The organism is Candidatus Methylomirabilota bacterium (assembly GCA_028870115.1).
Classification (GTDB): domain Bacteria; phylum Methylomirabilota; class Methylomirabilia; order Methylomirabilales; family Methylomirabilaceae; genus Methylomirabilis.
This window is the reverse complement of sequence record JAGWQH010000103.1, coordinates 57,672-98,556: the sequence shown is the minus strand read 5'-3', so window position 1 is coordinate 98,556 and position 40,885 is coordinate 57,672. Positions and strand designations below refer to the sequence as shown.

The 40,885-nt window shown below is 58.9% G+C and carries 45 protein-coding genes, 1 tRNA gene and 3 pseudogenes (1 of these 49 running past the window's edge); 33 read left to right on the top strand and 16 right to left on the bottom strand.

The genetic code is table 11. From position 1 onward, the window contains the following. From glyA to KGL31_12605, 23 genes and pseudogenes are all read left to right on the top strand, one after another. On the top strand, positions 1-614 hold a 614-nt coding region (gene glyA, locus KGL31_12715; protein MDE2322751.1), incomplete at its 5' end, for a serine hydroxymethyltransferase. A 21-nt stretch (positions 615-635) separates the two neighbouring features. Further along, positions 636-1,109 carry a transcriptional regulator NrdR gene (gene nrdR, locus KGL31_12710; GenBank protein ID MDE2322750.1) on the top strand — a complete coding sequence of 158 codons (474 nt, stop codon included), beginning with the start codon at positions 636-638 and terminating at the stop codon, positions 1,107-1,109. A gap of 43 nt (positions 1,110-1,152) precedes the next feature. Then, complete coding sequence (ccsA, locus tag KGL31_12705; protein MDE2322749.1) at positions 1,153-1,962, top strand: cytochrome c biogenesis protein CcsA; 810 nt, start codon at positions 1,153-1,155, stop codon at positions 1,960-1,962. Position 1,963: 1 nt separating this feature from the next. Continuing rightward, positions 1,964-3,232 (top strand): glutamyl-tRNA reductase, encoded by a 1,269-nt coding sequence (locus KGL31_12700; GenBank protein MDE2322748.1) that lies wholly within the window; start codon positions 1,964-1,966, stop codon positions 3,230-3,232. A 10-nt stretch (positions 3,233-3,242) separates the two neighbouring features. Then, positions 3,243-4,190 carry a hydroxymethylbilane synthase gene (gene hemC, locus KGL31_12695; GenBank protein ID MDE2322747.1) on the top strand — a complete coding sequence of 316 codons (948 nt, stop codon included), beginning with the start codon at positions 3,243-3,245 and terminating at the stop codon, positions 4,188-4,190. Next, positions 4,190-5,707 (top strand): uroporphyrinogen-III C-methyltransferase, encoded by a 1,518-nt coding sequence (gene cobA, locus KGL31_12690; protein MDE2322746.1) that lies wholly within the window; start codon positions 4,190-4,192, stop codon positions 5,705-5,707. Before hemC ends, cobA begins: the two co-directional genes overlap by 1 nt. A gap of 76 nt (positions 5,708-5,783) precedes the next feature. Then, the gene (locus KGL31_12685; protein MDE2322745.1) at positions 5,784-6,053 is read left to right on the top strand and encodes a DUF4321 domain-containing protein; all 270 of its coding nucleotides are present in this window, start codon (positions 5,784-5,786) and stop codon (positions 6,051-6,053) included. After that, a complete protein-coding gene (maf, locus tag KGL31_12680; protein MDE2322744.1) occupies positions 6,050-6,634 on the top strand; it encodes a septum formation protein Maf in 585 nt (194 codons plus the stop codon). Before KGL31_12685 ends, maf begins: the two co-directional genes overlap by 4 nt. Before the next feature lie 322 nt (positions 6,635-6,956). Beyond that, the gene (locus KGL31_12675) at positions 6,957-7,913 is read left to right on the top strand and encodes a hypothetical protein (GenBank protein MDE2322743.1); all 957 of its coding nucleotides are present in this window, start codon (positions 6,957-6,959) and stop codon (positions 7,911-7,913) included. Positions 7,914-7,994: 81 nt separating this feature from the next. Then, the gene (locus KGL31_12670; protein MDE2322742.1) at positions 7,995-9,029 is read left to right on the top strand and encodes a hypothetical protein; all 1,035 of its coding nucleotides are present in this window, start codon (positions 7,995-7,997) and stop codon (positions 9,027-9,029) included. 138 nt (positions 9,030-9,167) lie between these two features. Then, positions 9,168-9,460: pseudogene (locus tag KGL31_12665) on the top strand (type II toxin-antitoxin system RelE/ParE family toxin). A 9-nt stretch (positions 9,461-9,469) separates the two neighbouring features. Continuing rightward, positions 9,470-9,781 carry a putative addiction module antidote protein gene (locus tag KGL31_12660; protein MDE2322741.1) on the top strand — a complete coding sequence of 104 codons (312 nt, stop codon included), beginning with the start codon at positions 9,470-9,472 and terminating at the stop codon, positions 9,779-9,781. A 146-nt stretch (positions 9,782-9,927) separates the two neighbouring features. Further along, complete coding sequence (locus tag KGL31_12655) at positions 9,928-10,125, top strand: hypothetical protein (protein MDE2322740.1); 198 nt, start codon at positions 9,928-9,930, stop codon at positions 10,123-10,125. Then, complete coding sequence (locus KGL31_12650) at positions 10,101-10,415, top strand: type II toxin-antitoxin system RelE/ParE family toxin (protein ID MDE2322739.1); 315 nt, start codon at positions 10,101-10,103, stop codon at positions 10,413-10,415. Before KGL31_12655 ends, KGL31_12650 begins: the two co-directional genes overlap by 25 nt. Positions 10,416-10,469: 54 nt before the next feature. Next, positions 10,470-11,063 carry a UbiX family flavin prenyltransferase gene (locus KGL31_12645; GenBank protein MDE2322738.1) on the top strand — a complete coding sequence of 198 codons (594 nt, stop codon included), beginning with the start codon at positions 10,470-10,472 and terminating at the stop codon, positions 11,061-11,063. Between the two features lie 203 nt (positions 11,064-11,266). Beyond that, entirely contained in the window at positions 11,267-11,944 is a 678-nt protein-coding gene (locus tag KGL31_12640) for a MotA/TolQ/ExbB proton channel family protein (GenBank protein MDE2322737.1), read from the top strand. 41 nt (positions 11,945-11,985) lie between these two features. Then, the gene (locus tag KGL31_12635; GenBank protein MDE2322736.1) at positions 11,986-12,366 is read left to right on the top strand and encodes a biopolymer transporter ExbD; all 381 of its coding nucleotides are present in this window, start codon (positions 11,986-11,988) and stop codon (positions 12,364-12,366) included. A 31-nt stretch (positions 12,367-12,397) separates the two neighbouring features. Then, complete coding sequence (locus tag KGL31_12630) at positions 12,398-13,015, top strand: DUF47 domain-containing protein (GenBank protein ID MDE2322735.1); 618 nt, start codon at positions 12,398-12,400, stop codon at positions 13,013-13,015. 60 nt (positions 13,016-13,075) lie between these two features. After that, positions 13,076-14,071 (top strand): inorganic phosphate transporter, encoded by a 996-nt coding sequence (locus KGL31_12625; protein MDE2322734.1) that lies wholly within the window; start codon positions 13,076-13,078, stop codon positions 14,069-14,071. A gap of 39 nt (positions 14,072-14,110) precedes the next feature. Beyond that, positions 14,111-14,743 (top strand): DedA family protein, encoded by a 633-nt coding sequence (locus KGL31_12620; protein ID MDE2322733.1) that lies wholly within the window; start codon positions 14,111-14,113, stop codon positions 14,741-14,743. Positions 14,744-15,577: 834 nt separating this feature from the next. Beyond that, positions 15,578-16,906: an Nramp family divalent metal transporter gene (locus KGL31_12615; protein MDE2322732.1), complete on the top strand. Its 1,329-nt coding sequence runs from the start codon at positions 15,578-15,580 to the stop codon at positions 16,904-16,906. Between the two features lie 34 nt (positions 16,907-16,940). Further along, positions 16,941-17,183: a hypothetical protein gene (locus KGL31_12610; protein ID MDE2322731.1), complete on the top strand. Its 243-nt coding sequence runs from the start codon at positions 16,941-16,943 to the stop codon at positions 17,181-17,183. Positions 17,184-17,233: 50 nt separating this feature from the next. Next, positions 17,234-18,547, top strand: a complete 1,314-nt coding sequence (locus tag KGL31_12605; GenBank protein ID MDE2322730.1) for a carbohydrate porin — start codon at positions 17,234-17,236, stop codon at positions 18,545-18,547. 15 nt (positions 18,548-18,562) lie between these two features. Here the strand turns inward: KGL31_12605 and KGL31_12600 are convergent, their stop codons facing one another. From KGL31_12600 to KGL31_12590, 3 genes are read right to left on the bottom strand one after another with little or no spacing between them, the layout of a single operon-like run. Continuing rightward, the gene (locus KGL31_12600) at positions 18,563-21,637 is read right to left on the bottom strand and encodes an efflux RND transporter permease subunit (protein MDE2322729.1); all 3,075 of its coding nucleotides are present in this window, start codon (positions 21,635-21,637) and stop codon (positions 18,563-18,565) included. Further along, positions 21,634-22,770 (bottom strand): efflux RND transporter periplasmic adaptor subunit, encoded by a 1,137-nt coding sequence (locus KGL31_12595; GenBank protein MDE2322728.1) that lies wholly within the window; start codon positions 22,768-22,770, stop codon positions 21,634-21,636. The genes KGL31_12600 and KGL31_12595 overlap by 4 nt, the downstream gene beginning before the upstream one ends. A gap of 53 nt (positions 22,771-22,823) precedes the next feature. Then, the gene (locus KGL31_12590) at positions 22,824-24,080 is read right to left on the bottom strand and encodes a TolC family protein (protein MDE2322727.1); all 1,257 of its coding nucleotides are present in this window, start codon (positions 24,078-24,080) and stop codon (positions 22,824-22,826) included. A 600-nt stretch (positions 24,081-24,680) separates the two neighbouring features. Here KGL31_12590 and tatA point away from each other — a divergent pair. Together tatA and tatC are read left to right on the top strand one after the other, a co-directional pair. Beyond that, a complete protein-coding gene (gene tatA / locus KGL31_12585; GenBank protein MDE2322726.1) occupies positions 24,681-24,968 on the top strand; it encodes a twin-arginine translocase TatA/TatE family subunit in 288 nt (95 codons plus the stop codon). Continuing rightward, positions 24,961-25,761, top strand: coding sequence for a twin-arginine translocase subunit TatC (gene tatC / locus KGL31_12580; protein ID MDE2322725.1), 801 nt, complete (start codon positions 24,961-24,963; stop codon positions 25,759-25,761). Before tatA ends, tatC begins: the two co-directional genes overlap by 8 nt. Before the next feature lie 37 nt (positions 25,762-25,798). Here the strand turns inward: tatC and KGL31_12575 are convergent, their stop codons facing one another. The 8 genes and pseudogenes from KGL31_12575 to KGL31_12540 all read right to left on the bottom strand — a co-directional run bounded on the left by KGL31_12575 (position 25,799) and on the right by KGL31_12540 (position 34,942). After that, positions 25,799-26,401: a DUF47 domain-containing protein gene (locus tag KGL31_12575; GenBank protein MDE2322724.1), complete on the bottom strand. Its 603-nt coding sequence runs from the start codon at positions 26,399-26,401 to the stop codon at positions 25,799-25,801. A gap of 105 nt (positions 26,402-26,506) precedes the next feature. Continuing rightward, positions 26,507-27,157, bottom strand: a pseudogene (phoU, locus tag KGL31_12570) (phosphate signaling complex protein PhoU). A gap of 8 nt (positions 27,158-27,165) precedes the next feature. Beyond that, entirely contained in the window at positions 27,166-27,912 is a 747-nt protein-coding gene (locus tag KGL31_12565) for a phosphate ABC transporter ATP-binding protein (GenBank protein MDE2322723.1), read from the bottom strand. Positions 27,913-28,154: 242 nt separating this feature from the next. Then, positions 28,155-29,774 (bottom strand): phosphate ABC transporter permease PstA, encoded by a 1,620-nt coding sequence (gene pstA / locus KGL31_12560; protein MDE2322722.1) that lies wholly within the window; start codon positions 29,772-29,774, stop codon positions 28,155-28,157. Then, positions 29,771-31,966 (bottom strand): ABC transporter permease subunit, encoded by a 2,196-nt coding sequence (locus KGL31_12555; protein ID MDE2322721.1) that lies wholly within the window; start codon positions 31,964-31,966, stop codon positions 29,771-29,773. Before KGL31_12555 ends, pstA begins: the two co-directional genes overlap by 4 nt. Continuing rightward, complete coding sequence (locus tag KGL31_12550) at positions 31,966-32,949, bottom strand: phosphate ABC transporter substrate-binding protein PstS family protein (GenBank protein MDE2322720.1); 984 nt, start codon at positions 32,947-32,949, stop codon at positions 31,966-31,968. The genes KGL31_12555 and KGL31_12550 overlap by 1 nt, the downstream gene beginning before the upstream one ends. 175 nt (positions 32,950-33,124) lie before the next feature. After that, on the bottom strand, positions 33,125-34,705 hold the full coding sequence (locus KGL31_12545) for a hypothetical protein (protein ID MDE2322719.1): 1,581 nt from the start codon (positions 34,703-34,705) through the stop codon (positions 33,125-33,127). Positions 34,706-34,723: 18 nt separating this feature from the next. Continuing rightward, positions 34,724-34,942 carry a hypothetical protein gene (locus KGL31_12540; protein ID MDE2322718.1) on the bottom strand — a complete coding sequence of 73 codons (219 nt, stop codon included), beginning with the start codon at positions 34,940-34,942 and terminating at the stop codon, positions 34,724-34,726. A 259-nt stretch (positions 34,943-35,201) separates the two neighbouring features. On the opposite strand from KGL31_12540, the gene KGL31_12535 reads away from it, so the two are divergent. From KGL31_12535 to KGL31_12505, 7 genes and pseudogenes are all read left to right on the top strand, one after another. Continuing rightward, positions 35,202-35,405: an AbrB/MazE/SpoVT family DNA-binding domain-containing protein gene (locus tag KGL31_12535; protein MDE2322717.1), complete on the top strand. Its 204-nt coding sequence runs from the start codon at positions 35,202-35,204 to the stop codon at positions 35,403-35,405. After that, entirely contained in the window at positions 35,359-35,682 is a 324-nt protein-coding gene (locus KGL31_12530) for a hypothetical protein (GenBank protein MDE2322716.1), read from the top strand. Before KGL31_12535 ends, KGL31_12530 begins: the two co-directional genes overlap by 47 nt. A 107-nt stretch (positions 35,683-35,789) precedes the next feature. Then, positions 35,790-35,972, top strand: a complete 183-nt coding sequence (locus KGL31_12525) for a hypothetical protein (GenBank protein MDE2322715.1) — start codon at positions 35,790-35,792, stop codon at positions 35,970-35,972. A gap of 81 nt (positions 35,973-36,053) precedes the next feature. Further along, positions 36,054-36,449, top strand: coding sequence for a hypothetical protein (locus KGL31_12520; protein ID MDE2322714.1), 396 nt, complete (start codon positions 36,054-36,056; stop codon positions 36,447-36,449). A 439-nt stretch (positions 36,450-36,888) separates the two neighbouring features. Continuing rightward, positions 36,889-37,179 (top strand): DUF1330 domain-containing protein, encoded by a 291-nt coding sequence (locus tag KGL31_12515; GenBank protein ID MDE2322713.1) that lies wholly within the window; start codon positions 36,889-36,891, stop codon positions 37,177-37,179. Positions 37,180-37,461: 282 nt separating this feature from the next. Continuing rightward, positions 37,462-37,643, top strand: a pseudogene (locus tag KGL31_12510) (transposase). Between the two features lie 170 nt (positions 37,644-37,813). Continuing rightward, a complete protein-coding gene (locus KGL31_12505) occupies positions 37,814-38,050 on the top strand; it encodes a hypothetical protein (protein MDE2322712.1) in 237 nt (78 codons plus the stop codon). Between the two features lie 195 nt (positions 38,051-38,245). Here KGL31_12505 and KGL31_12500 read toward each other — a convergent pair whose 3' ends face one another. Continuing rightward, positions 38,246-38,731: a YXWGXW repeat-containing protein gene (locus KGL31_12500; protein MDE2322711.1), complete on the bottom strand. Its 486-nt coding sequence runs from the start codon at positions 38,729-38,731 to the stop codon at positions 38,246-38,248. Positions 38,732-39,180: 449 nt separating this feature from the next. Between KGL31_12500 and KGL31_12495 the strand changes: the two genes are divergently transcribed. Then, positions 39,181-39,357, top strand: a complete 177-nt coding sequence (locus KGL31_12495) for a hypothetical protein (GenBank protein MDE2322710.1) — start codon at positions 39,181-39,183, stop codon at positions 39,355-39,357. 26 nt (positions 39,358-39,383) lie between these two features. Here the strand turns inward: KGL31_12495 and KGL31_12490 are convergent. The 4 genes from KGL31_12490 to KGL31_12475 form a co-directional block, all read right to left on the bottom strand. Continuing rightward, positions 39,384-39,459, bottom strand: a tRNA-Ala gene (locus tag KGL31_12490). Positions 39,460-39,627: 168 nt separating this feature from the next. Beyond that, the gene (gene pyrE / locus KGL31_12485) at positions 39,628-40,254 is read right to left on the bottom strand and encodes an orotate phosphoribosyltransferase (protein ID MDE2322709.1); all 627 of its coding nucleotides are present in this window, start codon (positions 40,252-40,254) and stop codon (positions 39,628-39,630) included. A gap of 39 nt (positions 40,255-40,293) precedes the next feature. Then, positions 40,294-40,746 (bottom strand): peptide-methionine (S)-S-oxide reductase MsrA, encoded by a 453-nt coding sequence (gene msrA / locus KGL31_12480; GenBank protein MDE2322708.1) that lies wholly within the window; start codon positions 40,744-40,746, stop codon positions 40,294-40,296. A gap of 112 nt (positions 40,747-40,858) precedes the next feature. After that, a protein-coding gene (locus tag KGL31_12475) for a DUF427 domain-containing protein (GenBank protein MDE2322707.1) crosses the window boundary here: on the bottom strand, positions 40,859-40,885 show its 3' end. Its footprint extends 255 nt past the window's final position; the window shows 27 of its 282 coding nt (coding positions 256-282); the start codon falls outside the window, past its right edge; its stop codon occupies positions 40,859-40,861.

The following is a 40,885-nucleotide window of genomic DNA, read 5'->3' as shown; positions in this document are numbered from 1 at the left end:
TCGTCACCACCACCACCCACAAGACGCTTCGTGGTCCGCGAGGCGGGATGATCATGTGTAAAGCGGCGTATGCCCCGGTCTTGAACAAGCAGGTCTTTCCCGGGATGCAGGGCGGTCCGCTGATGCACATTATCGCGGCCAAGGCGGTGGCATTTGCCGAGGCGCTCTCGCCGGAGTTTACCTCCTATCAGCGTCAGATCGTCGCGAATGCGAAGGCGTTGGGAGAGGCGCTGCAAGGTCACGGCTTCCGTCTGGTCTCCGGCGGAACCGATACCCATCTTCTCCTGATCGATCTGCGAGGGAAAGATCTGACCGGAAAGGCGGCTGAAATCGCGCTGGATCAGGCTGGTATCACGGTCAACAAGAACGCCATCCCATTTGACGGGGCAAAGCCGACCGTTACTTCGGGCATTCGGATCGGGACACCAGCCGTAACCACCCGGGGGATGCGGGAAGGCGAGATGAGAGAGATCGCGAACCTCATTGCCGACGTCCTGAAAGACGTGTCGAACACTGCGGCCCTGGTTGGGGTCGCGGCTCGAGTGAAAGAGCTTTGTGACGCCTTCCCGTTATACCGAGAACAGCTTGCCCTCTCCTCTCCCCACCTTACGTAGGATCCTCCGAGGGACCCGCGTGTGAAGTGTCCCTACTGTGGCAGTCTCGAAGAAAAGGTCGTCGATTCCCGTGAGGGTAAGGATGGCGCAGTCGTCCGTCGTCGTCGCCAATGCCAGCAGTGTCTCAAGCGTTTCACCACCTATGAACGGATCGAGGAGATCCACTTCATGGTCATTAAGAGCGATGGACGCCGGGAGCCGTTCGACCGGCACAAGATTCTGGCTGGATTACTCAAGGCGACCCAGAAGCGACCAGTCAGCGTCGTCCAGCTCGAAAGGATTGTGGATGAGATTGAGGGCCGCCTTGCGGAGAGGGCGGAGCGCGAAATGCCTTCTACTGAGATCGGTGAGCTGATTATGGAGCGGCTTCACGAGATTGACGAGGTGGCGTATGTCCGTTTCGCATCGGTGTATCGCCAGTTCAAAGACGTCAGTCAGTTCGTTGAGGAGGTCAAGGGCCTCCGGGAAGGGGAGAGGCGTCGGAACGCCCCGTAAAGGATAGCGATGAGTCCTTCGGGGATCGGCTCTCGAAGCGACGATGGAACTTAGCTTCACATACCTTGCATTGCTGTTCTACCTCAGCGCGAGTCTGGCGTATATGGGCTCTCTTGCAACGCGGCCCGGCAAGCTTCTCAGGGCCGCGGGTATTCTGGGCCGGGTCGGGTTTGTCCTGCATACTGGGGCCGTGGTGGTTCATCTCTACCAGCACGGCCGCCCGCCAGCCAATCTCGGCGATTGGCTCTCTTTCTATGCGTGGGCCACGGCGGCGGTATACATCATTGCCGAGATCCACTACGAAAGTAAGGTGGTCGGCTCGTTCGCGATCCCGCTGGTGGTCCTCCTGCTCGGGGCATCGGCAGCCCTGCCCAAGACGATCGAAACCCTGTCCCCGCCGCTGAAGAACTTCGGGGTCTGGGCGCACGTGGTCCTGACCCTCCTCGGGAATGCCGCCTTTGCTCTCGCCTGCTGTGGGGCACTGATGTACCTGGTCCAGGAATGGCTGCTCAAATCCAGACATCCGGGAGTGCTCTTTGAACGCCTTCCCTCATTGAAGCTTCTCGACGATCTGTGCCACTTCAGCCTTACGCTGGGCTTTCCGCTGCTCACCCTTGGCCTGTTGAGCGGCGTGTTGCTGAGCTATTCTGCGTGGGGTTCTTTCCTCTCCTGGGACGGTAGACAGATATGGTCAACCGTCACGTGGGTCTTCTACGCGGCCCTGTTGCATGGACGACTGGCAGGGGGCTGGCGGGGCCGGAAGGCCGCGATTCTGTCGATTATCGGATTCTGCGGGGTAGTCTTTGCTTCCATGTTAGCGAATCTCCTCATCAGAGGGACGCACGCATTTTGATATGGAAATTATCGCCCTTGGTCTGAGCCATAAGACAGCGCCGATTGAGCTCCGGGAGAAGCTCCACATCCCGGAGTCGGAGCTGCCGGAGATTCTGGAAGAGCTCAGTGGGTGCGGGCAGATCCTTGAGCGGATGATCCTCTCCACCTGCAACCGCGTGGAGACATACGCTGTTGTGGACGATGTGGAGGGCGCTCGTCGGTTTCTCGTGGAGTTGCTGGCCGAGCGACACAAGCTCTTGCCGGAAGCCTTCGAGCCGTCGATGTATCTGTTGACCGCCGATCAAGCGATCCGACATATCTTTCGTGTCGCATCGAGTCTTGACGCGATGGTGGTTGGCGAGTCCCAGATCCTGGGCCAGGTGAAGGCGGCGTACGCGGCTGCCCTTGAACGGGAGGCCACGGGCCCGATTCTCAATGCGCTTATGGAAAGGGCGTTTCGCGTTGCGAAGCGGGTCCGAACCGAGACCGGGATTGCCACCTCAGCCGTCTCAGTCTCGACCGCTGCCATCGAGTTGGCCAAGAAGATCTTCGGCGACCTGACAGGTCGTACGGTCATGCTGATCGGGGCCGGGAAGATGTCGGAGTTGTCGGCCAAACATCTGCTGGCCGATGGCGTGGGCACGGTTCTCGTAGCCAATCGGAATTTCGATCGCGCGGTGGAGTTGGCCGAGCGATGGGGCGGCCGGGCCGTTCGGTACGATTTCGCCAAGCTGGAGATGCTCCAGGCGGACATCGTCATCAGTTCGACCGGCGCCCCGCACCAGATCCTCTCCAAGGCCGACTTCGAGGAGATCATCGCGCAGCGCCGTAACCGTCCGATCTTTGTGATCGACATCGCCGTTCCCAGAGATATCGATCCCAAGGCTAATGAGATCGACAATGTGTACCTGTATGATCTTGACGACCTCAAAGGAGTTGTGCAAGCCAACCTTCGTGAGCGGCAGCGCGAGGCGGATCTGGCGGAGGCGATGATCGACCGTGAGGTCAGACAGTTTGCCGGGTGGCTTACAAGCCTCCATGTCGTTCCGACGATCGTGGCCATGCGCAAGAAGATAGAATCGATCCGCGAGGAGGAACTCCAAAGGATTTTTGCGAAGTTGCAGGACTTGACGCCGGAAGAGCGTCATGCTATCTCCCTCATGACCGGCTCGATTGTGAATAAGATCCTGCACGATCCGACGATGGAGTTGAAACGCCAGTCGGCCTTGAAAGAGGGCCACCTGTACGTGAATGTGCTGCGCAGGCTCTTCGGTATCAAGGAGGAATAACGTGACCGGTGTGAAGCGTAATGTACTGAAACTGGGTACGCGGGGAAGTCCGCTGGCGCTTTGCCAGGCAGGGCTCGTTTCGGAAAGCCTGACCCGGAATTGGCCCGGCCTGGAAGTCGTCATCATTCCCATCAAGACCTCCGGTGACAAGTTTCTCGATGTTGTCCTTTCGCAGGTGGGCGGAAAGGGCCTCTTTGTGAAGGAGATCGAAGAGGCCCTGCTCGATAGCCGGATCGACCTCGCAGTCCATAGTCTGAAGGATCTGCCTGCGGAGTTGGCGCCGGGCCTTTGCGAAGGAGCCGTCATGCGCCGCGAAGACCCGCTCGATGCGCTTATTGCGAGAAATAGTCTTCGGTTCATGGACCTTCCTCGTGGAGCGAGGATCGGCACCAGCAGTCTCCGCCGACAGGTCCAGTTCCTCCATCGTCGTCTGGATCTCCAGATCGTGTCCCTGCGCGGCAATGTGCAGACGCGGCTGAACAAGCTCGAGACGCTCGACCTTGAGGCCGTAGTTCTCGCGGCGGCTGGTCTTATCCGCCTTGGTCTGCAGGATCGGATTACTGAGCGCCTGCAGCCGGATCTGTGCCTGCCGGCCATCGGTCAGGGGGCGCTGGTGATCGAAATCCGGGAGGACGATCGGCGAACGGCCGAACTTGTGGAGACGCTCAATCATCGTGAGACGCGACAGGCCACGATGGCGGAACGGGCGTTCCTGCGGCACCTTGGCGGGAGCTGCGTGACGCCGATCGCTGCCTTCGGCGAGATTGAGGGCGAGGCGCTCGTTCTCACTGGAATGGTTGCGGGTCTGGACGGTAAGCGGTTGCTCAGGAACGCCGTTCGTGGGGCGGCCGGCGCGCCTGAGGCGGTGGGGCGGGCGCTGGCGGAGACGCTGCTCGCCGCTGGGGCTGAGGAGATCCTTCGGGAGGTGAATGCCCAGCTCTCGGAGAAGGCTCGATGATGGGGAAGGTCTATCTCATCGGCGCCGGGCCGGGTGATCCCGGCCTTTTTACGCTGCGTGGCGTTACATGTCTCCGCGAGGCCGATGTGATCGTCTACGACTACCTTGCCAACCCGCGTCTGCTTTCCTATGCCAGGCCTGACGCCGAGCTGATCTATGTCGGCAAGAAGGGCGGCAACTCGGATGTGGCCACACAGGCCGAGATCGATCGTCTGCTGATCGAGAAGGCTCTGACCGGAAAGGTGGTGGCGCGACTGAAAGGGGGCGACCCATTCATTTTTGGGCGGGGCGGCGAAGAAGGGGAGGAGCTATTCCAGGCAGGTATTCCCTTCGAGGTCGTTCCGGGGATCACCTCAGCGATTGCCGTACCGGCGTATGCAGGCATCCCTCTTACTCACCGCGACTACACCTCCTCCGTTGCCATTCTGACCGGACACGAGGATCCTTCAAAACAGACTTCCCTGATCGCCTGGGAGAAGGTGGCGACCGGCATCGGAACATTGGTGTTCCTGATGGGCTGCGGTAATCTTCCGACTATTGTTGACAAGCTCCTCGAGTATGGTCGGTCCAAAGATACGCCTGCCGCCGTCATGCACTGGGGTACGAAGCCTGAGCAGGAGACGGTCGCCGGTACGCTCGAAAATATCGTAGCGCTTGCTCAGATGCGCGGATTGGGACCACCGGCAGTTCTGGTAGTCGGCGATGTCGTCCGGCTTCGCGAGCGGCTGAACTGGTTCGAGCGGCGGCCACTCTTCGGAAAGCGAATCCTGGTGACCAGGACTCGTGAGCAGGCGGGTCGATTTGCCGAGTTGCTCGAAGGACAAGGAGCGGAGGTCGTGGAGGTCCCCCTCATCGAGATTGTACCGCCCAAAAGCTGGAAGCCCATGGATCAAGCCATCGAGCGGCTTGAGGCCTATGGGTGGGTGATCTTTACCAGCGTGAACGGCGTCGATGCCTTTTTCCGCCGGCTACGGGAGCATCGTCAGGATGCCAGACGCCTGGGAGCTGCGAGGATTTGCGCCATCGGATCTGCGACCGCTGATACGCTTGAGAGACACAACATTATCCCCGATATTGTTCCGGCAGAGTTCCGGGCCGAAGGGGTCATCGAGGCGCTTACGCCTTATGATCTGCAAGGCGCGAAGATCCTGCTGCCGCGGGCCGAAGTCGCGCGGGATCTCTTGCCGATAGAGCTTGAGCGGCGAGGCGCAACCGTCGAGGTGGTGCCTGTCTACAGGACGGTGCGATCACCCACTGCCAGGGACCTCTTAAAGCCGCTTTTGCAGGACCGGAAGATCGACCTCGTCACCTTCACCAGCTCCTCCACCGTCACCAACTTCGTAGAGGCACTGGCCCAGGAAGACCTCAAGACGATCTGCGAAGGGGTACGCGTTGCGTGCATCGGTCCTATTACGAAAGAGACAGCCGAACGCTTCGGCCTCACCGTCGATATCATGCCACAGCAGTACACCATCCCGACCTTCGCGGCAGCAATTGCCGATTATTTTTCGGCTTAGCGCCGAATCCGCGGCGAGTCGATTGACGGCGGAGGAGAAGGTCTGACACCGTAAGGATCACGGAAGGGAGGATTGGTTGGCTAAACGAGATGACAGCGTCATCGTTTTGTTGGTAATCCTCATCTTGGGGGCACTGATAGGCACCGTGATAGGAGAGGTCATCGCGACCATGGCGCCTGGCGGGACAATAGAAAAGATCTTCAGCAAGGGGATCAACCCGGGGCTCTCTCCGCCTGCGACGCTCGACCTGAAGGTCCTGAACATCTCCTTCGGTTTCACTGTGAAGATCAACCTCTCAAGCCTGCTGGGCATCGGTCTGGCCCTCCTGCTCTATCGGAAATTATGATTATCCTGGCTTCCGCGTCTCTCCGTCGGGAGGCGCTTCTACAGTCGCTGTGGGTCGAGCACCGGATCATTCCCAGCTTGGTTGACGAAGCGGATCCGCTGCCCGGGACAATGACGGCATCCCACGCGGAAACCCTGGCTCTTCGAAAGGCAGCCGACGTGGCAGCTCGGGTAGGGGAGGGGTTGGTCCTTGGCGCCGACACCATCGTCGAATGCAGCGGTCGCCCTCTGGGTAAACCGAAAGATCAGGGCGAGGCTCGCGAGTTTCTGCAACTGTTGAGCGGTCGGAGTCATCTGGTCGTGACGGGGCTTGCGCTCGTGCAGGCTGGCGATGACAGAACCGAGGTCGGACACGAGGTGACTGAGGTACAGATGCGAGCCTTGACGGATCAGGAGATCGACGCTTATGTGCAGACGGGTGAGCCGTTTGACAAGGCCGGTGGCTACGCGATCCAGGGCGCTGCCGAGGGTTTCATTGAGAGGATCAAGGGCAGCTTTACCAACGTAGTCGGCCTCCCGCTCGGCAGGCTGCGCACACTCCTCCTGCGATTCGGCATCGATCCGCTCCATCGGCAGGTCTGAGGGCAGGCTTTAACGAGCAGCCATCAGGAGTTGACAGCGGTACTCTGGCCAAGCCCATAGGGCCTCCGCCCCGCACGTACCCCGTCAGCCATCGGGAATCTGGGTTAAAGGGGGCTACATGCCCAAGCCTGAGTTGTTGGGTATCATCCATATCTGATAAAAGGGCTATCCAACAGTTGGGTCCTATTCAAACGTTTTGTTCAAGAGTATTTCAAGGGTCTGTCATGAGTATCGTGTTGCATTGCACATATCAATATCGTAGAGTCCGTCCAAGAGGTGTCGGCTAATATCTGTTAGGCAGTTGTGTATCGGAGGTCAGAAAATGTGGTCTTGGTTCGGGCGAGGCAAGCAGAGCAAGAATCTCACGATCGCACAATCTGGCGACAAATTCGTAAAGGTTAAGGTTAAAGACATTGACTTCTTTGGTCCTTTCTCAGAATCCAGTAATCGCCGCTACCTTGTGGCGTGGTCTGACTTCGATTCTTCGTCAGGACGTGGAGGATTCCGAGAAGGGGGACTTGGAACCTACATCTTGGCTGAATATGGAACCGTAGTCGCCATTGGCAATGCAGAAAGACCTAACGATGGCAAGGTTGCGGACAATGGCGCGTTCATATTCAATGACTGGATGTTTGGAGAAGGGCTTAAGGGCACATTCTTGGCTTTTGACAGGAACGGCAATAACATCCTTCGCCACGGGTTCTCTGCAAACCTTTTGAATAACGGCATTTCCTGCAACGGCGAGTATGCCGTATGCCAACTGTGCAACAGCGACACCGAGGACGGGAGTATTCTGGCCTTTTTTGATTTGAGAGATGGAAAGCTTCTCTGGAAGAAAATCCCAGAAACAGGGTGGGCTCATGAATACACGTTTGACATCGAGAAACGTCTGCTAACCCTCACCTACCGAGACACTGGCCAGTTTACCTACAGCTTTGATGGGGCATTTCTGGATCAGGCCAAGTGGGAAAAAGTCTCTTTCGAACGGGCTACTGGTTTTGAACTCCACCTCCGTGCCAAAGAGAAGCTCACTCTCGCCAAACGGACAGGGGCTAAATCGGATTTCCTAAGCATCCTTGAGCTACTTGGGATTGCGCTCCGACGTGGCGTGGATCAGTACCCAAACGAACAGGCAGCTATCTACAGAACGATGGGTGAAATCAAAGAAATGCTCGGCGAATCATCTGAGGCGCTCGCCCTATACGAAAGAGCTTTAAGCCTCAACCCCAAAGTTGGGTTAAAGCGCAAGGTTGCTGCAATGAAGGCTGGCCATGCCTAACCTTACGGTCGAGAGGGACGCTCCGCAAGCGGGCTTCATCCGCCCGCTCTGCGCCGCTCACCTTCAACGTTAGGCCTACTGATGGCTGGCAAGCGGCAACACTTCCTCCCCCGATTCCTTCAGGAAGGCTTTGCGAGCCATACGAGTGGCGACGCGGCATTCACATGGGTCTACCGGAAAGGGGCGCCGCCCTTTAACGCGAACATCATTAACGTCGGTGTTGAGGGCCTGTTCTACACGGAGGAAGATGACACGCAGGCAGATGACCTCATCACAGATGCGGAGGGCCCCTTCAGCACGCTAGTGCAGACCCTTAGGACAAGCACACCCGCTGCTGTATCAGAGCCACAGATCCCACGGCTGATTGCTCATCTCGAAGTACGGACAAGGCATCTGAGGCAGAGCTTCCTCCGAGCGGGCGACTTCCTCGTCTCCAGGCTTCTTGATTTCATGGCCGACGAGCAGGCGTTTATCGCCTACTTGGAAAGACAATTCCGCAAGGATCCTTCCATCCTTCGAGACTCGATGTCGAAGGAGATCGCGAGACAGGGACTCCCACAGGTGTTACTTCAACCGCTCATCCAGCTAAGCGCTCCGATCCTCCCTGCGCTCATGGCGAAGCTTAGACCGATGCTGCCGAAGTTGGCCGAGGCGCTACGCTTGACCCTTCCAAAGACGCTGAAGGACGCCGCCAAATCGGGCCACATCAGAGCTTTGAAGAAGACGATCTCTCCGGAAGTCAAAATCCAGCGATACGAGAGTCTCGCCTACTCGGTAGTCGAAGCCGCCGACGGTCCTCTGCTCCTGGGAGATTCCGTGATCCTATTTCGCGTGCAAGGGCCAAGACCCTACAAGACGTTTCTTGATAAGGACGATGTCCTGAGCTCGGTCATTCTGCCATTGAGCTCCACGAGAGCTGTCGTCGGCGCATGCGAACCCGTCGGCGTGTTGCCGCCCGACCTTTTACGAGCAACCGCCCGCTGCTCGCTAGAGTACTTTATAGCTGCGGCGAAAACTGACGCGAACAACATCCTTAAGGACGAGATTGGGGAAGATGCGGCTCCTATCACGAGAGTAGAGCTGGAAGAAATAATCAGTGAGTTGATAAAGAAGTAGATGGGCCCAACCACGCCTTCCAACAGACGCGCCGCAAAGGGCGCGCTGCTGGAGCGAACGTTCGGCCCTGCCGGTGCAGGTGTCGTGGCGGAGTGAATGATCATTGACAAGCTGTAATCGTTCGATTACACTCTTTCTATGTTCTTGATCAAACCCCTGCCCGAATTTACCGAATGGCTGGACGGGCTGTCCGATGCGTCGGTGCGCGGGGTGGTCGCGGCACGCATCAAGCGTCTGGAGCGCGGCTTGATGGGGGACGTGGAGCCAGTCGGCGACGGGGTATGGGAGTTGCGCATTCATTTCGGTGCAGGCTGGCGCATTTATTTCGTGCAGCGTGACGGTCAGTTGATGGTGTTCTCGTTGGCGGCTCCAAGCGCACCCAGAAGACTGACATCAAGCGCGCCGAGGCATTAGCGGCGCTCTTGGACTAAGTGAAGGAGATGACCATGACCCAACGTATCAAAGTGGCTGACTTGCCCGCGTTTGATGCCGCGCCGTATCTCGACAGCGAGGCGGCGATTGCGGCTTACCTGACGGATATTCTAGAAGCGAACGATTCGGCGTTGCTGGCGTCGGCCTTGGGAGATATCGCTCGGGCGCGTGGCATGAGCGAGATTGCCAAGGCATCCGGACTGACCCGCGAAGCCTTGTACAAGGCGCTCAGACCCAATGCAACGCCGCGCTACGATACCATCGCTAAAGTCTGTAGGGCGCTGGGGGTGCGGCTGGTGGCCCAGGCGATTCATGCGTGAGTCTCCAAAGTCTGAGCCGCGGTAGGCTGCTCAACCTGAACACCCACTCCCTTCATGTGGTAGACTATGGAGAATATGCGGATCGTGCACACTTGGCGCATAAGTCAGTGATGGCGTACAATAAGTTTGTTGCCGGAGGTCTTCCCATGAGAGCAAAGGAAACCGTAAGGGAGCTGCTCGATCGTTTGCCGGATGACTGCAGCCTGGACGATGTGCTCTATCATCTCTACGTCGTTCAGACGATTCAGCAGGGTCGTGCTGAGGCTGATGCAGGGTATCTTATCAGTCACGCCCAGGTTGCAGAGGCGCTCCGGCAGAAATGGCAGCTCGGCGTCGGCCAGTAGTCTGGACTCCCAGCGCGCAGGCTGCACTCGATGGTGCGCTCGAGTACATCGCTCAAGAGTCGCTCGAAGGCGCGCAACGAGTCCTTCATGCTACGCTTGATCTCACCACATCTCTTGAGACCCTCAGCGAGCGTGGGCGTATCGTCCCTGAGCTTGATGATCCTTCGGTTCGCGAGGTCTTCGTCTATTCATATCGCCTCATCTATGAAGTCCGGGGGTCGGAGGTCCGCATAGTTGCTTTCCTTCATGGAGCGAGAGACTTCGCTCGCTGGTGGCGGGCTCAGACTTGAAGTCGGGTGATTCGATACGGTTGTAACCACCTTCGCAGCAATGCGCACAGAGCCATGGTAAAGCAGATTGAAGCGAAGCGGGAGTACATTCTCGGCATCACGGGGGCGAGCGGGGCGGTCTTGGGCATTCGCACGCTCGAAGTGCTCCGCGAGCTTGGGCTGCCTGTCCACCTGATTGTGTCCGAAGGGGCGAAGGCGACTCTTCGAGAAGAAAGCGGACGCACGGTGGAGGACCTCAAGCACCTCGCCACCTTTTTCCACGAGGATCGGGACCTCGGCGCGTCCATCTCAAGCGGCTCCTATGTCTCGCCAAACGTGAGCGCAATGATTGTCTCGCCTTGTTCGATGAAAAGCCTGGCGGCCATCGCCACCGGCTACGCCGAGACCTTGATCGCCCGAGCGGCTGATGTTGTCGTGAAGGAGGGGAAGCGTCTTGCGCTGGTGGTGAGGGAGAGCCCCTTTACCGCCATCCATCTCGAACAGATGTTGACATTGGCAAAATCGGGCGTCAGAATCATTCCGCCGGTACCGCCGTTCTATCAGAGGGCGACAACGGTCGAGGAGTTGGTGGATCAGATCGTCGGGCGGGTGCTGGACCAGATCGGGCTATACACCGACCTACCGAATCGATGGCGGGGCACAGGATAACGATCCTGGTACTGCTGGTGATTACCCTCACCTGACTCGTTATCTGCTTCCGTTCGCTGCTATTCCATGCTATACAATAAAGGTAAGTGACCAGTAAGATGGTTAGACTGAAGGCTAAAGGAAAGCCGAAGTACATAAAGTATCAAGCACCGCGTAACGTTCGCGGTAGGTTATACAAGACCCTATATGAAGGATAATCTAGCATGATGGGACAGGGATTCTTGCAGGTTATTGCCAATGGCGGGATCACGATGGTGGTCCTCGGAATATTTTCGATCTTTTCGCTCGCGGTGATCGGCGAGCGGTTCTATACATATTACAAGGCTCAGCAAGCTACCGGACAGGTGGCCGAAAAGGGGTTACAGTATGTGGCGGATGGGAAAATGGCTGAGGCGCTCCGCCTCTGTGAACGGAATAGCGGCAGCCCAGTTGCCAGGGTCCTGGAGGCCGGTCTCCTGGCCATCATCGATCGGGAACATCCGGTTCTTTCCGACAAGCAGTTTTCGCGTCGGCTGGAATCGTGCAAGGGGGCTATGCAGCGAGCTACCTCCACGGAAATCTCCCGCCTGGAACGGTATTTGGGGTCATTGGCGACCCTGGGCAATGTCAGCCCGTTCGTCGGCCTCTTCGGGACGGTTCTGGGGATTATTCGAGCCTTTGAAGCGATTGCCAAGACGGGATCCGGCGGGATTGGTACCGTATCCGCCGGGATAGCCGAGGCGCTCGTGGCAACAGCCGCCGGCTTGTTTGTGGCGATTCCCGCGGTCATCGCGTACAACTATTTCGTCGGTAGAGTGAAGCTTTTTACCGCAGCAATGGATAATGCGGCTTCAGCAATGGTGGATAGTTTGTTGGATCAGGCCGCTCATCACGAAGACTGAAGAGGACAGACATGCAGGCGAACGGTGGAAAAGATCGGCGAATGCTTTCGGAAATCAATGTGACCCCTTTGGTGGACGTCACACTCGTCTTATTGATCATCTTCATGGTGACAACCCCGATGCTCCAGCGAGGGACCGATGTCCAGCTCCCGACAGCACAGGCGTCGCAAGTGAAAGAGGAGCAGCGCGTCACCTTGACGGTGACGAAGGACAGCCGCATTTTCGTCAATAATGAAGAGGTACCCCGGCAGGAGCTTGAAGCCCGCCTCAAATCCATGGCCGGACCTGGGAAGGAGCGGGTTCTGTACCTGCGCGGCGATGCCAGGGTCCCTTACGGGTTCGTCATTGATGTGATGGATGCCATTAAATCGTCGGGTATCGAGACGGTTGGGATGATCACCGAGCGAGGGGGGTCCAGATAATTCGCTTTACGGTTGTGAGGCTGCACCCGGTATGTTCAGACTGATCCCACGGGAAGAGAAATTCTTTGAGTTCTTCGATAAGGCGGCCAATAACATATTGGAAGGCGCAAAAGTCCTCGTTCAGATGACGGATGAACCCGGCGCGGACTTTCAGGAACGATGGAAGCGACTCGAGGAGCTCGAGCACGTGGGAGACAAAATCACCCACCAGATTATCCGAAAGCTGAACCGGACATTCATTACCCCCATCGACCGCGAAGACATTCACAGTTTGGCCGTGGCGCTGGATGACGTCATGGACCTGATCGAGGCATCGGCCTCTCGCATGAATCTTTACAAGATCAAGCAGCCCACCGAGGAGGCCGGGAAGCTTGCTCAGGTCATCCTGAAATCGGCGGAGGAGATTGTCAAGGCGGTGTCGAACCTCGAGCGGATGGACGATGTCATGGAGCATTGCATCGAGATCAATCGACTGGAGAATATGGCCGACGACATCAGCCGAGAGGCGATTGCCGGTCTCTTTGACAAGGGACACGATCCGATGGATGTGATCAAGTGGAAGGAGATTTACGAGACGATGGAGATGACCACCGACGGGTGTGAAGATGTGGCCAACATCGTCGAATCAGTGGCATTGAAGAGCGCCTGATCCCCGTGATTCCTCTCGTCGCGAACATACCACGCTATCCCGCCGTATAACAACCCGCCTATGCTGAAGTTTGTTGTTCTGAGTATCCTGATCGCGCTGATCTTCGACTTCATTAACGGCTTTCACGATGCCGCCAATTCGATCGCGACTGTGGTGTCCACCCGCGTGCTCTCGCCGATGCAGGCCGTGATCTGGGCCGCGTTCTTCAACTTTGTCGCTGCATTCGGCTTCGGGGTCAGCGTGGCGACGACCATCGGAAAGGGGGTCGTCCGACCTGAGGCGATCAATGAATATGTCATCCTGGCCGCCCTCGTCGGCGCCATTGCGTGGGACCTGATCACCTGGCACTATGGCATTCCAAGCAGTTCGTCCCATGCGCTGATCGGAGGGCTGGCCGGGGCGGCGATTGTCAACGCCGGCATCTCGGCCCTGATCCCAGCCGGCATCTACAAGATCCTTCTGTTCATCGTTCTTTCCCCGCTGCTGGGTCTTGTCCTGGGATTCGGGATCATGGTAGCCGTCATCTGGGTCTTCTGGCGGTTTCGCCCTAGTCGGGTAGACCGCTGGTTCAGGCGGCTGCAGCTTGTCTCGGCTGCGCTGTACAGCCTTGGACATGGGACCAATGACGCTCAAAAGACGATGGGAATCATCGCGGGCCTCTTGTTCAGCGCGGGCTACCTGGGTAAGGAGTTCTACGTCCCGATCTGGGTCATCCTGGCCGCCCATGCGGCGATCGGTCTGGGAACACTGGCCGGCGGCTGGCGTATTGTCAAGACGATGGGGATGCGGCTGACGAAGCTCAGGCCGGTCGGCGGCTTCTGCGCTGAAACTGCGGGGGCCGCGACACTGATCGGCACCGCCATTGCGGGCATTCCGGTCAGCACTACTCATACCATTACCGGCGCCATTTCCGGGGTCGGGGCGACCAGCCGTCTCTCGGCGGTGCGGTGGGGGGTGGCCAGACAGATTGTCTGGGCCTGGATCCTCACCATTCCCCTCTCTGCCGCCATCGCCGCCGCCTCATTTGCTCTCATCAAACTCTTCCTGTTTTTCTAGATATGGATCGCATGACCCTGACGTAGTTTGGAGCAAGAGATGTTCGGACTGTCCCCCCACGAACTACGGGCCTTGATGGCGCCCTATGTGGCGCACTGGGGATACCTCCTCATTGGCGTGATCGTAGTGCTTGGTAATGTCGGAGTCCCGGTTCCTGAGGAGACGGCATTGCTGGTCGGCGGCTATTTTGCGGCGAAGGGGAAGCTGAGCCTCTGGGGGTTGATTCCGACGGCGATTGCGAGCGCTACCGGCGGGGACAGTCTGGGGTACTGGCTTGGAAGTCGCGCGGGGCGACGACTCCTCATACAGTATGGAGCGGCGTTAGGGGTGACGCAGCAACGATTGGCGCGAACTGAAAAGTTGTTCGGACGATACGGTCCCAGGACGGTCTTCCTCGCCCGCTTCGTCGGCGGTCTTCGATTCATGGCGGGACCCATGGCCGGGGCATTGGGTATGCCTTTCCCTCGCTTCTTCCGCTACAACCTGGCTGGGGCGGTGGTGTACTGTTCGACGATTGTCTGCCTTGCATATTTTTCAGCCCACTTCTTCGACCGGGTGGTCCACCTTATAGCTATGGCAAACTGGATTCTGGCCATCCTTGTGCTCTTGGCGACAGTGGGTTTCGTCGGATGGTGGTTGTGGCGCGTGCGACTTCAGTATAGCAAGGGCTGAGTCGAATATGCGCGGGCGGCTGCCGAATTTACCGCGCCTCTAGGGCCGTCCGTTCGCGGCGCTCCTGCCACCGCGCCAAGTAGGGCGTAGATGGTTGGCAGCGCCGGCAATGTAAGAGATCCGACTTTTTTCTTGACACATCCGGTGCTCCGCAGTTAATATTTTGTGGTGATGATCGACCGTCATGCAGGAGGTCGTCATCGGACAATCGAATCGATTCCTCGATAGGTGAGGCTCCCGCGCAACACACAGGCCACTGCCCCAAAGCGTCCAGAGACGCGTGATGGCGGGGTAGAACAGGGATTCTCGGATTAAGGGTCTCTCTAAGGTGGCTGAGGCGGCAACGCTTCTGACGGGGCGCGGAGCTGAAGCTTGAGCGAGCAGGGGAACCGGATCGGCGCTCGTGGACCGGTCCGGGGAAACTTAGAGGCCCTTTTCCTCGCTCTGAGGGAAAGGGCTTTTTGCGTTTCCCCATGCGGTAGAACTTCTTGGAGAGGAGATGATATGGACGGTGGCACTAGCCAGCCTCCGTTAGGAGGCGATTCCCCCACGGGAGCCGTGGAGTCGCAAGTCTGAGCCGATAGACCTCATCCCTTCACGCCTATCACCTCGTACTTCGCGTCCCCACGGAGCTCCGTGGCCGATGCGGGGGTGAAGGCGGCCTCCTGCCGATCTTTTCACTTTCCCGTACAGTATCACGCATTCTGATAGTTGTCCGGGCGCGTTGCGGCGCCTGCGGGCGGACCTCTGCCCGGTCCTGTCCGCCGACGGTCGCAGCCGTCCCTGGTACGGCCGGCATCCGCTTGGACGCCAGCCTTGGAAGGAGACGGGCTCATGACCACGGAAATCCTGACAACTCCACACGGTGGCCTCGACGCACAGGCGCGCCCCGTGCCGGGCTATGTCGTCAAGACGCCATGGGCGCGGAATCTTCTGACCTTTTTCTTGGTGTCCGGCCCAGGCCTTATCGTGATGGAGGCGGACAACGACGCGGGGGCGGTCTCAACCTACATCCAGGCCGGCGCCCAATACGGGACCTCACTCCTCTGGCTTCTCCTGGTCCTCCTGCCCTGCACGTACTTCGTGCAGGAGATGGTTGTGCGCCTCGGTATTGCCACAGGGAAGGGGCATGCAGCCATAATCTACCGGCGGTTCGGCAAGTGGTGGGGCCTGTTCTCCCTAGTCGATCTCGAAGTGGTGAACTTCCTGACGCTGGTCACCGAGTTCGCTGCCATCGATCTAGCGCTGAGGCAGCTCGGCGTGGACCCGCGCATTGGCGTGCCGTTCGCCGCCCTCGCGCTGATGACCATAGTCCTCACCGGAAGCTACCGGCGCTGGGAGCGGGTGGTCGTGGTCCTGTGTCTCCTGGATCTCACCTGGTTCGTGCTGGCCGTCTGGGTGAAGACGCCCCTCTGGGCAGTGCTGCATGGCGCGGTGCCGAGCCGTCCGCCGGGACGTCCCACCGCCGACTACATATTCCTGGTGATCGCCATCGTTGGGACGACGATTGCCCCTTGGCAGCTCTTCTTCCAACAGAGCTGCATCGCCGACAAGCGACTCCGCTTCGCCGACCTGAAGTGGGCGCGGCTGGACACGCTCGTGGGGGCGGTGTTCACGATCCTGGTTGCCGGCGCCATGATGCTGGTGGGGAACGCCTCCAGGCAGCACGACCTGGCCTTCGCGGATCCCGCCAAGATGGCGACGGACCTAGCCCCCAGCCTTGGCGTGGCATTCAAGACAGGCGTCCTACTTATGATGATCAACGCAGCGGTGCTGGGAACGACCGCCATCTCGCTCTCGAGCGCCTGGGCGTACGGCGAGAGCAAAGGCTGGGCCCACAGCCTCCAGCTCTCCCCACGCGGGGCTCCGGGGTTCTACGCGGTCTACCTCTGCTCCGTGGCCGCCGCGGCCGGGATCGTCCTTATCCCCGGGGTGCCCCTCCAGCTCTTCATCCTCGGGGTGCAGGTGCTGGCCGGGATCATGCTCCCCTCGGCCATCATCTTCCTACAGTTGCTCCTCAACGATCGGGAGGTGCTGGGAGAGCAGTACGCGAACAAGCGTTGGAACAACTGGGTGAACTGGACGATTATCGTCGTCCTGTTCGTCCTCTCATTAATCTTGGCGGCCCAAGTGGTCGCCCCTCGCCTCTTCCCATCGGCCTGAGGCGCAGAGAGCCAGTTTACAGGAGGAACGCACTATGGCCTTGCTGCGACACACCGTGACAGTCGACCCCGAGATGGGGACCATGCCAGAGAATCACTACCTGGTGATCCACCCGCTGGACGACCGTCCGGAGACTAAGGTGGACACGGAGTCTCTAGGCCGTATGCCCATGACGCGAACCGTCCGGATCTCCCTTTTAAGTCTTAGGGCGTACCTTCTCGTCATGGGTAGCTTGGTGGCGTACCAGTTTATCCATCTGGCTGGTTTCTTCAAGTAAGCGGTGGAGAGGCATGGGTCCGGACCTATACGACCAACCTCAAAGGAAACATGATCACAAACCTCCGCAGGACCATTCTGATCACATACGCCCTGCTCGCTTGCATCCTGCCGACGCTGGCCTCGGCGCAGGAGCAGGATTGGAATTGGCATGTGCAAAATACGGACGTCGTCCAGTGGCATCCGCGGTTTCCTGCCAGGTTCTCCGGACCGCAGAGTCTAAGTAAGACGAGTGCGGCCGAAGAGACCGTATCGGTGGATCTGTACGGGGGGATTCGGTTATGGGAAGGGGCGGAACTGCACGCGGATGGGCTGATGTGGCACGGGTTTGGCCTGAGCGATACCCACGGTGTGGCCGGCTTCCCGAGCGGCGAAGCCTTTCGGATAGGAACCGGCTTGCTCAAAGGGACGCTGGCGCGTCTGTTCGTGCGCCACACCATTGGGTTGGGCGGCGAGCAGGAAACCGTCGAGGACGACCAGCTACAACTGGCTGGCACGCGGGATGTGTCCCGGATAACGCTCACACTGGGGAAGATCAGCGTAAAGGACCTTTTCGATGGCAATGCGTACGCCAACGACTCGCGTACCCAGTTCCTGAATTGGAGCCTGATGGCGAACGGGGCATGGGATTACCCGGCCGATACCGTTGGGTACACGATCGGGTTCGCCGCTGAATTGAATCGCCCGCTCTGGGCGGTGCGGTATGGAATCTTTGAGGTACCGAAGCACCTCAATGGAGAGGCGTTTGACCGACACCTTCTGAAGGCTTGGTCTATGGTGACGGAGATCGAGCGCCGCTACGCCGTAGCGAGCCATCCAGGGACGGTTCGGCTACTCGCGTACGTTACGCGAGCGCACATGGGCAGGTATCAGGATGCGCTCAATGCCCTCACCCGGCCCGCGGACACCACCCCCTTTCGGAGGGGCTATCACAGCAAGTTCGGCGTCGGAATGAATATGGACCAGGAGCTTGTCAAGGGGGTTGGGGTGTTCATGCGGCTGGGGTGGAGCGACGGGCAGACCGACTCGTGGATGTTCACCGACGTGGACCGCACCGCCTCGCTCGGCCTGAGCATCAAGGGGCGATTCTGGAAGCGCCCGGATGATACCGTCGGTGTGGCGGGCGTCTTCAACGGTATTACCAGTGTTCACCGGAAATACCTCGCCGCGGGAGGATTAGGAATTCTTGCCGGAGACGGCACGTTGTCGTACGGCGGGGAGCGGCTTACGGAGGTGTACTATGACGCAAACCTCTGGAAAAGCCTCCATGCCGCGTTGGATTATCAGTTCATCGTGAACCCGGCCTACAACCGCGATCGCGGCCCGGTCTCGGTCTTCGGTATGCGAGTGCATTGGAGTTACTGATCGGCGTAGCAGCCTTCAGGTAGTTTGACGCTCGCGGCGTTCCTGCCGCCGCGCCAGCAGGGCGTAGACAGCCGGCAGCACCAGCAATGTGAGCGCCGTTGATGAGATTAAGCCTCCAATGACCACGCGCGCCAGCGGCTGCTGGATCTCGGCGCCGATTCCGTGCGACAATGCCGCCGGCAGAAACCCGATGACCGCCACGATCGCGGTTACGATGATCGGTCTGAATCTGATCTCACACCCCCGGAGTACGGCATCGCGGAGCGATAAGCCCTCTTCTTCATAAGCTCGATGGATCCATGAGACCAGCACGACACCGTCCAGCACGCTCACGCCGAAGACCGCGATGTACCCGACCGCTGCAGAGATGCTGAAGTTGGTGTGCCAGAGGTATAAGGCCAGCGTGCCACCGATGAGCGCAAACGGCAGATTCAACATAATCAGCAGGGCGTGACCGATGGACTGGAACGTGCCGAAGAGTAGGATAAAGATGATAAAGATCACCAGCGGTACGATGATATACAGGCGCGCGAGCGCCCGCTGCTGATCCTCGAACCGCCCGCTCCACGTCATGTTGTAGCCTTGAGGTAATCTCACGGCCGCGTCTACCTTATGCATGGCTTCAGCCACTAGACTGCCCATGTCACGTCCTCGGACAGACCACTTGATCGCCACTCGCCGAATGTTGCCCTCGCGCAGAATCTGGACTAACCCATCGGTCTTGCCGATCTCGGCGAGTTGACCGACCGGAACGCGCTCCCCGTTCGGCGCGCTGATCGTCAGGCTTCGTACGTTTGCGAGCGGATCTCCGCCCTGCGAGAGCCGCACCGCCAGATCGAAGCGCCGTTCGCCCTCGAACACCACTGTAGTCGTTCGGCCTTTGGTAGCTGCCTCGATCGCATCCTGCACGTCCTGGACATTGATCCCGTAGCGGGCTGTCGCGCCTCGATCCACCACAACCTGAAGCTGCGGCTGACCCACGAGATGATCGAAGTCCAGGTCTGCCACGCCGCGAATGCCGCTCAGTACGCCCACGATCTCTTTTGCCTTAGTCTCCAGCACAAACAGATCAGGGCCGTATAGCTTGATGGCCAACTCACCTTTGACGCCTGCCATCGCCTCGTCCACATTATCCTTGATCGGTTGCGAGAAGTTCGTTGTGATGCCGGGAATGCTCGCCAGCGCTCCGCTCATCGCCTCGATGAGTGCCTCCTTGTTCTTGACGGTCCACTCTTCCCTGGGCTTGAGCGCGAGGTAGAATTCGGCGTTGTCCGGACCATTCGGATCGGTTCCATCGTCAGGCGCGCCTAGTTGGGACACCACCGTACGCACCTCCGGGAATACGAGGAGCCGTTCACGAATCTCATGTGTGTATGGGCGAGCGCCTTCGAGCGAAATTCCGACAGGGAACTTGACTCGTAGCCAGATGTCGCCTTCGTCGAGCTCAGGCAGAAACTCCTTACCAAGCGCTGCAAAGACCAGCAACGCCAGCAAAAGCAGGCCACCTGCGCTGAGCAGTGGAACGAGCGGGCGGTCGATACACCACCTGAGCGCGGGCAGGTAAGCTCGCCGAAGCCAGACCAGGAGTGGGCTTTCGCGCTCCGATGGCGGACGGTGGAAGAGGAGTGTTGAGAGTACGGGGATCACCGTTAGTGTTAAAAGGAGTGAGCCGATGACGGCGAGTGAGATGGTGACGGCCATCGGCTGGAACAGTTTTCCCTCTATCCGCTGAAAGGTGAGGATCGGCACATAGACGGTCATGATGATCAGCACAGCAAAGGTCAAGGGCTTCGCGACCTCCATGGCGGCCTGCTGGACTCCATGCGTGCCTCTCTGCCCTGTCGATCTGTGCTCGCTAAGATGGCGGAGAATATTCTCCGTCATGACGACGGCGCCATCAACGATGATGCCAAAGTCGATCGCCCCGAGCGACAGCAGGTTGGCCGGAATGCCGCGCAGATCCATGAAGATGAAGGCGAACAGGAGCGAGAGCGGGATCGTAATTGCCACGATACATGCCGCCCGCAGGTTGTAGAGAAAAAGCGAGAGCACCAGGATCACGAGCGCTGCGCCCTCAATGAGGTTACGCATGACGGTGGTCACGGTCGTATGCACCAGCCGGTCGCGACTGTAGTAGGGGCGCATCTGGACACCGGGAGGCAGAAGCTTCTGAATCTCCTCGATCTTTTTCCGTGCGCCCTCAATAACCTGCCCGGGGTTCTCGCCCTTCCGCATGAGGACAATGCCTTGCACGAGATCGTCTTCGTGGTCGCGCCCCAGCATGCCAAAGCGGATGGCGTGGCCGATGCCGGCCTGTCCGATATCGCGGATACGGACCGGTGTACCCCGTTGGGCGGCTACGACGATATTCTCGATGTCGCGGGTGGACTGGATGAGACCGATGCCACGCACCATCAGCGCGTACTCGCCTTGGGGGATATAGCTACCGCCGGCATTCGCGTTGTTGGCGGAGACGGCGTCAAACACCTGCTTCAGTGTCAGGTTGTAGGCGCGAAGTCGCGCCGGATCGACGGTGATCTGGTACTGTTTGATCCCGCCGCCCCAGGAGACGACATCTACCACGCCTGGGACCTTTCGGAACTCTCGTTCAAGCACCCAATCCTGAAGCGCTTTCAGTTCTACCAGCGGCATCGTCTTCGATTCGAGCGTGTAGCGGTACACTTCGCCGATGACACTCGACAATGGCCCGAGGCTAGGCTTGGCGTCCGGAGGAATCTCCGCCTGCGAGAGACGCTCCTGCACCTGCTGCCGGGCCCAGTAGTTGTCGGTGCCGTCGGCGAAAAGGACCCGGATATTCGAGAGCCCGAAGATCGATGTGGAGCGCAAGAACGTGATCTTCGCGACGCCATTCAGCTCCTTTTCGAGCGGGATGGTGATGTGACGCTCAACCTCCTCGGCCGCATGGCCAGGCCAGAGCGTAATAACGTCAACCTGGACATCTGCGACATCCGGATACGCCTCGATCGGCAGCCGATAGAAAGACACGATCCCACCGACTGTCAGTAAGAGCGCGAGCGCCAGCGTGATAAAGCGCTGATGCAGCGCAAAGGTGATAAGGCGCCGGATCATTTGGCTGTCTTCTTTAGAAGGATGCTGCCGGTGCTGACCACGCGGTCCTGGGGGGTGACCCCATCCAGAACTTCAACAGCACCGTCAAGGTCGACGCCGACCTTGACCTCGCGCCGGTCGTACTCGTCCTTCCCTCTGGCGATGAGCACGAATGTCTCACCATCCTCGCGATGAACCGCGCTCTGGGGCAACGCCAGGACGCGAGCGGAGCCGGTCAGGATGGCGACCTTCACGAACATCTCCGCCTTGAGCGCGCGTCCTCTATTCGGAACCACCACGCGGACTTTGACTGTCCGCGTTTGGGGATCGACCGAATCGCTGATATAGGTCACCTGGCCCTCGTACCGCTCACTGGGGCAGCAGGCCAGCGTCACTCCCGCCGTCTGTCCGACGCGGACCTTCGACACATCTGGCTCGTACACGTCAGCCAACACCCACATGGTGCTGAGATCGGAAATGAGGAAGAGATTGGGCGGAGTATCAGACTGACCGTACGCGACCACCTGTCCCGGGATGACGTTCCGCTCGACAATGACGCCGCCACGTGGCGCTGTTACAACGACCGTCGTCGACGTATCCGTCCGCGCCGCGATGTCGTTGAATTGCGAATCCGGGACACCCAGGGTTCGCAGGCGTGAGGCCGACCGCTCCTCTTCGACCATAGCTTTTCGATAGTCGTTCTCCGTGTCGCGAAGCTCCTTCTGTGCAATAGCTTTTACTTGGAACAGCTCACGGGCGAGTGTGACGGCCTTTTCGGCGTGCTCGAGGTCAGATGCGGCCTTGGCATAATCCGACTTGGCGGTGCCGAGATCGGGACTGTCCAGCACCAGGAGCCGGTGGCCTCGCTCGACGATGTCGCCGGGGTGCGCCAGGACTTCAGAGGCACGGCCTGTTACCGGGGCGTTTACCCGGACAAGTCGCTCTTCGTTAAACTGGACCTTTCCCGTTGTTTCGAGTACCTGCTGGCGGGTTCGGTATTCTGGCGAAGTGATCTTCACGGTCTCTACCGCGGCGTCGGGAGACTTTGGTTCGGGTGCCGGCTTCGCAGGCGTCCCCGGCGATGTGGACGAGCCGTCGCCGCACGCGGCACACAATATTGTCACAAGCAGAAGAGGGAGGAAACGAAAGCGCATACGCATTCTCCAGTGGGCTGCAGCCCCGGTACGAAGACGAGTATGGGCGTCGGTCATTTGGCTACATCCATTCCTACCACCGCATTAAGCTGGTGAAGGTTCGTCAGGTAGGTTGCCAGCGCCTGGCGGTAAGCCAATTGTACGCCCCGATAGGTTCGCTCCGCTTCAAGCAGGTCCAGGATAGATGTCCGACCACTCTTGTACGCAAACTCGGCGATCTCCCTGGACTCCTTGGCCCGGTTGAGATAGACCTGTTCGTAGAGCCGAACCCGCTCCCGGCTGGTCCGGAAGGCGGCATAACCCACCTCCACGTCGTTGCTAATCTGGTTGCGGACAGCCTCAGCAATCGAGGAGGCGCGGATCGCCTCCGCTCGGGTCCTGGCAATCTCTCCCTGATTTCGGTCGAAGATGCGGAGCGGGAAGCTGAAGCCAAAGCCGACGTGGTTCTCTGTGGGGCCTTTTGGAAAGCCCGGCCAAAGCCAGGTGGGCACGTTTGGTTCCGTGTGGTGGTAGCCGAGCGTCAAGGAGACGTCGGTATAGCTATTGGCAATGGCCAGCCTGATGTCCGCCTCCGTCTTCTTCTTCAAGGTTTCGACTGAACGGAGGTCCGGCCGGTTACGGAGGGCAAGCTCGTTCAAGTCGGCCAGCGACATGTCGAACGCTCTGAACTGGAGTTCGCCTTCGATCTCGAACTCCTCAGCCAGCTCCGGAGTGGCCAGCAATGTCTTCAAAGTCGTCCTGGCCGTTTTCAGGGCCAGGGTCGCGTCTTGTACGTCGTTTTCAAACTGGAGCTTTTGGAGCTCGATCTTTAGCAGATCGGCCCCCGCGATGTCGCCCTTCTGAAACCGGATCTTGTTGAGGTCTTCTACCTCCCGATAATTCTTGAGGTTCGCCTGGGCCAGCTCCAGGTTTGATTTGGCCAGCAGGGCGTCCGTAAACGTCTTTCGTACTAAGAACACGAGACCTCGTCGGACGTCGGTAAAATCGCTCGTAGCAATATCGGTGGAGAGCTTCGCGCTGTCAATCCGACGCCCGCGTTTACTCCCACGCTCAAAGAGCTGGGTCACGGCAGCGGTAAAGTCTTCCGACTCATTGGAGAACACCGGATTCGGATGGAGCCCAGCAGTCACCTCGTTGGCCTTGGCGGAGACGATGCCCAATGACTGTGCTCGTAGCGTCGGGTTGCGCTGGAGCGCTAGCTCCACGGCCTGTTCCAATGTCAGGTTTCGGATCTCGGCGGCGGTCGCGTAGAGAGGCAACATGATAAATGCGAGGGCCGCCGCCCATAGAAGGGGGCGGAATAGCGTCATCTCGACCTCCTTTTCCTAACGGGTCGTAGCACTCAAAAACAAAACTGGATATTGAAAACGGAGGTTAGGCTGAACGTTGTGCGGGTTCGCTTCCCTGTGCGGAGGATGCGGACTCCGGCTGGGTCGCATTACGGGTGTGGACTATGCGGTAGCTGGGTGTTGAAGGAAGCGTGGGGCGAGACGCGAGAGAATTGTAGTGTATCGCGGTGAACAAGAGACCGCGCAAGGGTCCTGGCGGCGGAGCAGGAGTATTGGCCGTGGGAGACTTGATCTCTCCGCCACAGTCTGGCATTACTGCCTCAAAGCCACAGACCGGCGCGTGTTGCCTGAGTTGAGACCCGTCGATGTCCAGCAGATCAAAGAGGACATACGAGGAGATGGCAATCATGCACACAGAAAAGATTATGAAGACATGTCGGAGGCAGAAGCGCCGCATATCAGGTCCCTTCATCGATTACACCGTAATCTACACCATTGCGCATGGCTGTCAAGCCCTTTTCAGCTCCCATCCAATAGGTGCGCTTGACTTTCCTACAGGTCGAGAGTACGCTTAGTTTCGAGCCGAGGAGAGCGTGTCAACACTAATGAGGAGTTCGTGCGATGTTCGGAATGGGAATGCAGGAGCTGATCGTTATTTTTGTCATTGCGCTCTTGGTCTTTGGTCCCAAGAAACTGCCCGATCTGGCTCGATCGCTGGGTCGAGGCGTGGCGGAGTTCAAGCGAGCTTCTGAAGAGCTGAAGGAAGGACTGTCTGCCGAGCTATTGGCAGAGGAGGAGAAGGCGGAGGCGCCGCCTCAGCAAACGCAGCAAGCCGTCAAGGCCGAAGCGCCTCCAACTGTAGGCCAGGAGGAAAAGCCGAAGGGACCGCACGAGACGCGGAATGTCTGATGAGAAGATGTCGTTTGTCTCCCACCTGGAGGAGCTCCGGAAGCGGATTATTATCGCTCTGGCAGCCGTTGGGATTGGATTCATCGTTACGTTTAACTATTCGGAGACGATCCTCCGTCTCCTGAAACGCCCGTTAACGACCGATCTGGTCTTCTCCCGCACCTACCCCTTCTTACGATCTATTCCACGCCCTGGTCCTCCCGTCGATCTGATCTTCCTGGCGCCTGCCGAGGCCTTCTGGATGCACATGAAGATTGCCCTTTTTGCCGGTCTCTTGTTAGCCCTGCCAATCATCCTTCATCAGACCTGGAAATTCATTGCACCGGGCCTGCTCGCCCATGAGAAGCGCTATGCCCTCCCATTCGTCGTGCTGGCCACCGTCTTCTTTATGTTTGGTCTGCTGTTCTGCTTCTACTTTGTTCTTCCGTTCGCCCTGAACTTTCTCCTGACATACAAAACAGAAAACCTGAAGCCAATGATCTCCATCGGCAACTACATGGACTTCATCACAAAATTTCTGTTAGGCTTCGGACTAGTTTTTGAGCTTCCGCTGGTGATCGGGATCGCCGCCAAGATGGGGCTGGTGACGCCCCAGTTTCTCTCCAAGAACCGGAAATACGCCGTCCTCATTAACTTCACGATTGCCGCCATCCTGACCCCTACCCCGGACGTCTTTAACCAAACGCTGATGGCTTTACCGATGTGCTTGCTCTACGAGGTTGGGATTCTGGCCGCCCGCATTCTGGTCAAGAAACCGGCGGTCGCCTCGCAGGAGGCGACGGAAGGAATCTAAGGCGTTCCAGATTACAGGTTAGACGAGTGGCTCCGACTCATGCATGCTTGAGGGCGATCGTTTCGACCACGTTGGCCACATCCTCACAGCGGTCGGTCACACCTTCGAGCAATTCGTAGATCTCCTTCCACTTGGTCACCTCGAGGATCGGTCGCTCTCCTTCGAACAAGCCGGTGACCGCACGCCGGTACAGATCGTCTGCCTCGTTCTCCAGCCGATTGATCTCCACGCAAATCTCCTCCACTCCGACGAATCTTGGCAGGTCCCCAATTGCTTTCACGATCTGCTCAGCCGATGCCATAATGAGGGCCACCATTTCTCGGGATTCGGGCGTCGGCTGTTCGATCTTGTAGAGCACCATCCTCGAGGCGGTCGCTTCGATGAAGTCTACCACATCATCGAGGGCTGATGTCAGCGCGTGGAGGTTCTGCCGGTCGATGAACGGGATGAAGGTCTGATTCAGCCTCTTCATGATCTGGTGGGTGATTGCGTCTCCCTCGTGTTCGGCCTCCCTGATTTCCCGCCACTTTCCCACGGGATCTGCATAGTCCTCAAACATGACCTGCAGGGATCTGGCGGCCTCGAGGAGATTGTGCGTAGCGGATTCGATCAGGCTGAGAAACTCGCGCTCTTCCGGCATCAGCCTGTGGGCCGCAAGAGCCGCCTCTCGATCAACTCCTGGAAATTCTGGTGAGATACCGGCCGGGCGTCGTAAGCCCTTTCGTATCTCCTTGTCGCCGCGCTCCCGGACATCCTGTCCCCGAACGATATAGACGATATCCTCTGCAATATTCGTCGCATGATCGGCGATCCGCTCGAGATAGCGCGAGATGAGCACCAGGTCTAAGGCCCTGGGGATAGTAGTGGGATCACTGATCATATAGCTGAGGAGCTCTCTGAAGATCTGGTCCCGCAAGAGATCGACGGAATCATCCGACTCGATGACGATCCTTGCCAGCTCCGGGTCGCGAGCAACAAAGGCATCCAGGCTTTTCTTCACCATCTCCTGGCAAAGCTGGGCTATCCGCGGGATATCGATAAGGGGCTTCAGGGTCGGCTGCCTGATGAGCGACATGGTCGCCTGCGCGATGTTGACTGCCAGGTCACCGATTCGCTCGATGTCGCTGTTGATCTTGATGGCTGCTGCGATGAAACGGAGGTCGCTAGCCATTGGCTGCTGAAGGGCCAAAAGGGTAAAGCACCGCTGATCGGTTTCGATGCACTGCTGATCCATCTCCTCCTCGTGGGTGAACACCTCCTGCACCAAAGCCTCGCTCCGATCCATCAACGCCTTGACGCTCTTGACGATCATCGTCTCGGCCAGACTGCCCATCGCCAACAGGTGTTCTCTCAGTTCCTGTAGTTGCTCATCGAAATGCCGATGTATAGTTTTCATCTGTTGTCCTAGCCGAACCGGCCCGTAATATAGTCTTCCGTCTGTTGCCTGGAGGGTTTCACGAAGAGTTGCCTGGTGAGATCGTACTCGATCAACTGGCCGAGGTACAGGAAGGCAGTGTAGTCCGAGACCCGGGCCGCCTGCTGCATATTGTGGGTGACGATCACGATCGTGTACTGTTGCTTCAAGTCGGCCATCAGCTCTTCGATCTTTCCCGTTGCAATCGGATCCAGCGCGGAGCAGGGCTCGTCCATCAAGAGGACCTCCGGTTCGACGGCAATGGCCCTGGCGATGCAGAGGCGCTGCTGTTGTCCCCCTGACAGGCTGAGCGCGCTACTGCGCAGGCGATCCTGGACCTCGTTCCAGATGGCGGCTGCCCGCAGACTCCTTTCCACGATCTCGTCCAGCGTCGACTGCCCGCGCACACCGAGGATCCTCGGCCCATAGGCGACGTTATCATAGATCGTCTTTGGAAAGGGATTCGATTTCTGGAAGACCATACCGACCCGCTTGCGAAGCTCCGTGATTTCCAGGGCCGGATCATGGATATCGATTCCACCGATCCGGATGGTCCCGTTGACTGTCACTCCGTCGATGAGATCGTTCATGCGGTTCAGGCATCGCAGCAGCGTCGTCTTCCCGCACCCCGATGGCCCGATGAAGGCCGTGACCTGATGCTTGGGAATATCGAGACTGATATCCTGGAGGGCGAGCTTCTCTCCGTACTTGAGGGTCAACTTCCTGATTTCGATCATCGGCTCCGTTGTCATCGTCGGTTTTCACAGTCCAATTGAAATCTCATGGTGCTACACCATTCCCACCGGTGGAGTGCCTCACAATTACCGTTCGTGCTGAGCCAGTCGAAGCATGAACGGAACGCCATAATAAGATTTACCCTTCGACAAGCTCAGGGCGAACGAAACTGTAAAGCCATTACTGAGACACTACACCAGGCGCCGCTCACCGCCTTCTATATCATAGAGCATTTCCTCTATCTCTAGAACGCCGAAGACGCGTATTTTTTTCGCAGACGGTTCCTGATCAGGATCGTTGCCAGGTTCAAGACCAGGACGACCAGGAGAAGAAGGAGCACGGTCGTGTAGACCATCGGCCTGGCGGCGTCCACATTGGGCGATTGAAACCCGACGTCGTAGATGTGAAATCCAAGGTGCATGAACTTGCGCTCCAGATGCACGAACGGCCAGACGCCATCGATCGGAAGGGATGGGGCGAGCTTGACCACCCCGGTGATCATAAGTGGCGCGACCTCCCCGGCCGCCCTGGCCATGGCTAGGACAAGTCCCGTGAGGATCGAGGGCATGACCGTCGGCAGGACGACCCGCCAGGTTGTCTCGAACTTCGTGGCGCCCAGCGCCAGCGAAGCCTCACGCATCCCTGGCGGGATAGCCGCCAGCCCCTCCTCCGTGGCCACGATGACGACCGGGACGGTCAGGAGCGCAAGGGTCAACGAGGCCCACAAGATCCCTCCGGTCCCGAAGGTCGGGGTCGGGAGCGCTTCGGGATAGAAGAGCCGGTCGATACTTCCCCCGACGAGGTAGATGAAAAAGCCGAGACCAAAGACCCCGAAGACGATAGACGGGACGCCGGCCAGGTTATTCACGGCGATCCTGACCGTACTGACCAACACCCCTTGTTTCGCGTACTCCCGAAGGTAGAATGCCGCCAGCACACCCAGCGGTGCGACGAGGAGGCTCATGATCATCACCATCATCACTGTGCCGAAGATGGCGGGGAAGACGCCACCCTCGGTGTTCGATTCCCTGGGATCGCCGGAGATGAACTCCCAGAGCCTGGACAGATACACGCCGCTCTTGGGCCACACTCCCATCGAGTTCGGTCGGATGATTCGCACGATCTGTTGAAGCGGCAGTTCCGTCTCCTTGCCGCCGATGACCGAGACGATGAGCGTCTGTCTGGAGATCTGGCGGATCGTGGCGAGTCTCGCCTCCTGTTCGCGGTACTTGGCTGCCCAACCCTCCATCTCCTTGTCGAGCCGTGCTGCTTCTGAACCTCCCTCTTGCCCCGAGAGCGCCAGCTTCTTGAGCTTGAGGCGGATCTTCTCCTGGGCAGCGTTGATCGCCCCGATCTCTTTTTCCTCGATTCGCCTGATCTCCTTGAAGGTCGATGTTGCGTTCGGAAGGAGGGGCTGAAGAGCGTTCCAAGCCGCCTCAGGCCCCCGCGCTACGGTATGCTCGTGGTCCCGAACCTCCTTAATAAAGCCATAGAGATCGCCCCACTCCCGTCGCTCGATGAGGACAGCCTCCGTAGGGAAGTCGCGGCGAACGATCGCGGCCTCCTCGACCCAGACGAAGTCGGCGCCGTACAGGTCACGATTGCCGACCTTGACCTGAATCCGGTTGCGCGTGGGGGTTCCAGGGGGTGCGTCCGGTTGCGGGATCGCCTCCCGTTGCGTCACCTGGCCTAATAGCTCCGTGCCGTCTGATAACGTCAGGTGCACAAGAGGCGATGGCCAAAAGAAGCCCAGCCCGTTGAGCAGCACCAGGAGGACAAGCCCGGCCACCATGAGAAGGCTGACGGTTAAAGCCCCTCCAGTGAGCCAGATGAATGGATCACCGCTCTTCCAGAATCGCTTCATAGAGAGCGATACCTTTTCCGGAGCTTCAGGCGGACCAGTTCGGCCAGGGTGTTCACGATGAATGTCATCACGAAGAGCAGGAGGGCTGCCAGGAAGAGGATCCGGAAGAGCGTCCCGCCCTCAGGCGCTTCAGGGAGCTCTACGGCGATGTTGGCCGAGAGGGCCCGAAAGCCGTTGAAGATGCTCCAGTCCATCACGGGAGTATTCCCGGTGGCCATCAGGACGATCATTGTCTCGCCCACCGCCCGTCCGAAGCCGATCATGATGGCGGAGAAGATCCCCGGGCTTGCCGTCGGCAGGACGACCCTCAGCGCAGTCTGCCACCGGGTGGCGCCAAGCGCGAGTGAACCGGCTGCAAGGTGTTGAGGCACGTTGGAGAGCGAATCCTCGGCAATGGTAAAAATGATCGGGATGACGGCGAAGCCCATGGCGATGCCCACCACCAGGGAGTTTCGTTGATCATAGGTAAGCCCAAGGACACTCAAGAGCCAGCCTCGATAGTCGCCTGAAAGCAACAGGCGCTCGACTGCTCCACCGAGCTGGAAGGAGATCCAGCTTCCGAGGATCACAATCGGGATGAGCAAAGCGACCTCGGTGCCCGCCTTGACTCGACTGCGGACACCGATAGGAACGAATCGCCAGCAAAAGACCGCGATCAGGATGAGGAGTGTGATCACGATCGGCATGAGGAAGAGGCCGGGAACGATCTTTTCGACGAGGGGCGCAAGCCAAAGGCCTGCCAGGAAGCCCAGGACGACGCTCGGAAGCGCAGCCATAATCTCTACGGTGGGCTTTACGATTCCTCTGAGCGTCGGGTGCATGAACTGGGAGGTGTACAGGGCGCCCAGGAGCGCCAGCGGGATCGCAAAGAGCAGGGCGTAGAATGTCCCTTTGATCGTTCCGAAGATGAGCGGGGTGAGGCTGAACTTTGCCTCAAAGTCGTCGGTTCCTCCCGTGGACTGCCAGACATAGGCCGGCGCGGGGTACCCTTCGTACCAGAGCTTTCCGAACAGGCTCCCCCAACTGATTTCGGGGTGGGGGTTCTCTACGATCCAGTGTGAGAGGCCCCCCTTCGCATCAACCGTTATGACGCCGTCGGCCTTGGGGGCAAAGGCGGCCGCGCGTAGTCCCTCTTGTCCGGCCTTAAGCGTCAGCAAGGTCTTCCCCGTGGTTCCATAGTGGATATGGATGATGCCGGAGGCGTCCGCTGTCACAAACCCCTTATCGCGGCGGGACGGGGCGAAGGCGATAGCGGGCCCTGTGTGGGGCAGAAAGTCATGGACCTTCGTCAGGCGCTGCCCTTCGCCATTCGCCTGCACGAACTGCCAGGAGCTGACGCCACCCATCGTATCACCCACCACCAGGGTACGGTCCCCGATCAGGAACCCCATCGCGCTTACGCCGATCCCTGGTCGGATCGTGGCAGCGGTGATGCCGGCAACCTTCGGATCGCTCGGGTTTCTGAGGTCGACTCTGATGATCTGGCCGGACGAGGTACCGGCGAACAGGTTCTCGCCGCGACCATCAAGGATGAGCTGAGCGATCTCCCCCTCGACCGGCAGAGTGAGGCGTTGGTGAGACTCTTCCTTCGTGGATGGACCGATCAGGGCCTTCGTCTCCTTCACGGTGACGAGGACGATAGCTTTTGGACCGACGGCAGCCGCTATCATGGGCCCGTTAGGGGTAGAAGCGTAGGCGAGTCGGACGAGCGGGTGCCGCTCCGGATCGACTGCGATCTGGTCGCCGGCCTCTAATTCGACTTCGATGCGGCGCCTTCCTTCCGGGAAGGTGACCGAGAATCTGACCTCAGCGGGGATTGCGCGCCCATCCGAGAGTCCCAGTGCGAACGGGCCTCGTCCCATGCTCGATGTCCCGACGACCGTAGCGCCGTGCAGCCCATGGAGCTGGTTGGATGCCAGCGACGTTCCGTCCTTGACGGAAGTGAAGTGTACGCCGGAGGCTGTCACGACGTACACGATCTCGCGGTATTCGTCCACCCCGACTGCCAGCGGGGCCGAATCGAGCCTCGTAGTGAGCACTCCCAGGAGCGCCGCTGTGGGCTTCCTGAAGAGGGGATAGACCTCGGCGACAATGACGAACAGGATGGCCAGAATGGAGACGATGATCGCCGCCCCCCCGAGCGTGACAACCCAACGGGCGAGGCGATCCAGGAGGAGGCGCCGCGCAATCATTAGAGCGCCTTACTCAGCTCTTCCTTGGCAACAGAGTTCGGGATCGGAAAGAATCCATCCTTAATCACGACCTCTTGCCCTTCCTTCGAGAGTACAAGCCGAATAAACTCACTGGTTAAGGGGTCAAGGCGCTTACCTGGCGCCCGATTGACATAGATGAACAAAAATCGTGACAGCGGGTACTTCCCGGAATAGGCGTTGGCCGCAGTGGCCTCGGCGCACGTGCCGCCTTCTTTTTCGGCCAGTGGAACGGCGCGCACGCCGACGGTGGTGTAGCCGATACCACTATAGCCGATGGCATAGCGGTCAACGGCCACCCCCTGGACCACCGAGGCCGATCCGGGCTGCTCTTTCAGCTCATCCTTGTAGTCGCCATTCTTCAGCGCATGCTCCTTGAAGAACCCGTACGTCCCGGAGGCCGAGTTTCGACCAAACAGACTGATCGGGCGATTGGCCCAGTCGCCGGTCAAACCGAGCTGTCCCCACGTCTTGATGTCCTGCTTGTGACCGGAGCGTCTGGACTTGGAAAAGATGGCGTCCACTTGTGCAAAGGTCAGACACTTAATCGGGTTGTCCTTATTCACAAATACGGCCAGGGCGTCCACGGCACTGCGAAGCCCGGTCGGCTTGTAGCCGAACTTCTTTTCAAAGGCATCGATCTCGGTCCCTTTCATGGGACGAGACATGGGACCGAGCTGCGCCGTTCCTGAGATTAGCGCCGGCGGAGCCGTGGAGGAGCCTTTTCCCTCGATCTGGATCTTCACATTGGGGTAAAACCTGTTGAGCTTTTCGGCCCAGAAGGTCATGAGATTGTTCAAGGTATCCGATCCGACACTCGAAAGGTTGCCCGAGACGCCGCTGGCCGCCTTGTAGTGTGGAAGTGCCGGGTCCACCTTGAGCACTTCGGCCATGCCCGGCACCGACCAAAGCGAAATGGTACCGACAATCAGCGCGAGAAGTACCGACAAAATCAGCCTGTTCATTCGTGGTGCGCCGTTTTTCATGATTGTTGTCTCCTTTCCTCTAAGAATTGTACGAAAGAGACTGTGACGGTAACGTTAGCAGAAAGCGCAGACAACATCTTCCAGAGCGCGATGAATCATGTCCTGGTAACATTCTTAGACGGCGTGACAGGCGGCTGCTGCGTCAATCGGTCGATTAGAACTTGACCATCAGCTCGGCGATCCCCTCATGGACGAGCTCGCCTCGCGTGTTATTGCTGATCCCGATGACATTGTTATGTGGTCGAACGTCGGTCATGATGTAGTTGGCCCGGAGCCAGACAACGGGGTTGACATACCAGGTCAGCCCAAGGGTGTTGGAGCGCATCTCCATCGGCTGCTCGGAGGTACCCGCCGCAGGAGTGAATGTGCTGCGGCGGGCATCGACCCGCAGGTGCTCGTAGCGGTCGATAGCCAGCAGGCCGTTGCGCTTGTTGCCGAAGACCCAGTAGCCGACCGACCCGAACCCGCCCTGCATGATAAGATTATCGAGATTCGTGCCGTTTGAGCCTAAGGCGTCGCGCTCCTGGGAGGCGTAAAGGTACTCGCCTTTGAGCACAAACGGGTAGAAGTTGTACACGAGGTCGCCGCCGCCGGTGACGCGGTTTCCGTTGATCCGAAAGCCGTTCTGGTTGAAGCCAATGGGGCCGCTGCCATCACCCGCCATTTTCCACCCGGTCGCCTGAGTCGGGTCGAAGATGTGATAGTTACAACCGGCAGTAGCACAGGGCGTCGTTACGCCGTTTTGATCGGCTGCACCTTTGCCGTTCACCATCCGGAAGGAGCGGTGATCGGCATTCAATCCGATGGTGAGATTCCCGACGGGCACCGGGGGCGAAAAGGCCAATCGACCGGCGAACTCCTTGTCGCCGTCATTGTCGATGCCCTGTGGGCACTGATCGAGCCGTCCGCAACCGTTAAAGATCCCCACGGCATAATAGAAAGGCATGTTCATGATGGGGAGGTTGAGATTACCCGAGACGAGGGCGCCAAACTGTATGTCCGGGGCTAGCGCCCTGGAGACGACCGCCCGCTCGGCGAAGTCCAGGTCGTTAGAGGAGCTCATCATCTCGATGTCGAAGAAGTCCCTGATCTGCCCTACCTTCACCTTTGCCCAAGGGGCATACGTGTAGCCAGTCCAGAACAGATCGATCCGTGTGCCCACTACGCCGGCGCCGTTACCGGTTCCGGAGAGGCTTCCAGGTTTGGGACCGGTGCTCGCCGTCGCCAACTCCATGTAGTAGTCGAAATCTTTGAAGATCTCTCCTCTGACGATGATTTCGATGCGGCGAGCCTTAAATGTGCTCGGGATGTGCCGGTTCTTCACCCCTGGCAGTACGGTTGATGCTTGGTACGCAGCCGGGAACCCTGCTTCATTCCGCGACCCCTCTGCAATGAACCAATGCTGCAGGTACCCCTGCAGACGCAGTCGGAACTGGTCGTCGGCCGACTTCAGGTAGAACCCCGTCCCGGGCTCAAACCCGGTGAGCAGTGACGATGCCGCGGTCTCGGCGGCCCTCTTCTCCACATCCATTACGCGCCGGTCCGTCTCTGCCTGTTGCGCGGACCGCTCCTGCCGTAGCCGGTTCATCTCCTGTCGCAACTGCGTGAGTGACTTCTGTTGATCCTCATACCTCTGTTCGAGATCCTGTAACTTATCGGCCCACGCGCCAACCGGCATGAGCAGCAGGCAGCAAGCTATCACGATTCCCTGGACCGATCTCTCTCTCAGACTCATCATCTCCCCCTTTGAGTGTCAAGCCGCTCGTTGTTGCCTGCCCGTTCGGCGAATACTGATGAGCAGCGCCTGTCCTTCCCTGTCGTACGCAATCCGTTCGATAGTCCCATCGATCGGGCTCAGCACAAATTGATCATCGAAATACGGAGAGAAGCCCAACAGGTAACCCCTCTGTACCTCGCCCTTTGCGACCAGCCGGTCGTAAGAACCCGAATCAACCTTCAAGGTAATCAGCATGTCATTCTCCTTTTTGAAGGACATCCTAACGACCATTTGTTACGACCGTATGAAGGATCGATGACGCCAGAGTAAATTTGAGGCTTCTCGGATCACTATCTCAGTGAGCGTGGAAAGGGGACCAATTGGAGGAGAAGCGACGGACCGCATTAATTAGGCATCGACATTGACTCATAACGTGGTATTTGTGTAGTATGTCACTCACGATAGAAGACACACCGCATGGAGTGCCCACATCGGGAAAGGCGCGCGAGTGGTCATGCCGACCGCGCTCCGTGACGCCCTTGCGCTCCGTCCTGGGGATCCTGTGGTCCTAAGGATCGAAGAGGCCACGTTGCGCCTGATCCCGATCCGGCAGGGCATTGCTGAGGCACAACGCTGCGTTCGCCAGTATATCCCGGCGGATGCCGCCCTTGTTGACACACTGTTACGCGAGCAACGACACGAGGTGCAACGCGAGTAAGGCCGTCTTCGATGCCTCTGCGCTCCTGGCTCTGTGGAATCAGGAGGACGGGGCTGAAGGGGTCGTCCCGCTCCTTGCGGACGCCGCGATCTCCGCGGTCAACCTTGTTGAGGCGGCCGCACGTCTGGCGCTGGCAGGGATCCCGGAGGCCGCCATTCGAGAGACTCCGGCTCTCCTCCCCCTGGAGCCGGTCCCGTTTGACGACGAACAGGCTGTCCAAGTCGGTCTGCTCGTCCAAGCGACCAGAGCTTCAGGGGGCTGTCACTGGGCGCGATAGAGTCAGGCTCGTTTTCGCCAAGCTTCTGAATGCGACAGCCATCCGGCAGTTGAAATAGACGTTGACGGCGCGCGTTGGGACGAGCCCACTTCACAGGAGGAACACCCATGGCCATTACGGTCAAGCTCGAAGGCAAAAAGCTCATTATCACGGCAGACCTTGAAACGCCCACCCCAAGCGCAAGCGGAAAGACGCTCGTCGTCGCCAGCACACGCGGGAATATGAAGACGGATGTGCTGGTAGAAGGTAAGCCCGTCACCATCGGGCTGAATGCCTACATCGCGAAGTAACCGTCACCCGCGCAACCGACTCACCCGCATGGCAGCGTGGTGGATTAGTGCCCCCCTGCACCTTGAAGAAGGAGAGATCACATGGGAAAGTTGATGACGTCGATAATGACGGGAGTAGCGATGGTATTCGTCGCAGGGCTCTCTATCGGCTGGGCGCAGCAGCAGGCCACGGTTAAGCTCGTGTCGCCGAAGGATGGCGAAGCCATAGGTCCCAGCATGTTGATACAGTGGGAGTTCAAGGGGGCCGGGGATGTCAACCATATCCATCTCTACCTGGACGGGGCCAACCCGGGGCCGCCGTTTGGGACATCGATGGAACTCACGGGCCTGCCGAACGGCCGGCACTTCGTCAGGATCATCGGTGCGAATACGCGCCACCAAGAGGTCGGACCTGAGGCCAGCGCGACGGTGACTGTGCATGACGCGGCGGCGTCGACCACGCCACTGCCGGCCCCCAGGCGAAGCCGGGCGTACTAGCGGCGGGGCGTCGAGGGACGCGGGGACCGGCCGAGCCCTCCGAATCATGGGCACCTCGTGACTCTCCTGTTTTCAGAAAATCTCCGCCCCTTTCTCACGACCGCCTGGCGAAGATGAAGAACGTCCGTGAAGAGGGCTCTGCCAACCGGACCGTCCAGGAGTGGCGTGGCCACCACGATGGGAAGACACCCAGGATCTCCACCCACTACCCCCCCCTTGCCGCTAACACCCCCGTAACCACGCAGCAAAAGGCGCCCGGGGAGATCGGGGCCCCTGCCAGATTAGACGGCGAGCCCGTCGGCCCTAAACAGATTAGGCCGGTCTGCCTACTGGCAGTAAGGTAAATCATGGCCTATTGCTGAGGCCTCGAAAGACGCGCTGTTCGTAGTTTTTCTACAGCCTCGTGAGGCGCACAAATTAAAGGAGAAAGGAAAACATCATGTCAAAGGCCTATTGGGTCAGCGCATATCGTGCGGTAAAGGACCCTGACAAACTTGCGGCATACGCGAAGCTGGCCGGTCCCGCAATCACTGCCGGCGGAGGACGCATTCTTGCGCGTGGGGAGCCGGCGAAGGTGTACGAATACGGCGTGAAACAGCGCATCGTTCTGATCGAGTTCGATAGTGTCGAGCAGGCTGTTGCCACTCATGACAGTCCCGGTTACCAGGCCGCGCTGGCCGCTCTTGGCGACGGTGCCGAACGGGAAATTCGCATCGTCGTCGGCGTCTGAGTGTCGTCGGTCGCAATGCCTTATAAGGCCCTCCGAAAATAGAAAAGTAGGAACAGACACTATTATCGTGACAATTCGTGGTGTTCGCGGTCATGATCGTGCATGCCACGGATTACCAGAACCGTTGTATCTGGCCACTCGCATCATGTGCGGCAACGAGGGAATGATCGCCAGGCGGTCGTTCGGAACGACAGCGATTCGAATGCGCACAATGACAGAACGGCCACTGCGAAGAGAAGAGAGGAGTTCATCTGGGAGGTGCGAGGAGACCTGGTGCGCATGCGGGCCCATGTGCGAGCCGCCCTCTATATGGCTGCCCTGGCGGCCAGCCGCTGCAATCCGGTCATCAAGGCTTTCTACGCCAAGTTGCTGGCAGCAGGCAAGGCCAAGAAGGCGCCCTTACGGCCTGCATGCATAAGCTCCTGATCATCTTGAACGCCATGCTGAAGCATCGAACTCTGTGAAGCGAACATGTCGCTTGTACCCCTTGACAAGGAAGACAGTTGCTAAATCGGCTCACTTCGCTCACCTGATTTGGCCCACCCCTTACACGCACACCGGCTTATGATAGTCCGGGCCGAATGATTTGGAAGGGAGGCCGGGTGAGCAAAAAACGGTGGAGCTATTCGAGCAGATGAGGCGGGAATACGAGCATGGAGAGGGCGCGATCCTGGGGGTAGCGCGCAAGTTCGAGGTGTACCGGCGGATGGTACGACAGGCCTTGGCCGGCGCGCTGCCACCCGTGCGCAAGTACGTGCGGGACGCCTACGGCGAACACACGACCCTGTGGTGTCTCGCAGGGTGGGCCAAATCAGATGAGCGAAGTGGGCCAAATCAAGTTGTCAAACCCAATTTATTACTGATGCGATGATCCAAGAGTACATTGCCGAGCAAGAAGGGGAACCGATCCAGGACGACAGTCATTTTCAAATTAACGACCGTCCGAACCTACCGCCTTCCAGGCGGTAGTTGTTCAGTTCCTTTGGTACGGAACCATCAGGGCTGAATTGGCGCCGCCTCTGGGGTATCGATCGCAGTTCGGTGATCGGTTCGTTGCAATGGTGCCTCAGCGCCAGTGGCCAGGTATCCAGCGCCCGAAGCGACCCCAGTGTCCTGGTACCCAGTGACTCGCCGGGGGCTGGCCCGCCCAATGGCCAGGCACCCAGACGCCGGCCCGCCAGTGTCCTGGCACCCAACGCTCAGTTGCAGGTGCTCCGCTCCAATGGCCGGCGATCCACACTCCGGTCTGCCAGTGCCCGGACACCCACATGGCGCCGGCTGGGGCCGTTGGCACCGGCGCCCAGTGACCGGGGATCCAGCCCCGGGGTCCCCAGTGTCCTGGGATCCATTCTGTTGCAGGTGGCGGCGTGGGAATGGGGACCCATTGACTCTCCACCCATTCATACGGCCCATCCGAAGGGGGTGCTGGCGCCGGGACCCACGCTCCACGCACCTGAACCCACGCCTGACCCGCTGGAGGCGGGCCGGACGGCGGGTCGGCGACCGTCACCGCGCAACTGACCGTCACCAGCAATCCCAGGCTCAATAGCATGAGTCTCAGTGAAAGGGAAACAGCGAATACGGTACGTTTTCGACACCGATGACTGACTATCTGCGATATCGTGTCCACTATCTCCCTCCCAATGTTGAGATGCATCCTAGACGGTGGTTACCAGATCTTCTTCCTCGATGGTCGCTTGTCTAAGGCCCGGTCCCTTCCTCCCAATCGGCAGCCATTTACACAGGCCCACAACTCCGTCACGACACCCGGCGCGCATGGTCTCGTGGGTGGAGCCTTGCAGAGCTTTTATGATTTTTTCTCAGAAAAGTCAGCAATCGATTGTGAAACTGAGTAGGACGTAGAAAGAGGACTCTGACTCTTTGGATGAATGATGAATGTAGATAGATTCCAGTCCTCCTGTAGTAAAACATTATACTGCCCCCCCTGACGAGTAGACAGGGACTGTGACACGCCGGGGCGACCCAACAAGGAGGTGCCGGATGCCGGAGTCGGCCCGGACATTGAATCGCTGGATCCCTACCCGTAAGACTGCCATGGTCCTGGACTTGCTTTGCGATGGGGAGGTTGTGGAGCGGTTGGTTTCGGGAGCAATGGGCATCGCTACTGACATCGCCAATAAAGAAGCCGGCCACAGCATATCGGCCATGATCGGCTAACGTATGGAAATCTCAAGGAAAAGCGATGGTGGAGGGTAGGGGATTCGAACCCCTGGCCTCGGCGTTGCGAACGCCGCGCTCTCCCAACTGAGCTAACCCCCCATGAAGAGCAGCGTTTAGCGACCAACATAGTAGGGGCAGGGCTTGCCCTGCCAGAAGATGGGCGCAGCAAGCAGCGCCCCTGCGAATCGATAGAACTGAAGGCCTTCATAACTTAGCGGAAAGCGGTTGGTTTGTCCAGTAGCCTTTTTGGGTGGGGAATGAAGTGAGTTACCTCGCCTGGCCTGCAACCCGCATCAAATTCTCGATGGTGTAGATCGGCTCCAGCTCATACCCGTTTTTCAGCAACTCCTCGCGGCCGCCCTCCTGCCGGTCCACAAGCGCCAGCACCTTAACGATCTGAAAGCCCGCATGCAGCGCGCCATCGATCGCCTTGAGGGTCGAACCGCCGGTGGTGATGACATCTTCAATAATCACGACCCTTGCGCCCGGCCGCTCGAACCCCTCGACCCATTTCTGGGCTCCATGGCCCTTCGGTTCCTTTCGGACGCTGAAGGCCTGGACCGGTGTTCCTTGAAGTGCGCTGTGATAGGCGACGGCGCAGGCAATCGGGTCGGCGCCGAGGGTGAGACCTCCGACGGCGGCGATCTGTTTCCCGTCTCTTTGTTCAATAGCCTTGATTCGCTCGAAGAAGAGCCGGCCAAGGAGCGGCATCGCCTCCGACATGAACGTCGTTTGCTTGCAATTGATATAGTAGTGGCTCTTTCGGCCGGAGGCCAGGGTAAAGACCGGCTCGTTGCTGTGCTGGAAGGAGTGCTGAACCAGCAATCTCAGGAGCTTGTCCTCGCACGCCTTAAGCGGGGATTGGTCTCTTGGGGTATCCACGGGGGTGAGAATACACGAGGAAGGCGGGGTTGTCTAGATCGTACAGCGAGGCTAGGTCTGCTTCTCCAGGTATTTCTGGTGGTATTCCTCTGCCCGGTAAAAGGTCGAGGCCGGTGTAATCTCGGTTACGACCGGCTGTCGGTGCTTTCTGCTGAGTTCCAGCTTCTGTTTGGAGGTCAGCGCGGCAGCCTGCTGGTCGGCATCGTGAAAGAAGATCACGGACCGGTACTGCGCGCCGAGGTCCGGACCTTGACGATTCAAAGTGGTTGGGTCATGGATCGACCAGAAGATATCCAGAAGATTGTCGTAGGAGACCTTTGAAGGGTCATAGTCTACCTGGACAACCTCCGCATGGCCGGTCGTGCCCGAGCACACATCTCGGTACGACGGGTTCTCGAAGTAACCGCCCATATATCCGACTGTCGTTGAGACGACACCCGGCACCCGGCGAAACGCGGCTTCGACACCCCAGAAACACCCCGCCCCAAACGTAGCCTTCTTCATCGGTTAGAAAGTCCCCCTCACCCTGACCCTCTCCCCCTAGAGAGGGGGCGAGGGGAACGTAAAAAAAGAACTGCACCCCGCCCTGAACGGCGAGGGGTACCAAAATCTCCTCTTACTCGATGACCTGGACGCCTTTCCA

What these genes read in the sequence shown, in the direction of transcription:
- ccsA (MDE2322749.1), top strand. Translation starts at nt 1,153, where the DNA reads ATGGAACTTAGCTTCACATACCTTGCATTGCTGTTCTACCTCAGCGCG.
- KGL31_12700 (MDE2322748.1), top strand. Translation starts at nt 1,964, where the DNA reads ATGGAAATTATCGCCCTTGGTCTGAGCCATAAGACAGCGCCGATTGAG.
- cobA (MDE2322746.1), top strand. Translation starts at nt 4,190, where the DNA reads ATGGGGAAGGTCTATCTCATCGGCGCCGGGCCGGGTGATCCCGGCCTT.
- maf (MDE2322744.1), top strand. Translation starts at nt 6,050, where the DNA reads ATGATTATCCTGGCTTCCGCGTCTCTCCGTCGGGAGGCGCTTCTACAG.
- KGL31_12675 (MDE2322743.1), top strand. Translation starts at nt 6,957, where the DNA reads ATGTGGTCTTGGTTCGGGCGAGGCAAGCAGAGCAAGAATCTCACGATC.
- KGL31_12670 (MDE2322742.1), top strand. Translation starts at nt 7,995, where the DNA reads ATGGCTGGCAAGCGGCAACACTTCCTCCCCCGATTCCTTCAGGAAGGC.
- KGL31_12660 (MDE2322741.1), top strand. Translation starts at nt 9,470, where the DNA reads ATGACCATGACCCAACGTATCAAAGTGGCTGACTTGCCCGCGTTTGAT.
- KGL31_12655 (MDE2322740.1), top strand. Translation starts at nt 9,928, where the DNA reads ATGAGAGCAAAGGAAACCGTAAGGGAGCTGCTCGATCGTTTGCCGGAT.
- KGL31_12650 (MDE2322739.1), top strand. Translation starts at nt 10,101, where the DNA reads ATGGCAGCTCGGCGTCGGCCAGTAGTCTGGACTCCCAGCGCGCAGGCT.
- KGL31_12645 (MDE2322738.1), top strand. Translation starts at nt 10,470, where the DNA reads ATGGTAAAGCAGATTGAAGCGAAGCGGGAGTACATTCTCGGCATCACG.
- KGL31_12640 (MDE2322737.1), top strand. Translation starts at nt 11,267, where the DNA reads ATGATGGGACAGGGATTCTTGCAGGTTATTGCCAATGGCGGGATCACG.
- KGL31_12635 (MDE2322736.1), top strand. Translation starts at nt 11,986, where the DNA reads ATGCTTTCGGAAATCAATGTGACCCCTTTGGTGGACGTCACACTCGTC.
- KGL31_12630 (MDE2322735.1), top strand. Translation starts at nt 12,398, where the DNA reads ATGTTCAGACTGATCCCACGGGAAGAGAAATTCTTTGAGTTCTTCGAT.
- KGL31_12625 (MDE2322734.1), top strand. Translation starts at nt 13,076, where the DNA reads ATGCTGAAGTTTGTTGTTCTGAGTATCCTGATCGCGCTGATCTTCGAC.
- KGL31_12620 (MDE2322733.1), top strand. Translation starts at nt 14,111, where the DNA reads ATGTTCGGACTGTCCCCCCACGAACTACGGGCCTTGATGGCGCCCTAT.
- KGL31_12615 (MDE2322732.1), top strand. Translation starts at nt 15,578, where the DNA reads ATGACCACGGAAATCCTGACAACTCCACACGGTGGCCTCGACGCACAG.
- KGL31_12610 (MDE2322731.1), top strand. Translation starts at nt 16,941, where the DNA reads ATGGCCTTGCTGCGACACACCGTGACAGTCGACCCCGAGATGGGGACC.
- KGL31_12605 (MDE2322730.1), top strand. Translation starts at nt 17,234, where the DNA reads ATGATCACAAACCTCCGCAGGACCATTCTGATCACATACGCCCTGCTC.
- KGL31_12600 (MDE2322729.1), bottom strand. Translation starts at nt 21,637, where the DNA reads ATGATCCGGCGCCTTATCACCTTTGCGCTGCATCAGCGCTTTATCACG.
- KGL31_12595 (MDE2322728.1), bottom strand. Translation starts at nt 22,770, where the DNA reads ATGCGCTTTCGTTTCCTCCCTCTTCTGCTTGTGACAATATTGTGTGCC.
- KGL31_12590 (MDE2322727.1), bottom strand. Translation starts at nt 24,080, where the DNA reads ATGACGCTATTCCGCCCCCTTCTATGGGCGGCGGCCCTCGCATTTATC.
- tatA (MDE2322726.1), top strand. Translation starts at nt 24,681, where the DNA reads ATGTTCGGAATGGGAATGCAGGAGCTGATCGTTATTTTTGTCATTGCG.
- tatC (MDE2322725.1), top strand. Translation starts at nt 24,961, where the DNA reads ATGTCTGATGAGAAGATGTCGTTTGTCTCCCACCTGGAGGAGCTCCGG.
- KGL31_12575 (MDE2322724.1), bottom strand. Translation starts at nt 26,401, where the DNA reads ATGCCGGAAGAGCGCGAGTTTCTCAGCCTGATCGAATCCGCTACGCAC.
- KGL31_12565 (MDE2322723.1), bottom strand. Translation starts at nt 27,912, where the DNA reads ATGATCGAAATCAGGAAGTTGACCCTCAAGTACGGAGAGAAGCTCGCC.
- pstA (MDE2322722.1), bottom strand. Translation starts at nt 29,774, where the DNA reads ATGAAGCGATTCTGGAAGAGCGGTGATCCATTCATCTGGCTCACTGGA.
- KGL31_12555 (MDE2322721.1), bottom strand. Translation starts at nt 31,966, where the DNA reads ATGATTGCGCGGCGCCTCCTCCTGGATCGCCTCGCCCGTTGGGTTGTC.
- KGL31_12550 (MDE2322720.1), bottom strand. Translation starts at nt 32,949, where the DNA reads ATGAACAGGCTGATTTTGTCGGTACTTCTCGCGCTGATTGTCGGTACC.
- KGL31_12545 (MDE2322719.1), bottom strand. Translation starts at nt 34,705, where the DNA reads ATGAGTCTGAGAGAGAGATCGGTCCAGGGAATCGTGATAGCTTGCTGC.
- KGL31_12540 (MDE2322718.1), bottom strand. Translation starts at nt 34,942, where the DNA reads ATGCTGATTACCTTGAAGGTTGATTCGGGTTCTTACGACCGGCTGGTC.
- KGL31_12535 (MDE2322717.1), top strand. Translation starts at nt 35,202, where the DNA reads ATGCCGACCGCGCTCCGTGACGCCCTTGCGCTCCGTCCTGGGGATCCT.
- KGL31_12525 (MDE2322715.1), top strand. Translation starts at nt 35,790, where the DNA reads ATGGCCATTACGGTCAAGCTCGAAGGCAAAAAGCTCATTATCACGGCA.
- KGL31_12520 (MDE2322714.1), top strand. Translation starts at nt 36,054, where the DNA reads ATGGGAAAGTTGATGACGTCGATAATGACGGGAGTAGCGATGGTATTC.
- KGL31_12515 (MDE2322713.1), top strand. Translation starts at nt 36,889, where the DNA reads ATGTCAAAGGCCTATTGGGTCAGCGCATATCGTGCGGTAAAGGACCCT.
- KGL31_12505 (MDE2322712.1), top strand. Translation starts at nt 37,814, where the DNA reads ATGAGGCGGGAATACGAGCATGGAGAGGGCGCGATCCTGGGGGTAGCG.
- KGL31_12500 (MDE2322711.1), bottom strand. Translation starts at nt 38,731, where the DNA reads ATGCTATTGAGCCTGGGATTGCTGGTGACGGTCAGTTGCGCGGTGACG.
- KGL31_12495 (MDE2322710.1), top strand. Translation starts at nt 39,181, where the DNA reads ATGCCGGAGTCGGCCCGGACATTGAATCGCTGGATCCCTACCCGTAAG.
- msrA (MDE2322708.1), bottom strand. Translation starts at nt 40,746, where the DNA reads ATGAAGAAGGCTACGTTTGGGGCGGGGTGTTTCTGGGGTGTCGAAGCC.